At 60.2% G+C, this 55,577-nt stretch carries 59 protein-coding genes (1 of these 59 only partly in view); 22 read left to right on the top strand and 37 right to left on the bottom strand.

The window, feature by feature from the left end; translation table 11 throughout:
* Window positions 1–302: 302 nt before the first annotated feature.
* The gene (locus L9O85_RS01350) at window positions 303–3,758 is read left to right on the top strand and encodes an S-layer homology domain-containing protein (RefSeq protein WP_301579280.1); all 3,456 of its coding nucleotides are present in this window, start codon (window positions 303–305) and stop codon (window positions 3,756–3,758) included.
* A 65-nt stretch (window positions 3,759–3,823) separates the two neighbouring features.
* On the opposite strand, the gene L9O85_RS01345 is transcribed toward L9O85_RS01350, so the two are convergent.
* On the bottom strand, window positions 3,824–4,045 hold the full coding sequence (locus L9O85_RS01345; RefSeq protein WP_050622902.1) for a hypothetical protein: 222 nt from the start codon (window positions 4,043–4,045) through the stop codon (window positions 3,824–3,826).
* Window positions 4,046–4,313: 268 nt separating this feature from the next.
* Here L9O85_RS01345 and L9O85_RS01340 point away from each other — a divergent pair, with 268 nt between their 5' ends.
* The 3 genes from L9O85_RS01340 to L9O85_RS01330 all read left to right on the top strand — a co-directional run bounded on the left by L9O85_RS01340 (window position 4,314) and on the right by L9O85_RS01330 (window position 7,461).
* Window positions 4,314–5,300: a carbohydrate kinase family protein gene (locus L9O85_RS01340; RefSeq protein ID WP_301579279.1), complete on the top strand. Its 987-nt coding sequence runs from the start codon at window positions 4,314–4,316 to the stop codon at window positions 5,298–5,300.
* Between the two features lie 65 nt (window positions 5,301–5,365).
* Complete coding sequence (locus tag L9O85_RS01335; RefSeq protein ID WP_256183248.1) at window positions 5,366–5,995, top strand: GntR family transcriptional regulator; 630 nt, start codon at window positions 5,366–5,368, stop codon at window positions 5,993–5,995.
* 143 nt (window positions 5,996–6,138) lie between these two features.
* Entirely contained in the window at window positions 6,139–7,461 is a 1,323-nt protein-coding gene (locus tag L9O85_RS01330) for an aspartate aminotransferase family protein (protein WP_301579278.1), read from the top strand.
* A 77-nt stretch (window positions 7,462–7,538) separates the two neighbouring features.
* On the opposite strand, the gene L9O85_RS01325 is transcribed toward L9O85_RS01330, so the two are convergent.
* The 7 genes from L9O85_RS01325 to pta all read right to left on the bottom strand — a co-directional run bounded on the left by L9O85_RS01325 (window position 7,539) and on the right by pta (window position 14,874).
* The gene (locus tag L9O85_RS01325) at window positions 7,539–8,912 is read right to left on the bottom strand and encodes an MATE family efflux transporter (RefSeq protein ID WP_276756447.1); all 1,374 of its coding nucleotides are present in this window, start codon (window positions 8,910–8,912) and stop codon (window positions 7,539–7,541) included.
* Between the two features lies 1 nt (window position 8,913).
* Entirely contained in the window at window positions 8,914–9,348 is a 435-nt protein-coding gene (locus L9O85_RS01320) for a MarR family winged helix-turn-helix transcriptional regulator (RefSeq protein ID WP_050622907.1), read from the bottom strand.
* Between the two features lie 153 nt (window positions 9,349–9,501).
* On the bottom strand, window positions 9,502–9,870 hold the full coding sequence (gene crcB, locus L9O85_RS01315; RefSeq protein ID WP_301579276.1) for a fluoride efflux transporter CrcB: 369 nt from the start codon (window positions 9,868–9,870) through the stop codon (window positions 9,502–9,504).
* Window positions 9,871–9,873: 3 nt separating this feature from the next.
* Complete coding sequence (locus L9O85_RS01310) at window positions 9,874–10,068, bottom strand: DUF4177 domain-containing protein (protein ID WP_050622909.1); 195 nt, start codon at window positions 10,066–10,068, stop codon at window positions 9,874–9,876.
* A gap of 171 nt (window positions 10,069–10,239) precedes the next feature.
* Entirely contained in the window at window positions 10,240–12,210 is a 1,971-nt protein-coding gene (gene metG / locus L9O85_RS01305) for a methionine--tRNA ligase (protein WP_050622910.1), read from the bottom strand.
* 2 nt (window positions 12,211–12,212) lie between these two features.
* Complete coding sequence (locus L9O85_RS01300) at window positions 12,213–13,112, bottom strand: hypothetical protein (protein WP_301579275.1); 900 nt, start codon at window positions 13,110–13,112, stop codon at window positions 12,213–12,215.
* A gap of 784 nt (window positions 13,113–13,896) precedes the next feature.
* Window positions 13,897–14,874, bottom strand: a complete 978-nt coding sequence (gene pta, locus L9O85_RS01295; protein WP_336454715.1) for a phosphate acetyltransferase — start codon at window positions 14,872–14,874, stop codon at window positions 13,897–13,899.
* 324 nt (window positions 14,875–15,198) lie between these two features.
* Between pta and L9O85_RS01290 the strand changes: the two genes are divergently transcribed.
* The 7 genes from L9O85_RS01290 (at window position 15,199) to L9O85_RS01260 (ending at window position 20,063) form a co-directional block, all read left to right on the top strand.
* Window positions 15,199–15,906: a helix-turn-helix domain-containing protein gene (locus tag L9O85_RS01290; protein WP_301579274.1), complete on the top strand. Its 708-nt coding sequence runs from the start codon at window positions 15,199–15,201 to the stop codon at window positions 15,904–15,906.
* A gap of 29 nt (window positions 15,907–15,935) precedes the next feature.
* Window positions 15,936–16,748 (top strand): Mrp/NBP35 family ATP-binding protein, encoded by an 813-nt coding sequence (locus L9O85_RS01285; protein WP_301579272.1) that lies wholly within the window; start codon window positions 15,936–15,938, stop codon window positions 16,746–16,748.
* 135 nt (window positions 16,749–16,883) lie between these two features.
* Entirely contained in the window at window positions 16,884–17,474 is a 591-nt protein-coding gene (locus L9O85_RS01280; RefSeq protein ID WP_301579270.1) for an RNA polymerase sigma factor, read from the top strand.
* 9 nt (window positions 17,475–17,483) lie between these two features.
* Complete coding sequence (locus L9O85_RS01275) at window positions 17,484–17,894, top strand: DUF4367 domain-containing protein (RefSeq protein WP_301579268.1); 411 nt, start codon at window positions 17,484–17,486, stop codon at window positions 17,892–17,894.
* A gap of 89 nt (window positions 17,895–17,983) precedes the next feature.
* Complete coding sequence (locus L9O85_RS01270) at window positions 17,984–18,427, top strand: hypothetical protein (RefSeq protein WP_276756443.1); 444 nt, start codon at window positions 17,984–17,986, stop codon at window positions 18,425–18,427.
* Between the two features lie 150 nt (window positions 18,428–18,577).
* The gene (locus L9O85_RS01265; RefSeq protein WP_276756441.1) at window positions 18,578–19,483 is read left to right on the top strand and encodes a hypothetical protein; all 906 of its coding nucleotides are present in this window, start codon (window positions 18,578–18,580) and stop codon (window positions 19,481–19,483) included.
* Window positions 19,476–20,063 (top strand): hypothetical protein, encoded by a 588-nt coding sequence (locus L9O85_RS01260; RefSeq protein ID WP_301579267.1) that lies wholly within the window; start codon window positions 19,476–19,478, stop codon window positions 20,061–20,063. Before L9O85_RS01265 ends, L9O85_RS01260 begins: the two co-directional genes overlap by 8 nt.
* Before the next feature lie 408 nt (window positions 20,064–20,471).
* On the opposite strand, the gene L9O85_RS01255 is transcribed toward L9O85_RS01260, so the two are convergent.
* Window positions 20,472–21,410 carry a LysR family transcriptional regulator gene (locus tag L9O85_RS01255; RefSeq protein WP_256182976.1) on the bottom strand — a complete coding sequence of 313 codons (939 nt, stop codon included), beginning with the start codon at window positions 21,408–21,410 and terminating at the stop codon, window positions 20,472–20,474.
* 265 nt (window positions 21,411–21,675) lie between these two features.
* Between L9O85_RS01255 and L9O85_RS01250 the strand changes: the two genes are divergently transcribed.
* Complete coding sequence (locus L9O85_RS01250; protein ID WP_050622926.1) at window positions 21,676–22,617, top strand: D-2-hydroxyacid dehydrogenase; 942 nt, start codon at window positions 21,676–21,678, stop codon at window positions 22,615–22,617.
* 63 nt (window positions 22,618–22,680) lie between these two features.
* Here L9O85_RS01250 and L9O85_RS01245 read toward each other — a convergent pair whose 3' ends face one another.
* The 3 genes from L9O85_RS01245 to L9O85_RS01235 all read right to left on the bottom strand — a co-directional run bounded on the left by L9O85_RS01245 (window position 22,681) and on the right by L9O85_RS01235 (window position 26,523).
* Window positions 22,681–23,562, bottom strand: coding sequence for a NifB/NifX family molybdenum-iron cluster-binding protein (locus L9O85_RS01245; RefSeq protein WP_276853844.1), 882 nt, complete (start codon window positions 23,560–23,562; stop codon window positions 22,681–22,683).
* 591 nt (window positions 23,563–24,153) lie between these two features.
* Complete coding sequence (locus L9O85_RS01240) at window positions 24,154–25,689, bottom strand: sodium/proline symporter (RefSeq protein ID WP_050622927.1); 1,536 nt, start codon at window positions 25,687–25,689, stop codon at window positions 24,154–24,156.
* Window positions 25,690–25,911: 222 nt separating this feature from the next.
* Window positions 25,912–26,523, bottom strand: coding sequence for a TetR/AcrR family transcriptional regulator (locus L9O85_RS01235; RefSeq protein ID WP_050622928.1), 612 nt, complete (start codon window positions 26,521–26,523; stop codon window positions 25,912–25,914).
* Between the two features lie 186 nt (window positions 26,524–26,709).
* Between L9O85_RS01235 and yfbR the strand changes: the two genes are divergently transcribed.
* The 3 genes from yfbR to L9O85_RS01220 all read left to right on the top strand — a co-directional run bounded on the left by yfbR (window position 26,710) and on the right by L9O85_RS01220 (window position 29,084).
* The gene (gene yfbR / locus L9O85_RS01230) at window positions 26,710–27,285 is read left to right on the top strand and encodes a 5'-deoxynucleotidase (RefSeq protein ID WP_082203480.1); all 576 of its coding nucleotides are present in this window, start codon (window positions 26,710–26,712) and stop codon (window positions 27,283–27,285) included.
* Window positions 27,286–27,380: 95 nt separating this feature from the next.
* On the top strand, window positions 27,381–27,650 hold the full coding sequence (locus tag L9O85_RS01225) for an ACT domain-containing protein (RefSeq protein WP_050622929.1): 270 nt from the start codon (window positions 27,381–27,383) through the stop codon (window positions 27,648–27,650).
* Window positions 27,651–27,725: 75 nt separating this feature from the next.
* Window positions 27,726–29,084 carry a PFL family protein gene (locus L9O85_RS01220; RefSeq protein WP_050622930.1) on the top strand — a complete coding sequence of 453 codons (1,359 nt, stop codon included), beginning with the start codon at window positions 27,726–27,728 and terminating at the stop codon, window positions 29,082–29,084.
* A 723-nt stretch (window positions 29,085–29,807) separates the two neighbouring features.
* Here the strand turns inward: L9O85_RS01220 and L9O85_RS01215 are convergent.
* From L9O85_RS01215 to L9O85_RS01160, 12 genes are all read right to left on the bottom strand, one after another.
* A complete protein-coding gene (locus L9O85_RS01215) occupies window positions 29,808–30,161 on the bottom strand; it encodes a hypothetical protein (RefSeq protein WP_301579264.1) in 354 nt (117 codons plus the stop codon).
* Between the two features lie 100 nt (window positions 30,162–30,261).
* Window positions 30,262–30,414 carry a hypothetical protein gene (locus tag L9O85_RS01210; protein WP_301579263.1) on the bottom strand — a complete coding sequence of 51 codons (153 nt, stop codon included), beginning with the start codon at window positions 30,412–30,414 and terminating at the stop codon, window positions 30,262–30,264.
* Window positions 30,415–30,524: 110 nt separating this feature from the next.
* Window positions 30,525–31,019, bottom strand: coding sequence for a hypothetical protein (locus L9O85_RS01205; RefSeq protein ID WP_050622933.1), 495 nt, complete (start codon window positions 31,017–31,019; stop codon window positions 30,525–30,527).
* A 22-nt stretch (window positions 31,020–31,041) separates the two neighbouring features.
* Entirely contained in the window at window positions 31,042–32,316 is a 1,275-nt protein-coding gene (locus L9O85_RS01200; protein WP_050622934.1) for a hypothetical protein, read from the bottom strand.
* 44 nt (window positions 32,317–32,360) lie between these two features.
* Complete coding sequence (locus L9O85_RS01195) at window positions 32,361–32,804, bottom strand: hypothetical protein (protein ID WP_301579261.1); 444 nt, start codon at window positions 32,802–32,804, stop codon at window positions 32,361–32,363.
* Window positions 32,805–32,911: 107 nt separating this feature from the next.
* Complete coding sequence (locus tag L9O85_RS01190) at window positions 32,912–33,598, bottom strand: DUF4367 domain-containing protein (protein ID WP_301579260.1); 687 nt, start codon at window positions 33,596–33,598, stop codon at window positions 32,912–32,914.
* Window positions 33,595–34,128, bottom strand: a complete 534-nt coding sequence (locus L9O85_RS01185) for an RNA polymerase sigma factor (protein WP_050622937.1) — start codon at window positions 34,126–34,128, stop codon at window positions 33,595–33,597. The genes L9O85_RS01190 and L9O85_RS01185 overlap by 4 nt, the downstream gene beginning before the upstream one ends.
* Before the next feature lie 545 nt (window positions 34,129–34,673).
* A complete protein-coding gene (locus tag L9O85_RS01180; RefSeq protein ID WP_050622938.1) occupies window positions 34,674–34,928 on the bottom strand; it encodes a GIY-YIG nuclease family protein in 255 nt (84 codons plus the stop codon).
* Window positions 34,925–36,349 carry a sensor histidine kinase gene (locus L9O85_RS01175; RefSeq protein ID WP_301579258.1) on the bottom strand — a complete coding sequence of 475 codons (1,425 nt, stop codon included), beginning with the start codon at window positions 36,347–36,349 and terminating at the stop codon, window positions 34,925–34,927. Before L9O85_RS01175 ends, L9O85_RS01180 begins: the two co-directional genes overlap by 4 nt.
* 34 nt (window positions 36,350–36,383) lie before the next feature.
* A complete protein-coding gene (locus L9O85_RS01170; protein WP_301579257.1) occupies window positions 36,384–36,890 on the bottom strand; it encodes a hypothetical protein in 507 nt (168 codons plus the stop codon).
* Between the two features lie 27 nt (window positions 36,891–36,917).
* Window positions 36,918–37,604 (bottom strand): response regulator transcription factor, encoded by a 687-nt coding sequence (locus L9O85_RS01165; protein ID WP_256182983.1) that lies wholly within the window; start codon window positions 37,602–37,604, stop codon window positions 36,918–36,920.
* Between the two features lie 41 nt (window positions 37,605–37,645).
* Window positions 37,646–38,281 carry a hypothetical protein gene (locus L9O85_RS01160; RefSeq protein ID WP_050622941.1) on the bottom strand — a complete coding sequence of 212 codons (636 nt, stop codon included), beginning with the start codon at window positions 38,279–38,281 and terminating at the stop codon, window positions 37,646–37,648.
* A gap of 177 nt (window positions 38,282–38,458) precedes the next feature.
* Here L9O85_RS01160 and L9O85_RS01155 point away from each other — a divergent pair, with 177 nt between their 5' ends.
* The 3 genes from L9O85_RS01155 to thrS all read left to right on the top strand — a co-directional run bounded on the left by L9O85_RS01155 (window position 38,459) and on the right by thrS (window position 42,107).
* A complete protein-coding gene (locus L9O85_RS01155; protein ID WP_301579255.1) occupies window positions 38,459–39,649 on the top strand; it encodes a hypothetical protein in 1,191 nt (396 codons plus the stop codon).
* Window positions 39,646–39,966 (top strand): hypothetical protein, encoded by a 321-nt coding sequence (locus tag L9O85_RS01150; RefSeq protein ID WP_050622943.1) that lies wholly within the window; start codon window positions 39,646–39,648, stop codon window positions 39,964–39,966. Before L9O85_RS01155 ends, L9O85_RS01150 begins: the two co-directional genes overlap by 4 nt.
* A gap of 377 nt (window positions 39,967–40,343) precedes the next feature.
* Window positions 40,344–42,107: a threonine--tRNA ligase gene (gene thrS, locus L9O85_RS01145; protein ID WP_050622944.1), complete on the top strand. Its 1,764-nt coding sequence runs from the start codon at window positions 40,344–40,346 to the stop codon at window positions 42,105–42,107.
* A 135-nt stretch (window positions 42,108–42,242) separates the two neighbouring features.
* Here thrS and L9O85_RS01140 read toward each other — a convergent pair whose 3' ends face one another.
* The 10 genes from L9O85_RS01140 to L9O85_RS01095 all read right to left on the bottom strand — a co-directional run bounded on the left by L9O85_RS01140 (window position 42,243) and on the right by L9O85_RS01095 (window position 52,275).
* On the bottom strand, window positions 42,243–42,449 hold the full coding sequence (locus L9O85_RS01140; protein WP_050622945.1) for a hypothetical protein: 207 nt from the start codon (window positions 42,447–42,449) through the stop codon (window positions 42,243–42,245).
* 15 nt (window positions 42,450–42,464) lie between these two features.
* Window positions 42,465–43,190 (bottom strand): hypothetical protein, encoded by a 726-nt coding sequence (locus L9O85_RS01135; protein WP_050622946.1) that lies wholly within the window; start codon window positions 43,188–43,190, stop codon window positions 42,465–42,467.
* A 4-nt stretch (window positions 43,191–43,194) separates the two neighbouring features.
* A complete protein-coding gene (locus tag L9O85_RS01130) occupies window positions 43,195–43,857 on the bottom strand; it encodes a hypothetical protein (protein ID WP_050622947.1) in 663 nt (220 codons plus the stop codon).
* Between the two features lie 12 nt (window positions 43,858–43,869).
* Window positions 43,870–44,757, bottom strand: a complete 888-nt coding sequence (locus L9O85_RS01125) for an ABC transporter ATP-binding protein (RefSeq protein WP_050622948.1) — start codon at window positions 44,755–44,757, stop codon at window positions 43,870–43,872.
* A complete protein-coding gene (locus L9O85_RS01120; protein WP_050622949.1) occupies window positions 44,754–45,134 on the bottom strand; it encodes a GntR family transcriptional regulator in 381 nt (126 codons plus the stop codon). The genes L9O85_RS01125 and L9O85_RS01120 overlap by 4 nt, the downstream gene beginning before the upstream one ends.
* Before the next feature lie 129 nt (window positions 45,135–45,263).
* Window positions 45,264–47,036, bottom strand: coding sequence for an oleate hydratase (locus tag L9O85_RS01115; RefSeq protein ID WP_108980037.1), 1,773 nt, complete (start codon window positions 47,034–47,036; stop codon window positions 45,264–45,266).
* A 118-nt stretch (window positions 47,037–47,154) separates the two neighbouring features.
* Complete coding sequence (locus L9O85_RS01110; protein WP_050622951.1) at window positions 47,155–47,721, bottom strand: TetR/AcrR family transcriptional regulator; 567 nt, start codon at window positions 47,719–47,721, stop codon at window positions 47,155–47,157.
* A gap of 43 nt (window positions 47,722–47,764) precedes the next feature.
* Complete coding sequence (locus L9O85_RS01105) at window positions 47,765–49,924, bottom strand: ABC transporter ATP-binding protein (protein WP_301579249.1); 2,160 nt, start codon at window positions 49,922–49,924, stop codon at window positions 47,765–47,767.
* Entirely contained in the window at window positions 49,924–51,714 is a 1,791-nt protein-coding gene (locus L9O85_RS01100) for an ABC transporter ATP-binding protein (protein WP_301579248.1), read from the bottom strand. The genes L9O85_RS01105 and L9O85_RS01100 overlap by 1 nt, the downstream gene beginning before the upstream one ends.
* A gap of 84 nt (window positions 51,715–51,798) precedes the next feature.
* Window positions 51,799–52,275 carry a MarR family winged helix-turn-helix transcriptional regulator gene (locus L9O85_RS01095; protein WP_050622954.1) on the bottom strand — a complete coding sequence of 159 codons (477 nt, stop codon included), beginning with the start codon at window positions 52,273–52,275 and terminating at the stop codon, window positions 51,799–51,801.
* Window positions 52,276–52,615: 340 nt separating this feature from the next.
* Between L9O85_RS01095 and lexA the strand changes: the two genes are divergently transcribed.
* The 4 genes from lexA (at window position 52,616) to rpsR (ending at window position 54,488) form a co-directional block, all read left to right on the top strand.
* Window positions 52,616–53,230 (top strand): transcriptional repressor LexA, encoded by a 615-nt coding sequence (lexA, locus tag L9O85_RS01090; protein WP_108980041.1) that lies wholly within the window; start codon window positions 52,616–52,618, stop codon window positions 53,228–53,230.
* Window positions 53,231–53,410: 180 nt separating this feature from the next.
* Window positions 53,411–53,707 carry a 30S ribosomal protein S6 gene (gene rpsF, locus L9O85_RS01085; RefSeq protein WP_050622956.1) on the top strand — a complete coding sequence of 99 codons (297 nt, stop codon included), beginning with the start codon at window positions 53,411–53,413 and terminating at the stop codon, window positions 53,705–53,707.
* Window positions 53,708–53,720: 13 nt separating this feature from the next.
* Complete coding sequence (locus L9O85_RS01080) at window positions 53,721–54,188, top strand: single-stranded DNA-binding protein (RefSeq protein WP_050622957.1); 468 nt, start codon at window positions 53,721–53,723, stop codon at window positions 54,186–54,188.
* Window positions 54,189–54,242: 54 nt separating this feature from the next.
* A complete protein-coding gene (rpsR, locus tag L9O85_RS01075; protein WP_050622958.1) occupies window positions 54,243–54,488 on the top strand; it encodes a 30S ribosomal protein S18 in 246 nt (81 codons plus the stop codon).
* Window positions 54,489–54,538: 50 nt separating this feature from the next.
* Here the strand turns inward: rpsR and L9O85_RS01070 are convergent, their stop codons facing one another.
* The 3 genes in view from L9O85_RS01070 to fabF are tightly spaced (at most 49 nt apart) and all read right to left on the bottom strand, a layout consistent with a single transcriptional unit that may run on beyond the window.
* Window positions 54,539–55,006 carry a MarR family winged helix-turn-helix transcriptional regulator gene (locus tag L9O85_RS01070; protein WP_050622959.1) on the bottom strand — a complete coding sequence of 156 codons (468 nt, stop codon included), beginning with the start codon at window positions 55,004–55,006 and terminating at the stop codon, window positions 54,539–54,541.
* Window positions 55,007–55,055: 49 nt separating this feature from the next.
* Entirely contained in the window at window positions 55,056–55,496 is a 441-nt protein-coding gene (gene fabZ, locus L9O85_RS01065) for a 3-hydroxyacyl-ACP dehydratase FabZ (RefSeq protein WP_050622960.1), read from the bottom strand.
* Between the two features lie 3 nt (window positions 55,497–55,499).
* Window positions 55,500–55,577, bottom strand: the end of a protein-coding gene (fabF, locus tag L9O85_RS01060) for a beta-ketoacyl-ACP synthase II (protein WP_050622961.1). 1,164 nt of this gene lie beyond the right edge of the window; the window shows 78 of its 1,242 coding nt (coding positions 1,165–1,242); its start codon lies beyond the right edge, outside the window; the stop codon is at window positions 55,500–55,502.

The following is a 55,577-nucleotide window of genomic DNA, read 5'->3' as shown; positions in this document are numbered from 1 at the left end:
TCTGGGTATCATAAGAACACCGATTTGCGCGATGTCTACCAAAAGTCTACCAAAAAAGGGCGGCGGGGGCCTGGAGTTTCAGGGCCCTGCCGTTCCTTCTGTTTTTGCGTGTCTACCAAATGTCTACCAGGGAAACTTTTTAGGCGTGATCCCAGAGATTTTTCCCCTGATCTTCCCCTTTTTATAACCAATTCCTCCTGTGCCAGAAGTGTTGTACAGGCATAGTGGGCCGAAATGTTCCGGAAAGGCCCAGTTTGTCAGAAAACAGCGACTTTTGTCAATATAAAAAGGAGGAATATCCAATGAGAAACCTGAAGCGTGCTCTCAGCCTGGCTCTGGCTTCCGTTATGCTCCTGGGCATGATGGTCGTGGGCTCCAGCGCTAAGGGTATCGACGATTTCACCGACAAGGCCGAGATCGTCAATCAGGATGCCGTGGCGGTCACCTCTGCCATCGGCATGTTCGAAGGCTACGAGGACGGGTCCTTCGGCCCCGAGAACGTAGTCACCCGCGCCGAGATGGCGGTCATCATCTGCACCATGCTGTATGGCGCCGGTGTGAACGTCAACCAGTTCGCGGAGACCAGCGTGTTCACCGACGTCCCCGCCTGGGCGCAGGGCTATGTGAACCTGTGCTCCAGCCTGGGCATCGTGGCCGGTGTGGGCGACGGCAAGTTCGACCCCAACGCCACCGTGACCACCGCGCAGGCCGTGCTGATGCTGTGCCGCGCCCTGGGCTACTTCCAGAGCGCCGCTGACTTTGGCGACAACTGGATGCTGGCCGCCACCGCCAAGGGCACCGCTCTGGGCCTGTACGGCGACCTGAAGCTGGCCGCCAACGAGGGTCTGACCCGCGACAACGTGGCTGAGCTGGTGTTCAACGCCCTGACCAAGGCTGTGCCCGTTCAGTACAATGAGCTGCTGGGCGTGTACTACAACGAGAACCAGGGCATCATCTACTCCCTGGAGTTCAACTACCTGCAGACCCTGGGCTATAAGAACTTCGACCTGGTCTATAAGACCAACACCGAGACCATCTATGGCCGTCCCGCCACCACCTGGGGCACCGGCTCTTACAACGTCAAGACTGAGGCTGGCAGCACCAGCAAGACCGATAATCTGACCGAGGACGGCGGTCTGATCACCTCCTTGGTCCGGATGCTGGACAAGGATCAGATCATCACCGTTGCCAACATCCCCGACTATGTCTACACCGAGGATACTGACTCCGAGGATGTGTACAAAGATCTGGGCAAGAGTGTCTGCACCGAGCTCAGCGAGGACAAGAAGGACGGCTACGACTGGACCGTGTTTGTAAACGGCAAGGAGTGGTCTGGCAAGGACGACGAGAAAATCGTTCTGCCCGAGAGCAAGAATAGCGATACCTACCGCTACACTGCCGACGGGACTGTCACCGAGATCTACATCGACGACGCTGACCAGACTGTCACTGTTGTTGAGATCAACAACTACATCGGCCAGGTCACCAAGGTGAAAGAGGATGCTGACGGCGAGTACATCACCGTGAAGCCCCTGTCCAAGGGCGTGCCCGCTCTGGACGACAAGACCTTCTATGTGGAGGGCTTTGCTGAGGATGACTATGTTGTCTTCACCGTGGACCAGAATGACGACGATGAGTATGTTATCGCCGAGGCTTTTGCTCCCGAGACTGCTTCCGGCGAGGTCAGCCGCGTGGAGAAGGACGACGACAGCAAGGATACCTATCTGAAGCTGGATGACGGCACCAAGTACCCCTACTCCTATTCTGTTGATAGAGACAGCGACGAGCGCGACCACATGGTCTATGATCTGGATAGCCTGGGCGACCGTACGCACCCCACCCTGGGCGACGATTACACCCTGTACCTGGATCCCAACGGCTATGTGCTGGGCTTTGCTAAGGACGAGGGCGAGACCAAGTACCTGTACGTTGAGGACTCCGATGAGGAGCTGAAGGACTGGGTCGCTAAGGTCGTTCTGACCGACGGCACCAACCCCAAGGTCGATGTGAAGGAAGATCTGAAGAAGACTCCTGATGAGATTGGCGATAAGATCGCTTGGACTCAGAAGGCCGATGCCGACAAGTACGGCTGGGAGACCAACATCGACGGGAAGGTCTGGAAGTACTCTGTCAGCGATTCCGGCATGTACACCCTGACTTATGTTGCCAGCAAGGATATGGACAATGCCGAGATCAACAACGGCAAGGCCTATGTCTCCGACGGCAATAACGAGTTCATCGTGGATAAGAAGACCGTCTTCGTGGACGTGGACGGCGAGAAGGCCTACATTGGCTACGATGAGGTTCCCGATGTGTCCGAGGCCAAGCTGGCCTATGTCCTGGACAACAAGGTCGCTGAGGTCGTCTTCATCATCGAGGGCGAGTTCTACGACAACGCCAATACCTACTTCATGCTCTCCAAGACCGACCGCGAGAGCTTCAAGCACGATGACGACAAGTATTGGGACTTCTCCAAGGCTTATGTCAACGGCGAGAAGCAGTCTCAGCTGTATGTTGCCTATGATGCTCTGAACAACGGCGACGACCTGAAGGCCGGCGTGCTGTACAAGGTCCTGAAGACCGTGGACGAGGAGTATATCACCGAGATCGAGGAAGTTGCTCTGGGCAACAACCTTGTCAACGCCGTGGGCGATGACGCTTTCTGGATCACTAAGACCCAGGACAAGTCCGTGAAGTACGATGTGGACGAGGAGACCGTCTTCGTCTATGTTGACAACACCAAGTCCACCAAGTTCGATATCTCCGAGGGCAACCTGAACGACATGGAGGAGTATGACGCTTCTGAGAAGACCAACACCTATGTTACCGTCGTGAAGGACGCCAACGATCACGAGACTGCCCGTCTAGTCTACATCGTGGAGAAGAGCACTGTCGAGAATTTCGACGTGGCCATCGAGGTTGAGAACGCTGTTCTGACCGTCAACGGCAAGGAGTACACCGAGAATGCCACCCTGAATGTTGAGAAGGGCACCAAGCTGACTTGGACTGCCAAGGCCAAGCCCGGCTACACTCTGACCACCGCTGCCTCCGGCGAGCTGGTTGTGAACGCCGCTGGTAAGATCGAGGCTAAGGCCACTGTTCAGGCTGATGGCCGCAAGGTTATCGTGAATGGCGAGGCCCAGGCCGACAAGACTGGTATCGCTGTTGACGCTGAGGCCGTTGTGACTCTGACCGCCAAGGCAGGCTACACCATCACTTCCGTGAGCTGCGCTCAGGCTTCCAAGATCGACACCAAGACCTGGACCGTCACCATTCCCGCTGGAACTGGCGATGTGACCATCAATGTGGATGCCGATCCCGATGAGTACACTGTGACTTATCCCCAGTATTGGTACGACAACAACAGTGGCGATCAGCGCGAACTGACCGTTACCAAGGGTGCTACTAAAATCGTTACCGATGGTAAGATTGATGTGGAACTGACCACTCCCTGGGTGGGTGCCACCAGCTACGAGGTAAAGGTAACCGGTGCTACTGGCGAGTTCACCAAGGTGAACGGCTGGGCTCAGGAGACTGACCATGCCACCATCAAAGATGATGCCATGCTGAAGTTACTCCAGAATGAGTTTGGCACCATTTATTCCGATGCTGATTGTAAGACTCCTGTGGCTGGAGCTATCTCCTCCTCTGGCACAACTGTGTATTGGGTGACCAAGGAGGCTAAGGCTCCCGTCTGGTCTGGTACCATCAGCAATCCCACCGGTGATGTGACCGTGGAGTTTGTCTGGAAGGGCTAAGAGTCTAGACGAGTTTTTGGTATCCTAATATAAGCCCCCCGGAGCATTTGCTCCGGGGGGCTCTCTCACCTCTCCTCCAGCTTATCCACCCGGGCAGACAGGGCGTTGATATCACTGCGCAGCTTATCCAGTACCGCATTGAGAACGCTGGGGCTGACGATCAGATCCCGCATGGCTTTCAGCGCCCCGTCGATCTTTTGATTATCCGCGTTAAACTCCGTCCGGAGCACCTGGTCCGCAGCCTCCCATTGATTCAGTCCATAATACTGAGTCTGTCCCCTTGCCATAAAAAATCCCTCCTGTCCTGACTGGGCCCGGCAGATCCGGACCCGCTCAAAACCGGAGGGAAAGAGCTTTTTGTGAGACGTTTCAATACAAATTATGGAAATCAAGCGGGACTATGCCCATTTCTGTCCCGCCTCCACAGGACCCATGGGCATTTTTGAGGGGCGCATCGTGCGCGCCCCCGCTTTTTCTGGATTTTCTTCTTACTCTCGGATATAATGGAAATATGATCCCGGCCGTGGGCCCCACGGCCGCTGTGGAGGTGTTTTTATGTGTGAGGAAGCTGTCTATGACGTTGTGGCCCTGGGCGAGCTGCTCATTGATTTTACCCCCGTGTCCACCGATGGGGCGGGCTGTCCCACGCTCAAGGCCAATCCCGGGGGCGCGCCGGGCAATCTTCTGGCCGCCCTGAGCAGATATGGCCGTCGCACCGCCTTTCTGGGCAAGGTGGGAGAGGATGCCTTCGGCCGCCTCCTTCTGGAGTCCCTGCGCCGGGCTGGAGTCCAGACCCGGGGCATCCGCCTCACCTCCTCCGCCTTCACCACCCTGACCTTTGTCACCCTGGATGCCGCGGGGGACCGCTCCTTCAGCTTTGCACGCAAGCCGGGGGCGGACACCCAGCTCCGGTGGGAGGAGGTGGACCGCTCCCTCATCCAGCGCTGCCGTCTCTTCCACTTCGGCTCCCTCAGCCTCACTGACGAGCCCGCCCGATCCGCCACCCGGGCCGCGGTGGCCTACGCCCGGGAGCTGGGCCGGACCGTCACCTTTGATCCCAACCTGCGTCTCCCCCTCTGGCCCTCCCCCGCGGAGGCCCGGGCCCAGATCCTGTGGAGCCTGTGCCAGGCGGATGTGGTTAAGCTCAGCGATGAGGAGGTGGACTTCCTCTGGGGCTGCTCCCCCCAGGAGGGGGCCCGCCGCCTGCTGGAGGAGTGCGGCGTCTCCCTGGCCATGGTCACCCTGGGTCCCCGGGGCTGCTACCTCCAGAACCGGAGGGGGAGCTGTGCCCTGACCGCCCCCCAGGTCTCCCCTGTGGATACCACCGGCGCGGGCGACATCTTCGGCGGGAGCGCCCTCCACCGCCTGCTGGACTTCCGCGTCCCCCCGGAGGAGCTGGACCGGGGCGGCCTGGAGGAGATCGCCCGCTTTTCCGTCACCGCCGCCAGCCTCTCCACTCAGCACCCCGGCGGCATCCCCAGCATCCCGGAGCTGGCCCAGGTGGTGGCCCGGATGGGAGAGCCCGCCCCCCTCTCCCTATGAATCCTCTTGTTCCCTCTCCCTTTCCGTGTTATAATCAGTCATTCCGTCTTGAAGGAGGTGGCCCTTTGCCCGTCAAAGAGAAAAAGACCAGCCGCGCAGAGTTCGCCTATGACACCCTGAAGCGCCGTATTCTGGACAATCAGCTCCCCCCCGGCGCCATGCTCAGCGAGGTGGCCCTGGCCCAGAAGCTGAACATGAGCCGCACCCCCATCCGGGAGGCCCTGAAGATGCTGATGCGGGACGACCTGGTGGAGATCCGGGACGGCGTGGGCACCTTCGTCAAATCTGCCACCCAGAAGGACATCGAGGATGCCTACGCGGTGCGCCAGGCCCTGGAGGTGCTGGCCGCCCGGACCGCCATTGGCGCTTTCTCCTCAGAGGAGCTGGACGCCCTGGAGGCCCGCTTCCGCTCCCTCCAGGTACGGCTGGAACAGGGGGAGACTGTCCGCGTGGAGGAGTTTGCCGACGCGGACTGGGCCCTCCACGACCAGATCCTGCAAAAGAGCGGCAACCGCTATGCCCAGAAGGCCACCAACGACCTGCGGGCCGTGCTGCGCCGGTATCAGTACCTGTCGGTCCGCCTGCTCTCCCGGGTGGAGGAGAGCCTTACGGAGCACCTGGCCATCCTGGACTGCATCCGCCGCCGGGATCTGGCGCGGCTGACAGAGCTGCTGGAGAACCACATTCAATATTGATTTGGAGATCCCCCGACACTGCCGGGGGATCTCTTATTGTATGCATCTTTTAATTTTCTTTTTTAATTTAGACTTTTTCTATTGACCAAGATGTATACATCTGTTATACTCAGAGCACAACGATCCACAAGGAGGCCACCCACATGACTGTCCATACGGAAAATGAAGCTCTGTTCCAGCGCGCCAGCCGCTGCCTGGCCGGCGGTGTCCTGTCCAATTTCAAGAAGGCCAAAGGCGTCGCTCCGGTCTATGTCAAAAGCGCCGAGGGCTGCCGCATGACCGACTATGACGGCAATGTGTACTACGACTTCTCCCTCTCCGCCGGGCCCGCTATTCTGGGCCACAGCAACGAGGGGCTGCGCCGGGCCCTCAGGGAGCAGCTGGACCAGGCCTACACGAACCGGGACTGCCTGGCGGCCATCGAAGCCGCGGAAAAGATCCAGCAGGTGGTCCCCTGCGCCGAGCTGGTCCGCTTCGCCGTCTCCGGCGTGGACGCAGTCTTCAACGCCATCCGGGTGGCCCGGGCTTATACAGGACGCCCCCTGTATGTAAAGTTCAAGGGGCAGTACAACGGGGGCATGGATTTCGTTCTGGGCGGCCGCACCGACCGCGGCGATCTTCAGGCCCGGGACGGCGTGGACCCGGACGACTTCTACTCCGCCATGTGCTACACCGAGGGCCGCGCCCCCCACGCCCTGGATGACTGCCTCCTGGCAGAATACAACGATTTGGAGGGGCTGGCCGCCCTGTTCCAGCAGCAGGGGGATCAAATCGCCTGCGTCATCATGGAGCCCGTGACCCTGAATATGACCGGCTGCATGCCTGAGCCCGGCTTTCTGGAGGGACTGCGGGAGCTGTGTACCCGGTATGGCGTGCTGATGGTCTTTGACGAGACCCTCACCGGCTTCCGCCTGGCGCTGGGAGGCGCCCAGGAGTACTTCGGCGTCACCCCCGACCTGTGCACCTTTGCCAAGGCCATCGGCGGCGGCTTCCCTGTGGCCGCCTTCGCCGGCCGGCGGGAGGTCATGCAGGTCATCGAGGACAACCGCGTCCTGGCCGTGGGCACCTACAATGGCCATCCCCTGGCCGCCGCGGCTGTGCTGGAGACTATCCGGCAGCTGGAGGCCAACGACGGAGAGGCGTTCCGCCTGATCCGCCAGTACACCCAGATGGCCAAGGATGGCATGGAGGCTCTGGCCAGAAAGCACGGCGTGGACATGATCGTCCAGGGGATGCCGGGGGCGCTCTTTCCCGTGTTCACCAAGAAGGAGAAGATCATCAACCACCGGGACGCCCTGGCCAACGCCAGCTTCCCCAAGCACAGCCGCTTTATGGCCCTGCTGAAGGACCGCGGCATCCTGCACAACAGCCGCCTCTGCTTCTCCCCCGCCCACACAGAGGAGGACATCCAGTACCTCCTCTCCGCCGTGGATGAGGCCCTGGCCGTCATTTCCCAGGAGGCGTGAACCGCCGTGATTCATTAAAACAGGTCCTGCGCTCCTCTGAGCGCAGGACCTGTTTTTTCTGATGATGGGACCGGGTCTCACGCCTGGGGTGTACCCTCCCCCTCCTGCCGGTCCTGGGCTCTCTCCTGCCGCAGCACTGCGGTCAAAAACCAGACTGCCAGAGCGGCGGTCAGCACTCCGGCCGCCGGCGCCGTCAGCCACACGCCGTCCAGCCCCAGCGCGGCTGGCAGCACCGCCAGACAGGCCAGCGGAAAGACCAGCGTCTTGCTGAAGGCCAGGATCAGGGAGCGTCCCGGCCGGTTCAATGCGGTGAAGAAGGAGCTCAGACAGGTCCCTGCCCAGCCCAGCAGATAAGACAGGGAGAACAGCCTCATGGCCCGCAAGCTCATCTCCAGCAGGGCGGGGTCATCCCCCTGGATAAAGAGAGGGATGACATACTGTCCCCCCAGCTGCATCCACAGCAAAGCCGCCAGCGACACCGCCGCGCCTGTCAAAAGCACCCTCTTTTCCAGGGCCAGCATCCTGTCCCGGCGCCGGGCGCCGTAGTTGTAGCTGATGGCGGGCTGAATGGAATCTGCCATGCCAAACAGCAGAGAGCCCACGATGCTGTCCACATACATCACGATAGAGAAAGCCGCCACCGCCATAGACCCGGACAGCCTCAGCAGTACGCTGTTGAGAATGACCATCATCACAGATCCCGCAATACTGGAAAAGAACTCCGAGCTGCCATTGGCCAAAATATTCCCCAGCTGACGGGCAGAGATGGTCCCCCGAACAAAACGCAGAGGGAGACGGCCCATCACAAAGGGCAGGAAGCCCAGCACTGTACCCAGGGCAATGCTCAGACAGGAGGCCGCCGCTGCCGCGGCCACCCCCCAGCGGAAAACTACCAAAAATAGAAAATCCAGCACGATGTTCAACAGTGCTGTAACCACATTGAGTATCATGCTGTACCGCACCCGGCCGCAGATGCGCAGATAGTTGTCCACTGCAAAGAATACCATAATGACTGGCGCGAATACGGCATATACCTGCATATACTCCGCCCCCATGGCGGTGACCTCCGCCTCCGCCCCCATCAGGGACACCATCGGCCCGGCCAGGAAAAAGCCGCCCAGCCCGATGACGCAGGACAGCGCCACAATCAGCCCGGTGCAGAAGCTGAAGATCCGGTTGGCCGCCCTCTCATTTTTTTCCCCAAGGCGGATAGAGATCTGAACGGAGGACCCCACCGCCACCAGGTCCACCAGTGCGAAACTCATCATGATCAGCGGCATCACCAGATTGACCGCCGCCAGAGCGTTGGGGCCCACATAGCGCCCCACAAAGATGCCGTCCGCCACTGTGTACAGGGAGAGCATCGCCATGCTTATCATGCTGGGCAAGGCGCACCGGAAAAACAGCCGAGTGGGCGGAAGGCTCTCAAATAATTTTTCATGCTGTGTCATTTTAAAAATCCTTTATATATTCCGAAGTAAACGTATTCAAAATGGAACAGAACACCGCGATCTGTTCCGGTGTGAAGCTCCTTTCCACCAGCCGGATCGCCCGCTCAAACGGGCCCTCATAGGCTCGGAGCGACTGTGTCATCTGCGGGGATACGTCCAACTGGATCACCCTCCGGTCGGTCTCGCTGCGGGTCTTGGTCACCATCCCCAGCCGCTCCAGCTCGTTGACCTTGATGGTCACCGCTGACTTTGTGATGTGCAGGGTATTGGCCAGGGTGCTCACCGTACACTCCCCCTGGGCCCGCTGGTAGGAGATCACATCCAGATACATGATGCTATTATAAGACAGCTCTCCGCCGCCGGTGCGGCTGATCTGCCTCAGATCACTGACCGTTACATCGTAGTAATACCGGTTCAGACTATCCCGCAGGTCCATCCGTTCCCCTCATTTCATTAAGCGAATTTATATAAATTTGCTTAACTAATATAGCAGAAGATCCTTTCTCTGTCAACCCCGTCCGCACGATTTTCTCCCCGCGGCAGCCCTCATTTGGATAGAGGCGCCGCCCTCAGATGCGGGTCTCCATCCTCAAAAGATCTTCCACACCAGGGCCCGCCCCAGCAGCACCCCCGCCAGGCACAGACCCACGCTGGCCAGGATGTACCCGCCCCCGGCGGCCCATCTCCCCTGCTCCAGCAGCTCCACCGTCTCCAGTGAAAAAGTGGAAAAGGTGGTAAAACCACCGCAAAGTCCGGTCTTCAAAAACAGAACTGCACTTTTGGACATGGGCAGCTGTCCCGCCGCCTGGGCCACGGCGCCGATGACCACCGCCCCCAGAAAATTGGTGAGCAGGGTCATCACCGGAAAGGACCATGGGGCGGCAATCAGGCTGAGCAGATACCTCCCCACGGCGCCCAGGCCGCCCCCCAGGGCCACGAACAAACAGTTGGACCACATGGCTCAGGGCTCCTCCCGTTCAAAGATCAGGTCCACTTCCTTGGTGCCGCCCTCCCCGGAAAACATGGTGGGCAGATATCCCACGTAACGCCAACCCTTGGCCGCGTACTCGTCTATGATCTCCCGGTGCTCACAGGCGCTGTTGTCCATCCAGAAGCCGCCCCCGGTGCGATAGGTCACATATTCATATCGGTACATGTCCATCCTTCCTTTCTCAAAGATGCTTTCCCGTTCCGGTACCCGGAGGCGGGGCCGGAGCCAGTTTCTCCCCCCGGCGTCTGCTTTCAGTATAGCACAAAAATGGGGCGGGCCAAAGGCCCGCCCCATTAAAATGACGCAGATCTTTTTCGATCTGTCCCACAGCCCCGTTCAGCACATCTTGGCCCCAGCGGGGATCTTGTCGTCGATCATCAGCAGGTTGAGCTGCTCCTCGCCCTTCTCGGTGTGGACGGCGGAGATCAGCATACCGTTGGACTCCAGTCCCATCATCTTCCGGGGGGGCAGGTTGACGATGGCGACCAGGGTCTTGCCCACCAGTTCCTCGGGCTTGTACCACATCGCGATGCCGGAGAGGATCTGCCGGTCGGTGCCGGTGCCGTCGTCCAGGGTGAAGCGCAGCAGCTTGTTGGACTTCTTCACTGTTTCGCAGGCCTTGACTTTAACGGCCCGGAAATCGCTCTTGCAAAAGGTGTCAAAGTCCACCTTCTCTGTGAGCTGAGGCTCCACCTCCAAATCGGGCAGAGCTGCCTTCTTGGCGGCCGCCGCAGCCTCCTCCAGCTCGGACAGGGCCTTTTCTGCGTCGATGCGGGGGAACAGGTTCTCGCCCCGGGAGACAGTGACAGTGTGAGACAGGGCCCCATAGCCGGCGGCGCTCTCCCAGGTAGAGCAGGTCTCGCAGGCGCCGATCTGCCGGAGCACCTCGGCAGCAGACTGGGGGATAAAGGGGGTGAGCAGGATAGCGGAGACCCGCAGCACCTCCAGCAGGTTGTACATCACCCGGGCCAGCCGGGCTCCGTTGGCCTCCATGTCCTTGGCCAGGGTCCAGGGGGTGTTCTCGTCGATATACTTGTTGGCCCGGCCGATCACCTTGAAGATCTCCGCCAGGGCGTTCTGGAAGGCGTAGTGCTCCATCTGCTCTTCATACCTGGTGCGCAGGGAGGAGATCAGCTCCACCAGTTCCCCATCCTTCTCCTCGTCCGCCGCCTGCTCCTCAGGCAGGGTGCCGCCGAAATACTTGCCCACCATGGACACGGTGCGTGAGAGGAGATTGCCCAGGTCGTTGGCCAGGTCCGTGTTGATGGTCTGGATCAGCAGCTCGTTGGAGAAGTTGCCGTCAGAGCCGAAGGGGAAGGTGCGCATCAGGAAGAAGCGCAGGGCATCCACTCCGAACTTCTCCGCCAGGATATAGGGATCTACCACGTTGCCCTTGGACTTGGACATCTTTCCTCCGTCCAGCAGCAGCCAGCCGTGGCCGAACACCTTCTTGGGCAGGGGCATCTCCATGCTCATCAGCATGGCGGGCCAGATGATGGAGTGGAACCGGACGATCTCCTTGCCCACAAAGTGGACGTCCGCGGGCCAGAACTTCTCATAGTCGTCATACCGGTCGTTGAGGAAGCCCAGGGCGGTGGTATAGTTGAACAGGGCGTCCACCCATACATAGACCACGTGGCCCGGGTCAAAGTCCACCGGCACGCCCCAGGTGAAGGAGGTGCGGCTGACGCACAGGTCCTCCAGGCCGGGCTTGATGAAGTTGTTCACCATCTCATTCACCCGGCTGCGGGGCTCCAAAAAGTCGGTGTCCTCCAGCAGGTGCTGTACCCGGTCGGCGTACTTGGACAGGCGGAAGAAGTAGGCCTCCTCCTCCGCGTCCACCACATCCCGGCCGCAGTCAGGGCACTTGCCGTCCACCAGCTGGCTCTCGGTCCAGAAGGACTCGCAGGGCTTGCAGTATTTCCCTACATACTTGCCCTTGTAGATGTCCCCCTTCTCATACATCTTCTTAAATATCTTCTGGATGGCGGACACATGGTAGTCATCGGTGGTGCGGATGAACCGGTCGTTGCTGATGTTCATCAGCTTCCACAGATCCAGCACGCCCCGCTCCCCCTCCACGATGCGGTCCACATACTCCTTGGGGGTGACGCCGGCCTCCTTGGCCTTGTCCTCGATCTTCTGGCCGTGCTCGTCGGTGCCCGTCAGGAACATGACCTCACAGCCGGTGAGACGCTTATACCGGGCCATAGCGTCGGTGGCCACGGTGCAGTAGGTGTGGCCGATGTGCAGCTTGTCGCTGGGATAGTAGATAGGGGTGGTGATATAAAATCTCTTGCGTTCCATATTCAGTCGTCCTCCCGATGATGATTCTCGACCCCGGCTCCTCCCGGGGCATTGTCCCCTTCTGCCCGTTCCAATGCCCCGCTGGGCATTCGCTCCTCCAGCAGGCACTCCGGCCAAGCCGGGCCGAAGCAGGTGCGCAGCAGCGCCCAGCTCTGGGCCAGCAGGACCAGCACCGCAGCAGCGGTCAGCGCGGTAAAGAAGAGGGACTGTCCGTTGGCCAGCGCCTCCAGGTTCAGAACGATCCCCATCAGGGAAAAAAACAGGCACAGCCTGGGCCTGGGGTGGCGGAAAGCGAAGGAGGCGGCGAAGTACAGCGCCAGCACCGCACACACCACCGCCAGGATCATATCTGCGAACCGCAGCACCACCGGGTCCCGGGAGTACTCCTGATAGATCCCTACCAGCCAGGGCAGGGCGGCGTAGCCGGGCAGGGTGGTCAGGCCGGGATAACAGGCGGGCAGGCCTCCCCGGTAATGGCCCCGCCCCAGGATCATCAGCGCTGCAGCGGAGGGGATGCACAATACGGCAGCCAGCAGCTCCATCACGGGCAGTCCCTGGCCCAGTCCGTCCCGCCACAGCTGAAACGCCCGGAAAAAGCCCAGGGTGCCCAGCGCCGCGGCGGCCAGCAGGAGCAGGCTCCCCGCCGTCACCAGGGTCATATACAGGGAGCTGGGACAGCGGAAGGCTGCGGGATAGTCCTCCGGCTTCCCTCCCCCCTGGATCAGGACCAGGAACAGCAGCGCCAGCAGGGCCAGCACACCGATCAGCACCGGCGTGGCCGGGACGGAGCGGAACAGTTCGGTCTCTGGGTCCAGCGCGGCGGCCAGCTGCCAGCGGCGCAGGGCGAGGCAGGCGCCGCCCCCCGCCAGGGCCAGCACGGGCAAAGCGATATCTTTTCTCATGACAACACTCCTAAAACTGGGAGAATGCGCTTTTATTATCATACCTTACCCGCAGAGAAAATGCAACACAGAGGGAAAAAATCCGCCGTTTTTTTCCCAGTCCTTTCAAGGTGGGCATCTTAAAAAGCGGTACAGGCCCCCGAAACGATTTTATAAAACCGCATCTCCCATGTGCCTGCCGTTTCTTCCCTGTCCCCTCACAAGACGCAAAACGGCGGGCCCTATTGGGGCCCGCCGGCGCAGTCTGTGGTCGTCTGGCCGTTTACTCCGCCAGAGCGGCGGTGATGATGGCCATGGAGCAGCCCCACAAAATGTTTCCATTTTGCGGGTTCCCTTCGGGATCTCATTGCTCGGGGCGGCCCAGCCGCCCCTCCGCCAAGGTTTTGCCTCCGGCAAAACGCTTGTACGGCGCAAGCGCCGTCCCCATCTTCGATGGGGCCCCAGGTCTACTCCATGGCCCCCGCTCTGTAAAACGACGGGCCCCACTGGGGCCCGCCGGCGCAGTCTGTGGTCGTCTGGCCGTTTACTCCGCCAGAGCGGCGGTGATGATGGCCATGGAGCAGCCCCACAAAATGTTTCCATTTTGCGGGTTCCCTTCGGGATCTCATTGCTCGGGGCGGCCCAGCCGCCCCTCCGCCAAGGTTTTGCCTCCGGCAAAACGCTTGTACGGCGCAAGCGCCGTCCCCATCTTTGATGGGGCCCCAGGTCTACTCCATGGCCCCCGCTCTGTAAAACGACGGGCCCCACTGGGGCCCGCCGGCGCAGTCTGTGGTCGTCTGGCCGTTTACTCCGCCAGAGCGGCGGTGATGATGGCCATGGAGTAGACCTCCTGGGCGTTGCAGCCGCGGCTGAGGTCGTTGATGGGGGCATTCAGGCCCAGCAGGATGGGGCCGTAGGCCTCAAAGCCGCCCAGACGCTGGGCGATCTTGTAGCCGATGTTGCCCGCGTTGATGTCAGGGAAGATGAAGGTGTTGGCGTAGCCGGCCACGGGGGAGCCGGGGAACTTCAGCTGGCCCACAGTGGGGGACACGGCGGCGTCAAACTGCATCTCGCCGTCCACGGGGATATCGGGCATGAGTGCCTTGGCCTTCTCGCAGGCGTTGCGCATCTTGTCCACATCTTCCCCCTTGCCGGAGCCCTTGGTGGAGTAGCTCAGGAAAGCCACCTTGGGGGCGATGCCGAAGATCTTGGCACACTTGGCGGTCTCCACGGCGATCTCCACCAGCTCGTCCTCCTCGGGCTTGATGTTGATGGCGCAGTCACCCATAGCCAGCACATCGTTGTCGCCGGTGGCGGAGGCGCGGACCAGGATAAAGCAGGAGGAGACGATCTTGTTGCCCGGCTTGGTCTTGACCAGCTGCAGGGCGGGGCGGACGGTGTCGGCGGTGGAGTAGGTGGCGCCGCCCAGCAGGGCGTCGGCCACGCCCATCTTCACCAGCATGGTGCCAAAGTAGTTGCCCTTCTTCAGGGCGGCCCGGCACTCATCGGCGGTCATCTTGCCCTTGCGCAGCTCCACCATCTTCTCCACCATGGCGTCCATGCCGTCATAGTTCTCCGGGTCAATGATGATGGCGCCGCGGATATTGAAGCCGGCCTTCTCGGCGGCGGCCTGGACCTCCTCCTCGTTGCCCACCAGCACGGGGGTCAGGAAGGTCCCGGACAGCAGCCGGGCGGATGCCTCCAGGATGCGGGGGTCGGTGCCCTCGGTAAAGACGATCTTGCGGGGATGAGCCTTCAGTTTGTCGATCAGATTCTGAAACATGTGCATGGGTGATCCCTCCAACTTTTCGATTCGTGGCCGTAAGGCCGCTTTTCTGTCCCTTATGGTAGCATTTTCAGCCAGAAATTTCAAGGCTTATCCGCTGCAGAAGCGCATAAAATTCCTGTGGGACCTCTTTTTTCAGTTTTCCCCGCTCCTTCCGGGAATAACAGCCCTGTTTTGGCGGCCGTTGTCCACCCGTGTCAAATTTCCGCGAAAATTTTCATTTTTCTCTTTACGTGGCGTAATGCTTCCATTATACTATACTGTATGTATTGCAGATCGAGATGAGATCCAGAAACGGCGGCCTGCGGGCCGCCCCTCGAGGTGAGAAATTTGAATGCAGAATTTTCCCGCACCCTCTCCCTGCTGCGGCAGGAGCGGGGGGTCAGCCAGCGCACCGCAGCGGGTGCCCTGGGCATCTCCCAGGCCCTGCTGTCCCACTATGAGAACGGCATCCGGGAGCCCGGCCTGGCCTTCGTGGTCCGGGCCTGCGACTATTATGGGGTCTCCGCCGACTTTCTCCTGGGCCGCACCCTCACCCGGGACGGCACCACCATTGCCCCGGAGGAGCTCTATGACCTGAGCGATGAGAAGGACAACTCCATGAGGGGCAGCGTACTGGCCCTGCTGTCCAAAAAGCTGCTGGTGAACTCGGTGGGCATGCTCTTCGACCTGCTGGGCAAGACCGGCAGCCGGGAGGCCATCCGCGCCTCCTCCAATTACCTGTCCACCGCTGTCTATAAGGTGTTCCGCCGCCTGTATCAGGCCAACCCGTCCAACAACCCGGACTTTTTCTCCGTCCCGGCCCGGCAGTTCGCCGCCGGCCTGCCCGAGGCTGACATGGCGTGCAGCGAAGTGGAGCTGTGCGAGGCCCTGGCCGGCCAGGGCAAGGACAAGAGCCGCATGCCCGAGCTGAGCCACGACATCCTGGCCCGGGACTACCCGGTGCTCTACCAGTCCATGTTCCAGCTGGTCCACACCACCGGCGAGCGCATCAACAAGACCTTTGCCGGCCGTCAGGACGGCAAGTGATCCCAACCATATGAAGGAGAGAATCGATCATGCCTGAAAACTGCACCCATGACTGCTCTACCTGCGGCGAGAGCTGCAGCGAGCGGGACCTGCGCGTCCCCGCCAACGCCCTGTCCAGCATCAAGAAGGTGATCGCCGTGGTCAGCGGCAAGGGGGGCGTGGGCAAGAGCACCGTCACCTCCTCCCTGGCCGTAGCCATGGTCCGCCGGGGCCGGAAGGTGGCCGTGCTGGACGCCGACATCACCGGCCCCTCCATCCCCATGGCTTTCGGAGTCCACCAGCGGGCCACCGGCACCGACGCGGGCATCGACCCCGCCGTCACCCCCTCCGGCATCAAGCTCATGTCCCTGAACCTGCTCACCGCCAACGAGACCGACCCCGTGGTCTGGCGTGGCCCGGTCATCGCCAACGTGGTCAAGCAGTTCTGGTCCGACGTGGTGTGGGGTGAGGTGGACTATATGTTCGTGGACATGCCCCCTGGAACGGGGGACGTGCCCCTCACCGTGTTCCAGTCCCTGCCGGTGGACGGCATCATCGTGGTCACCTCCCCCCAGGATCTGGTGTCCATGATCGTCTCCAAGGCGGTGCACATGGCGGAGATGATGTCCATCCCGGTGCTGGGCCTCATTGAAAATTACAGCTGGTATCAGTGCCCCGACTGCGGTGCCCGTCACGCCATCTTCGGGGAGAGCCGCCTGGAGGAGGTGGCCCGGGAGCTGGGCCTGCCCATCCTGGCCCGCCTGCCCATTGACCCCGCCCTGGCCGCCGCCTGCGACGCCGGAAAGGTGGAGGGGGCGGAGCGCAATTACCTGGAGGAAGTGGCCGCCCAGCTGGACCGCTGACCCCTGTCCTGCACGCCCACAGGGGGCGGCAGCCTGACCGCTGCCGCCCCCTGTTTCTGTTCCCTCCGGGGCCGCCCGGGGGTGACATTTCCCCCCGCCTGTGTTACACTGGACAGAGGGAGAGGGGGCGAGTCCATGCTGGTCTACCTGGCGATGATCCCCACAGAGGAGGGCCGCAACAAGTTCGCCCTCCTCTACTGGGAATATCGGGACCTGATGTTCTATCTGGCCCTGCGCATCCTGGGCAGTCAGCAGGACGCGGAGGACGCGGTGCAGGAGGCCCTGCTCCGCATCACGGAAATCATCGAAAAAATTCATGACCCGGTCTGTCCGGAAACGAAGGCCCTGGTCGGTATGATAGTAGAGGGCAAGGCACTGGATCTGTACCGCCGCCGGCGGCGGCAGGGGGCGGAGCCCCTGGAGGACTGGGCCCCGGCGCAGGCCGGCCGCCCCCCGGAGGAGGCGTCCTCCCTCCGGGAGCTGACGGCCCAGGCCATGGCCCGGGACCTGTGGCTCTCCTCCCTGCCCGGGGACGGGGAGCTGCCCCAGGCCCGGCCCTCCCCCGCCTTTCAGCGCCGGATGGACCGCCTGATCCGCCGGATGGGGCGCTCCCCCCGGCGGGTCCGTGCCCTGGCCCAGGTGCGGCGGGCGGCGGCGGTGGCGCTGGTCTTTCTGGCGGTGGGCTTCTCCGGCCTGATGGTCACCTCCCAGGCCTTCCGGGCCTAGGTGCTGGAGGTGCTGGTCCAGGTCTATGAGGAGATCACCAACTTCCGTTTCTCCGCCGAGGGCGAAACAGATCGGACAGCCGGAGATTTTGTTCTTACCTACCTCCCGCAGGGGATGGAGGAGACTGTACGGCAGTCCAGCAGAATCAGGCACTATATTTGTTTCGAGGACAACGCTGGAAATATGTTGGAAGTAACCCACATCGTAGTGGGCGCCAATGCATCCAGTATTCTGGGAGTAGACACTGAGGACGCAGAGGTTGAGTACTTCAAAATCCATAACTCAGAAGCCATGGCAATTTCAAAAAATCTGGATCATACTATTTTTTGGACCGAAGACAACTGCTACTATTTGTTGTCCGGGACCATTCCTATGGAAGAGCTGAAACAGGTCGCATTGGGTCTGGAACCCATTTCTTAAAAATTTTTCAAAAAAATTTTGATTTCCTTGTCCGGAATCGCCTCCTTTCGTCGGTATATTAGTAGGACCGATGAAGGGAGGTGATTTTTATGCGCAAGAAACCCATGCGCTGGCTGGCGGCGGGGATGGCCCTGTGCCTGACCCTGGTGACCACCCCCGCCGCCTCTGCCGCCCAGCCGCCCCAGGACACGCCCGTTTTTGAAGAAATCGTTCCTTATTCCCTCTATATCAAAAACCAAGGATGTGACCTGATGATCTCCGACAGGACCGCATTTATCGAAGGCTGGGTGAGTGGACAGACCGGGCGTTCCACCGAATGTGAGGTGCGGGTGGAGCTCCAGCAAAAATCCGGCTCCTTCGCCTGGATACTGGTGGACTCCTGGACCGACCGCCAGGACGGGACCCGGGCATCTGTCTCTGAGACGGTGTCTGTGACCCCCGGCGAGACCTACCGGGTCAAGGCGGTGGTCACTGTCTGGGCCGGCAGCCAGTCCGAAACCGCAACTATCTACTCCGAAACTGCAACAGCATAGCTCTATATCCCTATTTTTGTAGATGGAGGTGAAAACAGATACTAACAACTATGTGTTTGGCTGAAATAAATTTTTGCTGTATTTTGATTAGGCAGAGAAGTAAACTGAAAAATCGCAAACAATAAGTATGGAAAAGGAGTATGTGGCACAATGCGCAAAAAGTTAATGAAAACTATATGCACTTTTTTGGCCTGTATCTTACTGTTAAATTCAACAGTACTGGCTGTACCTGTCGAAAACACAAGTGCACAATCAACATTTTCCTCCACATTGACACGTGAACCCATTTCTAAAATTACAGATGGAGAAATTCAAAGTTCTGATATAGAAATAGTAAAAAGAGATGTTGAAGGAACTCAATTATTGGTCAACTGTAAAGGTGTGCAATGGTATTTGACTTATGATATTGAGAGCCGAATCGCCGAAATCAAAAATCTGTCAACAAATGAATCATATGATTTCTTTGTCGATAATTACTACTATGACGATGCTACCAATAAAATTGTTGACGAAGTTTATTATATCGGAAATACATCAGATATATCTAAAAATTTCTATGCAGATAGTTTCAACTTAGATACCAGTGATTATGTCAGAATTGACCTGTTTGAATCAGATTCTGCTATCCAACCAATGACGGTCATTACTGGCTGGCGAATCGCTCAGGAACTCTTAGAAGCTTTAATGGCAATTGGATTGGCAACAATTATTGCTGGCACAACTTATGTTATTGCCACCGAAGCATTGGAATATTTGGACCAAGAAAACTATGATTATTGGAGAGCTAGGAGAAGCAGTGGAAGTGTCTGGATCGGTCCCGGAATTTCTTTTGCTACAGCTGTAATTTTGCTTACAGATGCAGGAGATGTTTGGGCCAAAACACCTGGTCTAGCACAAACTGCTTGCATCAATGCATCTCCAAATGGGGTGGCACTTGGCCCCTATATTCACCACAAAGGTTGCGTAGGCTATTACTACCATTATCATCCAACTGTATTTGTAATTGGCACAGGAGAATATAAACAAAGTTCGAGGCACTGCTGGTATTATGACTAACACAAAAGCAAAATATTTCTGGGCAGAGCCTGACGGCGGGGCCGACCTGCGGCTGTCCCTGCCGCTGGACTGCTTCTGGGAGGCCCCTGGATACGACAGCGGGATCACGGTCCGTCTCTCCCAAGAGGGGGCGTCGGTCCGGCGTCTGACCACGGTCCGCTTCCCGGAGTTCGAGGCCAGATTCCGCCGCGCGTTTTTGCCCGCGGTCTCCGACGAGCAGTTCTGCGGCCACTGCGTCACGGAGGAACTGTGGCACGCCTTCAGCTGCCGCCTGTGCCCATTCCTGGAGGGGGAGGCGGCGGAGCAGGCCTTTGACCGGCGCAGCCACCCCAGCGTCCTGGGTCTGTACCATCTCCGTTTCAGCGAATTTTATCGCTTCGATTTTAGGCCCTCCGCCCCGCCCCATCAGGGGATTGCCGACATCTATAAATTCTATCAGATCGACGGCTTCCAGCCCTTCCAGGCCGCCTTTTTCCGGGGCTCAGGGGACTTCTACTTTGTGGACCCCGATTTTGAATGGGCCTACATCGTCACCCATGAGCCTGAGCTGGGCCCCTATTTTGTCACAAAGGCCACTTAGCAAAACAGGCGTCCGCCCTGAGAAGGGCCTGTTTCTTCTGTACGCAGGATCTGTCTGGGGGATATTGGGTCCAAAGGAGCTGCAACGCATTTTATCATGAGCTATCTGATATCATGGAATATCAAATTTATAAAGTAACTGAAGGCGTGACATCCTCTATGATCCCGGCAGATACGGGCCGGGTTTTGGACATCTTATCAAAATTAGAGGCCTCCTTCCAGGGTCCTTATACTGGGGTCTATCTGGATCAATAGCTTTGTCGACCGCTCCTGGATATCTGCGCCCACAGTCTCCCATTGGAATGAACGGATCTGAAACCAGAGGCCCCAGCCCGTGTGCAGTACGGACTGGAGCCTCTGGTCATCTCTATTACAGGAAAGGATCAGCTGTCTGCCAGGAATACGCCGCTTATTTTCTCAGCACGTCCTGGGCGATGAGGATGAAGCGCTCAGCGAAGTGGGACAGATACCGGTCCCGGCGGTAGCCCACCACCAGCCGGCTCAGGGTGGAGGGGTCGGCCAGGGGGAACAGGTCCACATCCTCCGGGGCGGGCTTGACCCCCGGCAGTTGGATGGTCCGCAGGAACAGCTGGGGACAGATGACGATGCCCATCCCCTCCCGGGCCATAGCCAGGGTGGTGACCGTGTTCTCCGTCTCCAGGATGATCTTGGGCTTGAAGTAGCACCGGCTCAGGTACTGGTCCACAATGCCCCGCACCCGGTTGCCCCGCTTGAGCAGGATGAAGGGCATCTGCCGGAAGGCGGTGATATCCGCCCCCTGGGCGTACTGGGCCCGCATCTCCTCCGCCCGGGGACCGAACACCTGGTCGGTGAAGACCTTGGGCACCACCATGATGAGCCGGTCCTCTGTCAGGGGGACGGTCTCCACCCCCTCCAGCATGATGGGGTGGAAGGCGATGACCAGATCCACCCGGCCGTGGGCCAGCTCGTCCTCCAGCTCGGAGGAGTTGCCTTCGAACATGGAGAACTCCACCATGGGGAATTCTCTGCGGAACTGGGGCAGGATCTCAGGCAGCACCGCCAAGCCGCAGGTGTAGGAGATCCCCACCCGCAGCACCCCCATATAGTGCCGGTTGATATCCCCCACCTTGTTGAGGTACTGGCTGTGCAGATCCAGGATCTGGGTGGCCGTGTCCACCAGCAGGTCTCCGGCATAGGTCAGCGCCAGCTTGGGGGAGCGGGTGAACAGCTTCACATTCAGCTCCCGCTCCATGTTGCTGATGTGGTTGCTCAACGACTGCTGGGAGATATACAGCCGCTCGGCAGCCCGGGTGATGTTCAGCTCCTCCGCCACCATGAGGAAATACTTCAGATGTAAAAAATTCACGTGTCTCCCTCCAAAAGCCGCTCCTTCCGCCCTCCGGTTCCGGGCGCCCCTCTGTTCCATTCTCTTCCTGCAAGTATTCTATCACAGTTGAACGACTGTGGCAACCCTCAGGAAAAATGTGATGTCCCTGTTTAGTCTGTCATGCTATAATCATGATAACTGGAAGATTTTCTGCCTATTTTACCAATGCCGGGCGGAAACGGGCATCTTCCGACCTGAGTCGCCAAAGAGCCCCAATATGAAGAAGAAGAAAGGAAGATTTCCCATGAAATGTCTGATCATTGATGCCGTCCACAGTGCCATCGCCGAGGAGCTGGGCAAGTATATGCAGGTGGACACCCACATGCTCCCCACCCAGGAGGAGCTGGTCAAGCTCATCCCGGACTACGATGTGCTCATCATGCGCGTGGACCCCAAGATCACCAAGGAGATCATTGACGCCGCCGCCAACCTGAAGGTCATCGGCGTGTGCTCCGTGGGCCTGAACCACGTGGACATGGACGCCTGCAAGGCAAAGGGCGTGCAGGTCTTCAACGCTCCCGGCCTGAACGCCAACGCCGTGGCCGAGCTGACCTTCTCCAAGATGCTGGATCTGTCCCGCCACACCATCCCCGCCAACTACGACGTGAAGGTGAACAAGACCTGGGACAAGTATAAATTCGTGGGCCGCGAGCTGCGGGGCAAGACCCTGGGCATCCTGGGCTTCGGCCGCATCGGCCAGCGCGTGGGCGAACTGGGCCGTGCCTTCAAGATGAACATCGTGGCCTATGACCCCTACCTGCCCGCCCACGTGTTCGAGGAGCAGCAGGCCACCAGCATGGGCATCGACGAGCTGCTGAAGGTCTCCGACTTCGTCACCATCCACATGCCCCTCACCCCCGAGACCAAGGATCTGTTCAACGCCAAGTCTCTGGCCGAGATGAAGGATGACGCCGTGGTCCTCAACATGGCCCGGGGCGGCATCGTCAATGAGCAGGACATGTACGAGGCCCTGAAGGCCGGCAAGATCGGCGGCTATGCCTCCGACGTTATGGAGAACGAGCTGGCCGGCGGCGGCCTGACCGAGGGTGCCGGCTTTGACTCCCCCCTGTTCGAGTGCGAGAACTTCCTGGTCTCCCCCCACCTGGGCGCCCAGAGCACCGACGCCTCCCGCGACATCGGTGCCCACATCATCGCCAAGGTGAAGGAAGCCCTGAATCTGGGCTGAGCTCCAGCTGGCAAACTGTAAGTAAAAAACGTCCCGGCATCCTGATTGGATGCCGGGACGTTTTTATCCCTGATGTCCGGCGCAGCCCTGGCCGCCAGCCCCGTGGGAATGGCCGCAGGAGTGGCCCTCCCCCTCTCCGTGGCCGCCGCACTGATGGGCTCCGTCCCCCTCGTGGTGGTGGCTGCACACTGTATCCGGGTCATAGGCCAATCGGCCTGCCAGCAGGTCGGCCACCGCCTGGTCCGCCGCCCCCGATACGCCGGGATAGAGCTGGATCTCCGCCTGGGCCAGGGCTGTTCTGGCCCCGCCGCCGATGCCGCCGCAGATCAGCGTCTGGACGCCCCGCTCACGCAGGAATCCAGCCAGCGCCCCGTGGCCGCTGCCGGCGGTGTCCACCACCTGGCTGGCAGTCACCGCTCCGTCTTCCACCTCATAGATCTTGAATCGCTCCGTGTGCCCAAAATGCTGAAAGACCTGTCCATTCTCATATGTCACTGCTATTTTCATGTTCTGTCCCTCCTGTTTCATCCTGTTCTGTTCCACTCCAGACCGTCCCGGGCAGCGGCCCTCCTCCCGGCAGGTCAGGCGGCCGTTTTCGCACCGGCCCCCTCCCCCGCCCCGGTGGCGGCAGCGCCGTCCGCAGCAGTGCTCCGCCTGACCGCACAGGTCGTAAGTGCCCCCCTGGACCGTCAGGGGCCTGCCCTCCGCCAGCATGCAGGCCAGCTTCTCCCGGGCAGAGTCGTAGATGGCCTGCACCGTGGTCCGGGCCACATTCATCTGGGCAGCACACTCCTCCTGAGTCAGCCCCAGCAGGTCGATGAGCCGCACCGCCTCATATTCGTCCACTGTCACCTCGATCACTGGGCCGCCTGGCCCTCCTTCAGGCCGGAACGCCCCCACAGGAGGCAGCCCGCATACCCTTCTCCGCTTTACCGGCCGCGCCATGGGACCGCCCCCTCTCTTTCCCCTTTAGTATAGCTCCATTTTTGTCATATGTCAATAATATTTTGACTGAAGCTTTTGTACCGCGGCATGTTTGGGGCAGAGGGGCACGTGTCATGACTGGGCAAGTAAGACGGTCTATGCATTCCAGGCCAGGCGCTGCAACTCGGCGAGCCGGTCCTACAGTCCGCCCCCCGCAGGGCCCAGCGGGTCCGACGCTCTCTCTTACAAGGGCAGTCTCCAGGGCTCTCTTCCCAGACACATTCCTTCCTGGGTTCAGCTGCCGGATGTCCTTCCCCACTCCAGGGCGATCCGCTCTTACTTTTTCCAAAAAACTCCTCTAAGACCCGCGCTGGGACAAAAAGAAAAAGGGCCAAAGGCCCTTTTTTCCTGAGACTGTCGAAAAAGCGGCTTTGCCACTTTTTTGAGAAAGCAGCAGCCTGCCGCGCGCGGGATTGGTCCGCCGCAAGCGGACAAACCCCACACTTGCAGCCTGAGAAGTGTTTTCCCCGACGCACATGCCGCCGGCGAAAACAGATCACAACTGGATTCGCGCCTGCGGGCGCGAACTCTGCGAGGCTTTTTCCTCTATCGTTATTTCTGCTTTTGCTTGGACTTAAAGCACTCAAAAGCCTCTAGGATGCTCTGCTCCGGGGCGGGGGTCAGCAGGCTGACCATCACGATGGCCACGCAGGCGCACAGAAAAGCGGGCAGCAGCTCATAGATGGCCAGCGCGCCGCCCATAGGAGCCACCAGATACTTCCACACGAAGACCATCACGCCGCCGGTGACCATCCCTGCCAGTGCCCCCCACTTGTTGGACCGCTTCCAAAACAGGGCAAAGAGCACCACCGGCCCGAAGGCGGCGCCGAAGCCCGCCCAGGCGAATGAGACCACCCGGAAGACAGAGCTGTCCGGGTCTCGGGCCAGGAATGCTGCGATCAGGGAGATGACCACCATGGTGCTCCGGGCCACCAGCACGCTCTTCTTTCCGCTGATCTTCAGGTGGAAGAACTCTACCGCCAGGTTCTGGGAGACAGAGGAGGAGGCGGCCAGCAGCTGGGAGTCGGCAGTGGACATGGTGGCGGCCAGGATACCCGCCAAGATCACGCCGGCCAGCAGAGCGGCTGGAACACCGTAGCAGCTGATCAGGTTGGCGATCTGTACGATGATTGTCTCCGCGTCGGACAGCTGCTCCATGGCCCCCGCTTTTGTCATGCCGTTGCCTACCACACCGATAAACACCGCCACGCCCATGGAGATGACTACCCAGGTAGTGGCCACCCGCCGGGAGAGGGCCAGCTTTTTCTCCTCTTCAATCGCCATGAAGCGCAGCAGGATGTGGGGCATGCCGAAGTAGCCCAGGCCCCAGGCCAGCAGGGAGCAGATGGTGAGCAGGCTGTACGGGGCAGAGCCCCCGGTGGCCGGGTCGTGGATGTTGACCAGGGACAGGTAGCCCGCCAGAGAGCGGGCGTTGTCCATCACCGCCTCCATGCCGCCAGCCTGCGCCACGCCGAAGCCCAGCACCACCACCAGGGCCACCGTCATGATAATGGACTGGACCAGGTCGGTAAAGCTGGCCGCCAGGAACCCGCCCATGACCGTGTAGATGACGATGACAGCGGCGCTGATGAGCATGGCGGAAACATAGTTGATGCCGAACAGGGAGGCGAACAGCTTTCCGCAGGCGGAGAAGCCGGAGGCCAGATAGGGCACGAAAAAGATCATGATGACCACGGCGGCGATGGCGGAGAGCAGGTTTCGCTCATCCCCCCAGCGCTTGGAGAAGAATTGGGGCACCGTGATGGCGTCGATCTGGTGGGAGTAGCGGCGGATGCGCCGCGCCACGATGAGCCAGTTCAGATAGGTGCCCACAGCCAGTCCGATGGCGGTCCAGCTGGCCTCCGCCAGGCCGGAGAGGTAGGCCACGCCGGGCAGCCCCATCAGCAGCCAGGAGGACATGTCGCTGGCCTCCGCACTCATGGCGGTGACGAAGGGGCCCAGCTTCCGTCCCCCCAGATAGAAGTCGTCTACGGAGTTGTTGCGTTTGGAGAACCAGACGCCTACGCCCAGCATGGCGATCAGATAGACCGCGATGGCCAGGCAGATGCAGATCTGCGAAATGGTCATAGTATCTCTCCTCATATTCTGTTACCCTCCGGCTCCCCCACACACAAAGCAGGAGCAGGACGGCCGCCGGCAGCGCACGGCGTTTTTTTATTATAGCATGGAGATCTTAAGAACAAAATACAGAACACAGTATAGAATAAATTCTATACTGTGTTCTCTCTATTTCCCATTTTTCTCTTTTATACTGCGGGATTTCAGCCGTACACTTTCTAAAATCATCCTTTAGATATTTTGTACAAAATTCTTTTGACTTGTCCGAAATCCTCCCAAAAACATGGGCATCATGATCCTGCCGTACTGGAGCAGGGAGTAGTCCCCCCCGGACAGGCACCAGTCGTAGATGAGGGCCCGCTCGCACAGGGCGTAGACCCGCACCATCTCATTTACCGTCACATCTCCCCTCAGCTCTCCCCGCTGCTGCCCCTGAAGGACGATCTGCCGCAGCAGCTTGTAATATGTGCGGTTGTGGTCCAGCAGATGCTTGTCCCCCCGGGTGACCAGCTGGGAGGAGTACAGCCGGGCCAGCAGGTCCAGGGAGATGGAGTTTTCGATCATGGCAAACAGCTCCCGGTTCAGCTCCATCAGCACCTCGAACCGGTCCTTTTCCGGGTCCATGCAGGCCATCAGCTCCTCATACTTCTCATCGAACAGGAATGAGACAGAGGAGAGCAGGGCGTCCTTGCCCTCGAAATAGTGGTAAAAGGAGCCCCGGGAGGTGCCGGATGCCTCGATGATCTCCTCCACCGTTGTATCGTCATAGCCCTGCTGGTAAAACAGCTGCCATGCCGCCTGGATGATGCGCCCCTTGGTATTGCGGGAATTTTTCTTTGCCATCGCGGCTCTCCCCTTTCCGGCCCCTGGCCCCCTCCGCCCCGGAAGCGGCAGACCCTGAGCCTTTGATCTATTATCTCCGATTCCCGCCCATCCGTCAACTGCCGCCCCGCCTCCCCTTTTAACAGTTTACATCCGGGGCGGGCTATGATAAAATAACTTTTATCTCAACAGAGGGAGGGGCGCCCCGTGCCCTATCATTTCTTCCCCATGATCGCCCGGATGCGCTACATCAGCCGCTGGGGCCTGATGCGCAACACCGACCCTGAGAACGTCCAGGAGCACTCCCACATGGTGGCAGTGCTGGCCCATGCCCTGGCCGTCATTGAGAACGAGCGCTTCAGCGGGCAGACCGACCCGGGCGTGGTGGCGGTGGCGGCCCTGTATCACGACGCCAGTGAGATCCTTACCGGCGATATGCCCACCCCCATCAAGTACGACAACCCGGACATCCAGACCGCCTACAAGGCGGTAGAGGCCGTAGCGGAGCAGAAGCTGCTGTCCATGCTGCCCCCCGACCTGCGCCCCGCCTATGACGAGGCCATCACCATCCCGGACCCCCATGTGCGGGACCTGGTAAAGGCGGCGGACAAGCTCTCCGCCTACCTCAAGTGCCTGGAGGAGCTGAAGGCGGGGAACACCGAGTTCCGCAAGGCCAAGGAGCAGACCTACGCCGCGCTCCTTCAGAACCCGCTGCCCGCCCTGCGCTGCTTTATGGAGGAGTTCCTCCCCGGCTTTGAGCTCACTCTGGACGAGCTGAGCTGAGGAGCAGCGCCTGCCTCCGGCCCCGCCGCGCAGCGGCTTTCTCCTCCCCCGTCTCTCCGCATTCCTCAAAATTTACTGTGGAAAGGAAGTCTTCTATGAAGGCCATCGTCACTGTCATCGGCCGGGACAAGGTGGGCATCACTGCCGCCGTCTGCGCCCTGCTGGCCCAGCACAGCATCAACATCCTGGACATCAGCCAGACCGTGCTCCAGGAATACTTCACCATGGTCATGCTGGTGGATCTCTCCGCCTGCACCGCCTCCATCGGCGAGATGTCCGACCTGCTGGAGCAGGCGGGCAGGGAACAGGGGCTGTCCATCCGCATCCAGCGGGAGGACATCTTCAACGCCATGCACCGAATCTGAGGGCGGAGGACCGCCGCGGACCGGCCGCCCAGCGCGATCCCCGCGGGGCCACACCGCCTTTTACAGGAGGAAACTATGCTCAATCAACACGAGATCATGCAGACCATCCAGATGATCGACCAGCAGCATCTGGACGTGCGCACCATCACCATGGGCATCTCCCTGCTGTCCTGCGCCCGCAGCGACCCCAGGCAGGCCTGTGACGCCATCTACGACAAGATCACCCGCTGCGCCGAAAATCTGGTGGCCACCGGCGAGGCCATCGAGAAGGAATTCGGCATCCCCATCGTCAACAAGCGCATCTCCGTCACCCCCATCGCCCTGGTGGCCGCTGCGGCGGAGACAGACAACTACGCCCCCTTTGCCGCCGCCCTGGACCGGGCGGCCAAAGCTACCGGTGTCAACTTCATCGGCGGTTTCTCCGCCCTGGTCCAGAAGGGCATGACCGACGCAGACCGGAAGCTCATTGCCTCCATCCCAGAAGCTCTTTCCACCACCGACCTGGTGTGCTCTTCCGTCAACGTGGGCTCCACCAAGGCGGGCATCGACATGGATGCGGTGGCCCTCATGGGCCGCACCATCAAGGAGCTGGCGGAGCGCACCGCGGACCGGGGCGGCTTCGGCTGCGCCAAGCTGGTGGTGTTCTGCAACGCTGTGGAGGACAACCCCTTCATGGCCGGCGCCTTCCACGGCGTGGGCGAGCCGGAGCGGGTCATCAACGTGGGCGTCTCCGGCCCCGGCGTGGTGTACCACGCCCTTCAGAGCGTGAAGGGCCAGCCCTTCGATGTGGTGGCCGAGACCATCAAAAAGACCGCCTTCCGCATCACCCGCATGGGCCAGCTGGTGGCCCAGGAAGCCAGCCGCCGCCTGGACACCCCCTTCGGCATCGTGGACCTTTCCCTGGCCCCCACCCCCGCTGTGGGGGACAGCGTGGCCCGCATCCTGGAGGAGATGGGGCTGGAGGTGTGCGGCACCCACGGCACCACCGCCGCCCTGGCTCTGCTCAACGACGCGGTGAAGAAGGGGGGCGTGATGGCCTCCTCCTCGGTGGGCGGCCTGTCCGGCGCCTTCATCCCCGTCAGCGAGGACGAGGGCATGATCGCCGCTGCCAGCTCCGGGGCCCTCACCCTGGACAAGCTGGAGGCCATGACCTGCGTGTGCTCGGTGGGTCTGGACATGATCGCCGTCCCCGGGGACACCACCGCCGAGACCATCTCCGCCATCATCGCTGACGAGGCAGCCATCGGCATGGTCAACTCCAAGACCACCGCCGTCCGCCTCATCCCCGCCCCCGGCAAACAGGTGGGGGACACGGTGGAGTTCGGCGGCCTGCTGGGCTCCGCCCCGGTACAGCCGGTCCATCCCTTCTCCGCCAAGGCCTTCGTGGACCGGGGCGGCAGAATTCCGGCGCCGATGCAGAGCCTGAAAAACTAAATAAAAAGAATCAGTGGTTAAAAAATTATGGTGAGTTGTCCAGATGACAATTCACCATAATTTTATGTAAATCGCAAGTTGCTTACTAAACTCCTTTGACAATCAATCTATCACACATGACAGCATTAAGATAACTCCCCCAAAAAAGAGCAGGAAAAGGAGAAAAGAGACCAGCATACAGCCAAGATACCGTCTCCTTTTTCTACTTTCCTCGGGAGTCTGCTCAACAAAATAAGTACGTATCATCAAAATGGCACTTATTACAAATGCAGGTATTGTGAAGAAAGGGATACAGTAAAATGAGAAGTAAACTCCCCCCCAAAAATAGGGCAGGAAAAAAAGAAAGGAGACCAGCATGTAACCAAGATACCGTTTCCTTTTCTTACTTTGCTCGGGAGCCTGCTCAGCAAAAAAAGTACGTATCATCAAGATGGCACTTACCGCGAATACAGGTATTGTGAAGAAAGGGATACAATAACTTAGGAGGGTAAATAATTCCATAATAAATTTCATAGGACTCACCCTGCACCCGGCGGAACAGATGTGCAGTTATAGTTTCTGTATTTTTAAAATATTCAGCGGCCTGCCCTTGCTGGGATAGACCGCTGAATATTCCATTGAAGCGAATCCGTTAAGATAAACCTTCTGAAAATTTGTATGACTATGTGTTTGCCATACTGGTTTTGTGCGACCGTTCCGTTCTCTTACATCCCGGCAGCAGTTCTATCTCTTTGACAAGCCAAATTTCAGGATCAGAATAAATCCCCAAATTGCCCAGAAGTCCAAAATATCAAAAAAGATATCCATGATAAAACTGACCCGATAGGCGCGCCAGAGTGTGGATATGATGACTGCGGTGTGGATCAGCACGGCGATCAGGAGTTTTTGCTGGGAGGACTTCGTGCGTGCTTCACCTGGACGCAGATAGACGTACAGAACGATCAGGATATTCAGGGCCAGATAAACGCCCCAGTCCCAGATATGGCTGTCGGAAACTATTGCGCCAAACTGGCAGATGATAAAAAAGAGCAGAAAAAGATTTTTGAAATTGTTTTTTGAGAACATCTGTCCTGCCATACTAAAACCCCCCCTTCGTATCGATCTATCTATTATACCGGCGGAGGGAGTTGAAAGGGAAGAAAAAATGCGAAAATTTTTGTGAAACGTTTTTTTCGGCTCATTGGATCGCTTCAACTGCCTGCTTCAATTCATCCATTGCAATGGTCCCGGTGAGCAGATAGACGGAGTTTCCGGTGGTCCAGAGGATGGTGCGGTCCAGTCCCTTGAAGACAGCGGCGGTCTGCTCGCCGCGGGTGAAGAACTGCTTCACCTGTCCACCCCAGAACATGAGCAGTTTTATCGCCGATGCAGAGCCTGAAAAGCCAAATAAAAATGCCCCTTCCCGGGCCCTTCCAAATGAAAGGGCCCGGGGGGTCTTAATCAATCTTGGAGAACAGTGTGTTTGGTATCAAAGTAGAGTCGTTCACTAAAATAATTGTATTTTACTTCTAAGATATCCAGGAAATCGGGAGAAGGAAGCCTGTAAGAGACATCTCCAATCAGCATTTTGCTATCGCCGACTAAAACAGTCAGGGTCTCAGCATCGGGGGGGATCGAAACGTATTCGCCACTGACAGCACCAAAACCGCCCAGCGCAGAAGAAAACGTGATACGGAAAACCCATGGTTCATCAAAATCGGAATCAGCTTTTTCCAATCTCAGGGAGTTAAAATACCTAGCCAGGCTGTTTCCGTCATTGATTTTAAAGGAATCGGGGAGATCGTTCTGATATTCGAAAATCACTCCAATTTCACATTGTTTGGGAATTAAATCTGCGCTGTCTAAATCAGAAAACTGAGAAAGCTGTTTTCCGGTGAACAAACAGAAGATCAAGAGAAGAAACAGGGTCAAAGGGAAGACGCATTTTTTGATCATATTTTGCACATTCATACCTTAATCAAGGCAGAATCTCAACATCAGTATAGAGGGATTTGCTTGCTGTCGTAAAATGATAAACAAAAGCATCCGTGTTTCCAGAAGAACTCTTTTCTTCTACCACATAGGTGTAACGGAGCTTGCCAGTCGTAGTAAGGGAGGTGTACATAGAATTTTGTACGGTACCTTCGAACTGATAGCTCGCTTTTACACCGATACCTGTTTTATCTTCATAAGAGCCATCTGCATTGAAACCACCTTGGCGATAGATTTCCCAAGATACCTTGTTATCATCATGGGGAGAGTTTGAACCATAAGGAGAAGTAGTAACGGAGGTCTTACTAGTTACAAGAGATAGGGATACCGATTGTATGCCAAGGAATTCTCCAGCGTAAAAATAGATGGGAAGACTAACACGGGTCTCGTTATTGTCGGGAGTGATGCTACCAGACGCTGCATGGAAATTTGAATGATTTCCCTGAATAGAGATATACGCTGTATCAGGGTAGGCAACTACGGTGTACTTGCTAGCAGGATAACCTAAGCTGGTGTTAATGTACGAAACCGCATTATCTTTATCAGAGTTTACTTTTGCAGCCACAGTCATAGTATTTTGGTTTCGCAATTGATTTGCATGAAAAATACTGACTTCACCCAGAGAGTATGTACCGCTTTTAATTGCGGCGTAATCTTGCACACGCATTTCTGCATCAACGGTGGCACGGGAAGTACTCTTGGCGGCAATGGCGATATTATCGTTTTCAAGGCTGACTATGTATGCCTTGGAGATATTACGAATGGAGTCAGAATAAATGCCAAAATGATAAATTATGGGGTTTTTATTTTCGGAGGCATCTCCAAAAGTCAAAGCACAGAAGGATTCATTTCCCGTGAATACAATATCGGCAATAATGGGTAAATCAGATTTAGATAAGGGTGCAAAAGTGGGGTCATTTGAATCGGGATCAAATGTGCCTTCAAATACACCAACATATCCGGTGTTTGTTCCAGAGGAGATTGCGTCAAGCATACCGGTCATATTGACGGTATAGACGTGCTCATCGATAGAAAACGTAATAGAGGCAACCTGTCCAGCCGAGTCAATACTTATATTGGCGTAGTTCTCTGAATCATCCTGGGCTACGGTGCTATGGGATGATTTAAAAAATGTGGTGTTCTCAGTTAACGTAAATTCTTTCAAAGCCGAGGTACTATCCTCAAATGCGTAAACTTCTGTAAAACACAAGTTACATAAGATGGTTATTGCGGCGAGGATACTTACGAATTGCTTTTTCATACAGAACCTCCTGACATTTATTCATTTGAGTTTGGTTGTGTGCCTTACACCTCCACCTCGTCGGAATAGAAGGTCTGGCTCTCCGACTGGCTCCCGGCCCAGACGGTGACGGTGGCCTTGACCCGGTAGGTCTTACCGGAGGTCACAGCCGCTGTCTCGTCCACCTCGGCCCAGGTTCCATTCTGCTGGTCAGTCCAGAAATCCACGGTGGTCCAGGCGTAAGTGCCCGACTTTTCCTGCAGCTCCGCCCGGACCTTGCACTTGGTGGCCACGCTGGTTTGCCCACTGACCCAGGCGTTGATGTATGCCGTCCGGCCTGAGATATCCAGGATACAGTCCTGCCCCTTAATGTACAGGAAATATGGGGTAATGTCCTGGCTGCCGGGAGCCGACTGGGGCAGAGCGGCGGCGCTGGCGGCGGGGGCGGTCCCCAGAGTCAGGCACAGGGCCAGCACCGCCGCCAGCAGCTTGCTTGCTTTGATACGCATAAAAATCACCTCCCTCCGTGCGTTCATATATCATAACGACGGGGGGAGGCTGTTTTTGACAGTTAACGCAAAAAAATCCAAAATTTTTTTCAAAAGTTTTTACTGGGTCATTGGACCCCCGCAGCCACCAGCTTCAATTCGTCCGTTGCGATGGTCCCGGTGAGCAGATAGACGCTGTTTCCGCTGGTCCAGAGAATGGTGTGGTCCAGTCCCTTGGAGATAGCGGTAGCCTGTTCACCCTGGATATAGAACTGCTCCACCTCCGCGTCCTCGGTGTCCAGCATCGAAACATGAGAGGTTTTATCGCCGATGACGGTGTGGGTCAGCCGCATGGTGTTTCCTGTCGCGTCCTCAAAGAAGATGTGGAGGCTGATATGATTGCCGCTCCGGCGGATTTCCTCCATGCCCTCGGGCAGATAGGTCAGGGCGACGTCCCCGGCCCTGCGCGCCGTTTCCTCCCGGGCGGAGAAGCGGAACTCGGTGAACTCCTGGAACACCTGGGTGATGACCGCGATGACCTGGGTCCGGAAGGCCTGGGAGGTGACCATCAGGCCGGAGAAGGTGAGGGTCCCGCACACCAGAAGGATGACCGCCGCCTGGCGGGCACAGCGCAGGGCGGCCTTGGCCCAGCCCGGGCGGTCGGCCCGGCGGATGAGGGCCTTCATGCGCCGCTGGAACCGGGGGGAGGTGGGGATGTCGGGCAGCTCGCCCTCCGGGGGCAGCTGGGCCAGCACAAGGTCCCGGGCCGCCCCAGCGTGGGCGTACAAAAGGCGGTCCAGCTCCTGATCGGTCATACCTCCACCCCCATTTCCTCCAAATTTTTGCGCAGGTGCTCTTTGGCCCGGTGGGCGATCTGGGATATGTGATCCGGCCGCAGGCCCAGAAGTTTCCCGATCTCGGAATTGCCATATCCCTGGTCGTATTTCAGCAGCAGCACATCCCGTTCACGCCGGGGCAGGGCCGCAATGGCCCGGGCCACCCCGTCCCCCCGCTCCACACCCTCGGCCTGGGGTGGTGCGGCGGCGGTCCAGTCCTCCAGTGGGACCGTCCCCGCCCGCCGCTTTTTCTTCCGGTACAGGTCGATGGCTTTGCTCTTTGTAATCATAACGATCAGAGACCTGGTTTCAGGACAGTCAATTTCATGAATTTTCTCGATCATTTCCGCAAGGCGCAAAAAAGCCTCGTGCACCGCGTCCTCCGCGTCGTGGGGGTCGTGCAGGATGTCGTGGGCGATATACAGCATCAGCTTTTTGTATCGGCGGTAGAGGGACAGAAACCGGTGTCGGTCCTCCTCCGCCTCGATCATGGTCAAATAGATCAGCATGGCGCCCTCCTAAGATCGGCTCCCCTATTTTACCATATCCAGCTGTATCTGTCATCCTGCTCCGGAAAATCGCACCTTTTGGGGTGAAACAGACGCTTTTTGATGAAAGCTCAACACACTCTGGGAGAAAATGCGTTTGTGATCCAGGGCAGAATATGATATATTTGATATATCACAAATAACCAATTATGAGGGCTATTCCCAAATATAAAGAAGAAGGCAAAATTGGTCGTCCCAAACGGACGGTACCAGCATCGGCATGATCGCCGCCGCCGGCCGCATCCCTGCTCTCACGCAGAGGCTGAAGAGCTAAATAGAAATGAGAACCCCGGCCCCTTCCATTCGGAAGGGGCCGGGGTCTTTTGATAAATCAAGCCTGGAGAACAGTATGTTTCGTGTCAAAGCAGCGCCGTTCACTAAAATGATTGTGTTTTTCCATAAGCTCACCTTCACTTTAGAATTTTGGCAAATCAAGAGGTTCATCGGAAGCTGAACGGACATCCTTGGTTTCAGCGCCATAAGCAGTGAAGGTCTTAAAACACCATCTACACAAGCGGCCCGCCTTCGATCAGAGCCAGCTTCTTGGCCCTGGTCAGCTGTTTGACGGCGTATTCCCGCCGCAGGGCTGCGGACTTGTCCGGCTGCTCCTCCCGCCACACCAGCGTCACCGGGCGGCGGCTCCGGGTATATTTCGCTCCCCGGCCCGCGTTGTGGGCGGCCAGACGGCGGTCCAGATCGTCGGTGATTCCGGTGTAGAGGGTGCCGTCCCCGCACCGGAGAAGATAGACCCACCAGCTCATGCCGTCCCCTCCAGGGGGAGCACAAAGGTGATGCGGGTGCCCACGTCCTCCCGGGAGACCACCTCGAACCAGCCGCCGTGGCGGTCCACGATCCACCGGGCGATGGACAGCCCCAGCCCGGTCCCCCCGGTCTGGCGGGCCCGGGAGCTGTCGGTGCGGTAAAAGCGGTCAAAGATATGAGGGATGGCCTGGGGCACGATGCCCATCCCCTCGTCCTGGACCGTGACCCTGGCATAGTCCTTCTGGGCCGACACCCGGAGATAGACCCGCCCCTCCGGGCCGCTGTACTTGACGCTGTTGTCCATCAGGATGCGCATCACCTGCTTCACCAGCCCCGGGTCGGCCCGGACCACCACCGGCCCCTGCCACCGGGCCAGGAAGGCCCGCTCCGGGTGGATCATCTGCTCCTCCCGCAGCACGTCCTCCGCCACCGCGGTCAGGTCCATCAGCTGCGGCCGGATGGGCTGGGTGTCGTTGTCTCCCCGGGCCAGGAACAGCAGCTGCTCCACCAGACGCTCCATGGCGTCCGACTCGGAGCGGATGGCGTCGATGGCCTCCTGCCGGGCCTCCGGGTCGTCCTTGCCCCACCGGTCCAGCAGAGCGGCGTAACCCTGAATGACCGCGATGGGGGTGCGCAGCTCGTGGCTGGCGTCAGAGACGAACTGCATCTGCGCGGAGTAGGCCGCGTTCACCCGGTCCAGCATGTCGTTGATGGCCTTGGCCAGGGTCTTCAGCTCCTTCTGGGTGCCGGGCAGGTCGATGCGGCTGTCCAGGTGGGTGGCGTTGATCTTGCTCAGCTCGCCGGCCAGGGCCTCCAGCTCCCGCCTGGACATGTGGGTCATGGAGTTGAGCCGGGCGGCAGTGGCCGCCAGCTCCTGGATGGGCCTCAGGGTGCGGCGGATAGTCCCGGCATTGCGGAACAGGTTGGCGATCAGGGAGATGATCTGCACCGTGAGGAGGATAAAGCCCGCCCACTTCAACATCCGCCCGATCCCGGACAGATCCACCGTAATGGCGTAGGGCTCCCCGCCGTTGGGCAGTTCCACGGTGTAGTAGGAGAACAGCACATAGGTGCGCAGGCCGTCCGCTGTTGCCTCCCCGCCAGAGAACCACCCCAGCTCCCCTACGTCCACTCCCTTGGGCTCCCGGTCCAGTGGGATGATGGTGTAGTCGCTGGCAGCCATCCAGGGGACGGCCTCCGCGGTGGGCACCCCCCGCCCCTGGACCAGCTGGGCCACGTCCGCGCAGCGCTTTTCCGCCCACATCAGCTGCCCCATCAGGGCCAGCACCACCAGCAGCAGGTCCATACACAGAAAGATCCCCAGCTGCCGGAAAAACAGCCGGGTATTCAGCCGCAGGACCAGCGACTGGGACTTGGCCCCGCTGGGGGGCGTCTTGTTCTTCATGTCCCGTTTTCCCACCGGGCCCCCTCCTCTCCTTCCATGCCGCAGTCGGTCAGCCCTCCTGCTTTTTCAGCCACTCCAGCAGGGGCGTCAGATTCCGGAAGGCCACGCAGCTGCCCCCGCGGAGCAGCAGATCCATCTGCCACTGTTCCTGAGGGGTCCGCTCCCGCTTCTGCTGGAGGGACTGCCGCAGCCCCCTGGTGGCCATCCCTACCATCCGGCGCTGGAGCCACCCCACCTTTTTCGGGGCCCAACCGCCCTGAAGGTAGAAGATGGGGGCGTTTGGCACATAGTTGGACCGGGCCAGGTCCTGCAGCACCTTGTCCCCCGGCGGCGTCATGCCCACGCCGCAGGCGGCCCGGACATGAAAGCGCTTAACTGCGTGGTCGATGCCGCTGATATGCCCGGCCATCAGCCATCCCAGGTACAGGATGTCGCTCCCGGGCCCCACCTTTCCCGTAGCCTCGTCCAGGGCACAGACCGGCAGCCCGGCGGCCCGGCCCAGCATCTGGGCGTACTCCCGGGTAAAACCGGTCTTGGAGGTATAAACGATCGTCATATGAATCAGCTCCCCTTCTTCCCGGCCTTACTCCTCCCGGATGACGTAGCCCACGCCCCGTACAGTGTGGATCAGCTTGATGTCAAAGGCCTCATCGATCTTGCTGCGGAGGAAACGGATATATACGTCCACCGAGTTGGTCTCCCCCACGAAGTCGAATCCCCACACGCTGTCCAGCAGGGCCTCCCGGCTGAGCACCCTGCCCTTGTTCTCCAGCAGGTGGTGGAGCAGGTCGAACTCCCGGCGGGTCAGCTCCACCGGCGTCCCGGACACTGCCACGGTGTGGCGCTCCACGTCCATGGTCAGGGGACCGGCGGACAGCAGCGGCTCCTCCGGCCGCTCTCCGCTCCCCCGCTTCCGCAGGGCCGCCCGGATGCGGGCCAGCAGCTCCTCGATGGCGAAGGGCTTGGTGATATAGTCGTCCGCCCCGGAGTCCAGGCCGGATACCTTGTCCACCACGCTGTCCCGGGCGGTGAGCATGATGACGGGGAGCTGTACCCCCTCCTTCCGCAGGCGGCGCAGCACCTCCATGCCGGACAGCTGGGGCAGCATGATGTCCAGCAGCACCAGGTCGTACTCCCCCGACAGGGCCCGCTCCAGGCCGGAGCGGCCGTCGAAGCTCTTGTCCACCTGATAGCCCTCATACCGCAGCTCCAGCTCCACCATCCGAGCCAGCTTTTCCTCGTCCTCCACCAGAAGGATCTTTTCTTCCATATCCTCTCTCACCTCAACATCCGGGCACTCCCCCCGGAGATCTATTCCTTGCCGTCCCGGTCCCGGGTCCGCTTCTCATACTGGAGGTGCAGCTCATCCATTACCTGGCGCCCCATGTCGGCGGCGGTGCTGGCCACGTTCTCCATCACGTCGTTGATGCTGTCCCGCTCCAGCTCGGGGCCGGAAAAGCGGTAGCGGAATCCGAAGAACAGCCCGATCAGCAGCAGGGGAATGGTCACATAGAAGGCGAACACAAACAGGATCAACAGGATCAGCAGGGGCAGGGAGGTCACCGGCTCGTCCCGGCGCCACACCTCCAGCTCGTTATCTACCAGCACCCGGTAGAGCCGGGACAGCAGCTCCCGCAGGGAGCGGCCCCGCCGCTTCTCCCCCTTGGGCCACACCACCACCACGCCCAGCGGGCTCCTGTGCTTCTTTTTCTTTCCCGGCTCCGGTGTCTCCTGGACCACCAGTTCGGCCGCCGTGGGCTGGGACTCCTTCTCCTCCCGGCCCGACCACCGGGTCCCCTCCGCCTGGGGGATGGCCCCCTTCTCCTCCAGATAGATCAGGGCGTCCAGCAGATTCCCCTCGCTGTACTCCAGGGCCTCCTTGGCCTGGGCGTAGGACACGGGGGCCTTCTCCCGCAGGCGCTCTACCATCTCCACTGTGATCTCCATCCTGAATCGCTCCTTTCCGGGCAGTCTGCCTGTTCTGACGTCAGTATAACCGCCCGGGCTTGAAGTGTCCTTTAGCCTTTCTTAAAAATGGATGAAAACGCCTTTCCCGCGGCTGCTTGTGATTCTCATTATACTATGCTATAATCCCCTTATCAACCGGAAACGGAGGTGTGCCCCTTGAAAAAGCGTCTCGGCGCCCTGCTGTGCGCCCTGGTCATGTGTCTGGCCCTGCTGTCCCCCGCCTCGGCTTTGGAGGAGGTGTGCTTTACCTCCCTGAACAACAAGCTGCTGCCCCTGGCCTCCGACACCATGCCCCTCTGGTCCGGAGGCGTCCTCTACGTGCCCGCCTCCCTGTTCGACGGCAGCGCCACAAACTCCAGCTACGGCGTGACCCTGGGGGTCAGCCTCACTCAGAGCCAGAGCAGCGGCACCATCACCCTTTACAGCCTCAGCGGCATCCTGGTCTTTGACCTGAACTCCGGCATCTGCGTGGACCAGCAGACCGGCGAGCTGCTCAGCGGCCGGGCCATCACCCGCAACGGCCGCATCTACCTCCCCCTGAACATCGTGGTGGACTTTTTCGGGCTGCGGAGCTCCTATCTCCACACCGATTACGGCTATCTGGTCCGCATCAAGAACCGGGACGACACCGCCTCCAACGGGCGGCGCTCCATCCTCACCGACGAGGTCTTCATCGACTCGGCCGGCAACCAGATGAACCTCCAGCTGAAGGAGTACCAAAAGAGCCTGCTCCCTGTGGAGGAACCTGAGACCCCTGACGTCACCCCAGCGGTCCCCGCCGATCCCCCGGGCCAGGAGCTGGACCCCACCTCCATCCCCACCTATCTGGCCTTCCGCTGCCAGACGGGGGAGGCGTTGGACAGCATCCTCACCACTTTGGAGAAATCCGGAAAATCCGGCGTCTTCTTCTTCGCCCCGGAGGAGCTCTCTGTCCATGGGGACATGGTCCGCCGCCTGCTGGGCACCGGGCACAGCGTTGGCATCCTTGTCCAGGCCGGCACCCCGGAGGGGGCCCGAGCGGAGCTGGAGGCAGGGAACCGCGCCCTGGTGGAGCAGACCCGCAGCTGCACCCGCTATGTCTACTGCGGAGAGGCCCTGTGGGAGGGGCTGGAGGCGGAGGGCTGGGTCTGCTGGCAGGAGAGCCTGGACGCCGTTCCTCTGGACGGGGAGCAGAGCGCCGCCTCCTACTCCTACGGCGTTCTGCGCCAGCTGGGCCGGGCTGCCCTGAACAGCGCCTATGTTACCCTGGATGACAGCCGGCAGACCGCGGATGTTCTCCCCGCCCTGCTTCGTCAGCTGAACTATCGGGAGTACGTGGTCAGTACCCCGATGGAGACCAAGCTGTGAGGCGGGTGGATCTGGCCCGGCCCGGAGCCCCCTCTGGTGACCGGGCCCGGGTGGCCCGCCTGACCCGGCACTTGAAGGCCCGGCTGGAGGACTTCGGCCCCGGCGGGCCCCGAGTGACGGGGGTGGATGAGGCGTCCGGCACCGTTACCGCCCGCTTCCCCGGCCAGGACACCGGCGGGGTGCTGGACCGGCTGGAGCGGGACTGGGGTGTCACCGTCCTTCAGGATGGGGAGGACGCCGTGTTCCGCCTTGCCCCCTCTGTCCGGTTTGAGGACCTGGACTACGTGTGGGGCGCGCTCTTCGAGGTGCTGGGCTGAGATCGGCTCCTTTCCTTCTTCCATTCCCCACTTGACAGGTCGGGCGTTTGGTGATATAGTGCGTTTGTCAAATGAGCACTGATGGAGAAGAGGCCGCGGGACTCGCCCAGAGAGGGACGCAAAGGCTGGAAGCGTCCTGCGACATTGCCGCGGCTGGTACCACTCCTGAGCCGCCCGGGATGACCGGGACGGGCCCGCCCGTTACAGCGGTCACAAGCGGCGGTTTTCTGTAAAACCGCAAGCAGGGTGGAACCGTGGAGCGCCTTACTGCGCCTCACCCCTGATGGAGATTCAGGGGCGAGGCGCTTTTGTTTTGCCCCTCAGAGCCTTTGGGGGGCGCGCCCTGCGCACCCCCGCGGACGCAAGGAGGTATTTTGATGTCCGAAGAAGTCAAAAATGAATTTACCTTTGAAAACCCTGAGTACCGCCAGACCTACTGGCACACCTGCTCCCATGTGATGGCCCAGGCGGTCAAGCGCCTGTGGCCCGAGGTGAAGCTGGCCATCGGCCCCTCTATCGACGAGGGCTGGTACTACGACATGGACGCCCCCTTCGCCTTCACGCCCGAGCACCTGGAGCAGATCGAGGCCGAGATGCGGAAGATCTGCAAGGAGAAGCTGAAGCTGGAGCGGTTCGAGCTGCCCCGGGAGGAGGCTGTCAAATTTATGGAGGAGAAGGGAGAGCCCTTCAAGGTGGAGCTGATCCAGGATCTGCCCGAAGACGCCCACATCTCCTTCTATAAGCAGGGCGAGTTCACCGACCTGTGCGCCGGTCCCCACCTGGACTCCACCGGCCGCATCAAGGGCAACGCCCTGAAGCTCACTGCCTGCAATGCCGCCTACTGGCGCGGTGACTCCAACCGGGAGACCCTCCAGCGCATCTACGGCATCGCCTTCCCAAAGAAGGACGAGCTGGACGCCTATCTGGCCAAGATCGAAGAGGCCAAGAAGCGGGACCACCGGAAGCTGGGCAAGGAGCTGGGCCTGTTCATGCTCCGGGACGAGGGCCCCGGCTTCCCCTTCTTCCTGCCCAAGGGCATGACCCTGAAGAACACCCTGCTGGACTACTGGCGTCAGGTCCACAAGAAGTACGGCTATGTGGAGATCTCCACCCCCATCATGCTCAACCGTCAGCTGTGGGAGCGCTCCGGCCACTGGGACCACTATAAGAACAATATGTACACCACCGTCATTGACGATGTGGACTTCGCCGTCAAGCCCATGAACTGCCCCGGCGGGATGCTGGTCTATGCCAGCCAGCCCCACTCCTATAAGGAGCTGCCCCTGCGGGTGGGCGAGATCGGCCTGGTCCACCGCCACGAGCTGTCCGGCGCCCTCCACGGCCTGTTCCGGGTGCGCTGCTTCAACCAGGACGACGCCCATGTCTTTATGACCCGGGACCAGATGCAGGACGTGATCCAGGAGACCGTCCGCCTGTTCGACGAGGTCTACTCCGTCTTCGGCCTGAGCTACACCATTGAGCTGTCCACCATGCCAGAGGACCACATCGGCACCGTGGAGGAGTGGGAGCGCAACCAGGACATCCTGAAAAACGCCATCACCGCCATGGGCAAGGATTTCGTCATCAACGAGGGGGACGGCGCCTTCTACGGCCCCAAGCTGGACTTCCATCTGGCCGACTCCCTGGGCCGCACCTGGCAGTGCGGCACCATCCAGCTGGACAGCCAGCTGCCTGAGCGCTTCGAGCTGGAGTACACCGGCGAGGACGGCCAGAAGCACCGCCCCGTGATGATCCACCGGGTGGTGCTGGGCTCCATCGAGCGGTTCATCGGCGTCATCACCGAACACTTTGCCGGCGCTTTCCCCGCATGGCTCGCCCCCGTCCAGGTGAAGGTCCTGCCTGTCACCGACCGGGCCGCCCAGTACGCCGACCAGATCTCCAAGGACCTGGATGAGGCCGGTTTCCGGGTAGAGGTGGACCACCGCAACGAGAAGATCGGCAAGAAGATCCGGGAGGCCACCATGGAGAAGGTCCCCTATATGCTGGTGGTGGGCGACCGGGACATGGAGGGTCAGACCGTCTCTGTCCGCATGCGCTCCGGTGAGGACCTGGGCGCCATGTCCTGCGTCCAGTTCCAGGCCCTTCTGGCCGAGGACGTGCGGACCAAGGCCATCAAATAAGCGGCTTTCAGAGCATTCGATTCATCCCTTGGATACCATCGAAGTCTGGTCCCGGCGCGGGAAATGACTGCGGCGCCGGGGAATACCGGCATAATGAAAAAAGGGAGGCGCTTCCGGCGGAAGCGCCTCCCTTTTTCAACCGCTTTTGCACTGGTCCACGTAATACCGTCCTCCAGCACAGGGGACCAGAACGCCCCGCTCCACCAGCTGGTCAAATTTGATGCCCAGCCCCTGGAAGACCCCCGCCTCCTCCGGCGTTCTGGCCGTCTCCTCCGAGACCGCCCCCGCCTCCAGGAACTGCCTGATGATGGCTCTCTTTCGGATGGCACCTGCCGGTATCATGGCCTCCCCCTCCTTTCAGTTTTTCACCACTGCGTGGAGCAGGGACCACACGGACCAGACCAGGGACCCCGCCAGCAGGACCACCATCAGGGGGACCAGATCCTTCAGGAACACAAAGCCGCCGAAGAGGGAATCACCGAAGATGACCGCCATCCAGATGGCCCACAGGAACCAGCCTCCTTTTCCTCCAAAGCGCTGGATCACGCCTCCGATGATCAGCCCCAGCGCAATGGCGGCCAGGACGATGGCTGGATACCACCACCATTCCAAATACATATCCACCACCAGCAGGGAGGGCACCGCCTCCGCTGCCGCCGTGCTCCCCAGCTCCGGGATCACCTGTCCGCTCCGCTCCAGCGTCACCGACGCCGCGCCGGAAATGGCCTTCCACAGCATGGGCGCCGTGGCCCGCTCCACCCAGGTCAACAGGGCGGCCAGCCCCATGGAGCACAGCGCTTGTGCCCCGGCCATCCCCATCAGCAGCCCCAGTGCCCGGCGGCGTGTCAGGCTGAAGCGCACCATTTGGTCAAAGGTGATGGCCAGATAGGTGGCGGTAACGACCAGGATCATCAGCCCCGCCGCCGCGGGCAGAGCGATCCCGGAGATGGTGACGCTGCTGTCTGGATGGCCCCAGAAGAGCACCCCCGCCGTGATCAGGTGGATGGCCAGGAAAATCCCCGCCACCACTCCGCAGCCCTGGGCCAGATCCACCCAGTTGGCCCGGATCATTTTCATCATCATATGCTCACCTCACAGAAAAACGGGTGATCCTACGCCACAGGAAGAACTCGCTGACCGCCAGGACCACTGCCAGAACGCCCCCCAGGATATAGGGAAGATCGCCCCACAGAGGGATCTTGGGCCCCGCCGCCATCACCATCAGGAAAATCAGGGCTGCCGTCATCACCATTGCGGCCAGAGCAACCACGATCCCCCTCCATACCCTGGACTCTACCATCAGCAGACCGCAGAGGGTCCCAAAGGCCAGGACTGTCCAGCACACCAGGGGGTACACCCACAGGGGCCAGCCTCCCAGCAGTGAGAGATCCCACCCCCAGGGATCGGTCCACCGGAGCGCCTTGGGCACCGCCGACATCAGCAGCTGGATGGCCCAGCTGGTCCCTACATAGAGCGCCAGGACCGGCTGAAGGGCCCAGAAGTAGTCCCGCCGCCGCCCGCCCAGAGTGAGGGAGATGTTTAGGTTGTTTGCGCCCATGGAAAAGCTCATGATAAACAGGATGAACGAGACGGTGATGGGCGCGGAAATGAAATAATTGTAGAACAGATTTCGCTCGCCCTCCGGGGCCGGGAACAGGATGGCTCCCAAGGTGAGCACCGCCGCATATCCCGCCACCAGGGCCAGATTGATCCTGGCCGACTGAAGCAGGAAGCGGAATTCCTTTCTCATACCTTCCCCTCCTTACTGGGCATCTCCGTGGCCGCACAGGGCCACAAACACGTTCTGAAGGTTCATGGGGGACACATCCACATCGGCCTGCCGGGCCTGACGGAACTGGGCGTCGCTCCCCCGGACGGCAGCGGTCTTGTGCCGCCCCATCTGCTGGACGGAGAGGACCTCCAGGCCGGCACAGGCCTGGTCCACCACGTCCTCCCGGCCGGAGATATAGCGGAACTGCTCCACCAGTTCCTCTGTGGGGCTGTTTTCCAGGATGCGCCCCTGGTCCAGGATGATGACCTGCTCAAAGACGGAGGCGGCCTCCTCTATGATGTGAGTAGAGACCAGGAAGGTCCGCCCCGTCTGGGCAAAGTCCTCCAGCAGCAGCTGATAGAAGCGCTCCCTCATCACCACATCCAGCCCCGCCGCCGGCTCATCCAGAATGGTGATGGGTGCCCGGCTGGCCAGGGCGATCAGGATGGTCACCATAGACATCTGCCCCTTGGACAGCTGACTGATCTTCTTTTTTGGTTCCAGCTGAAACTCGTTCAGCAGGCGGTCGGCATACTCCTGGTCCCAGTTGGGGTAGAATATGGCGGCCGACTTCAGGTAGTACCGGACCTTCTGGTTGTTGGGACCTGAGAACAGGGTGGGCTGGAGCTCCCGGGAAAAGCAGATCTGCTCCAGCGCCCTGCAGTTCTCCCACACCGGCTCTCCATCGCAGGTCACCTGCCCGCTGTCCTTGGTGTTCTGGCCTGTGAGGATGCCCAGCAGGGTGGTCTTACCCGCCCCGTTTCGTCCGATCAGCCCATAGATCCTGCCCGGCTGGATGGTCAGGTCCAGCCCCTCCAGCACCCGCTTGCTCCCATAGGACTTGCACAGCCCCTCTGCTTTCAAAATGCCTGTATTCATTTGGCTTCTCCTTCCTCGATGGCCCGGCGCACCATGGCCAGCAGTTCTTCCCCGGTCACAGCCAGGGAGGCCCCCTCTTTTACCAGGGGCCGCACATAGCTGTCGTAAAACGCCGCTTTCCGCTTGGCCCGCACGGCCTGCTCCGCCCCCGGGGCCACGAACATGCCGATGCCCCGGCGCTTATACAGGATCCCCTCCGCCGAGAGGAGGTTGAGCCCTTTGGCCGCCGTGGCCGGGTTGATGTGATAGACCCGGGAGAGCTCATTGGTGGAGGGCACCTGCTCCTCCTCCCGGTAGACGCCCCGCAGGATGTCGTCCTCCAGCATCTGAGCGATCTGGAGATAGATCAGTGACTGATCGCTGAGGGTCCCATGCATCTCACCGCCTCCTGTCCTTCGGTTTATTGGTTCATTACTTGTGTAATTAACCATATCACCTATATCCCTTTTTGTCAATAAAAAAGGCAAAAAAAGTCCCGCCCCAGCACCAGGCTGGGGCGGGAGCCATCAAATCAGGTGGTAGCGGAGGAGGAGTTCCTCTATCACGGTCCCGGACACATGCTTCAGGGCCTTCTTCTCCACGAATCCATACAGGAAGGGCAGGTCCATCTCCGTCAGCTTTTTGCCGTCCATCATTTTGGATGCGGCATCCAGCAGACAGCGCACATCGTAGCAAGACCCCCACACCTCAGGCACCCCCCGGTCGATGTCCAGCAGGGTGTAGACGGCCTCCATACCGGTTCGGACAGAGTACTCGGTGGTGAAGATGGTGTCCCGTGCCGTCTCGGCGAACTGGCCGATAAAGGCGAAGTTCACACAGCCCTCCGGCACCACGTCGGGCCGGTCCCCCCGGGTCCGGGGCATGAAGAAGGCGGTGATGTAGGGCATCATGCAGGGGATGGTGCTGGCAGACTGCTCCGCCAGCAGGGGGATCTCCTCCTCCGGCACCCCCAGGTGGTACAGCCACTCCATGCAGATCTCCCGGCCGGTACACGCCCGCATGGGCTTTTTCACATAGTCCCCGGGGACATCGGTGAACAGGCCGTAGATCCACCCCACCAGCTGCCCCTCCGGCTGGGCCTTGAAGTGGGGCTGGCGGTTGAAGGTATAGCTCATCATCCAGGCGGAGTCCTTCACCGTGACGATACCGCCGGTGACCACCTTCCCGGAGAAGGGGTCCCGCTTGCAGACCTTTTCCAGATAGGGCGGGATCTTGTCGTCCAGGGTGGTGACGGTGGCCGACTCCCAGTTGGTAAGGCCCGGCTTGGTGCAGTACTTGTCCGGGCGGCCGAAGGCCGGGTCCTGGGCAGCGATGTTCCGCCACAGCTGCCAGCAGCCCCCCACCGGCTCAGTGAGGAACTCCGGGGCGCGGTCGTTGCTGCCCAGAGAGGAGTTCTCCGTGCAGGAGCCGTTTGTGACGAACACCAGGTCGTCCTCAGTGAGCGCCCTGACCTCCTCCCGGCCCTCCCGGACCCACACCAGCTGCTTTGCCACCTTTCGGCCCGGGGCGATGTCGAAGATCACGTTGGTGACCTGCGTGTCATACTGAAACTGCACATTGTGCTCCTTCAGGTAGTGCACCATGGGCAGGATCAGGGACTCATACTGGTTGTACTGGGTAAATTTCAGGGCCGAGAAGTCGGGCAGGCCGCCGATATGGTGGATGAACCGCTGGAGATACAGCTTCATCTCCAGGGCAGAGTGCCAGGTCTCGAAGGCGAACATGGTCCGCCAGTAGAGCCAGAAGTTGGAGCGGAAGAACTCCTCGGTGAACACGTCGGTGATGGTCCTGTCGTACAGGTCCTCGTCCCGGGTGAGGAAAAGCTTCATGATCTCCAGGGCGGCCTTGTCGCTCAGAGTGAACTTCCCGTCTGTATGGGCGTCCTTTCCCCGATCCACCGTGGCCCGGCACAGAGAATAGTTGGGGTCCTCCTTGTTCAGCCAGTAGTATTCGTCCAAAACAGAATTCTCCGGGTGCTCCAGGGATGGGATGGAGCGAAACAGGTCCCACAGGCACTCGAAGTGATTCTCCATCTCCCGGCCGCCCCGGATCACGAAGCCCCGGGTGGGGTCCTGGATGCCGTCGCAGGCCCCGCCGGGGAGCTTTAGCTCCTCCAGGATGTGGATGTTCTCCCCCTTCATCTGCCCGTCCCGCACCAGGAAGCAGGCGGCCGCCAAGCTGGCCAGGCCGGAACCCACCAGCCAGGCGGATTTCCGTTCCACGCCCTCCGGCTTACGGGGGCGGGCAAATGCCTCGTAATTTCCGCTGCTGTAATACATATCCATGACCTCCAGATCGAGTTTGTGAGGTCAGTATAGCGCCCCCGGCCCTGCCTGCCAATGGATAGAGGGGGCCCGCTGTCGCAAATTGCGACAGCGGGCCCCCTTTGTCTGGATCTCAGGGCTCTTTCCGCCGGGCCATGCGCTCCAGGGCCGCGGCGATATTTCCCTCCATCACGGTATTGACCCGGCTCACCAGCCTGGCGGGCTCCTCCTTCATGCCCCCCTGCATCCACTCCACCGTCAGCCCCACAAAGGCGTACTTGTAGAAGTGGGCCAGGAAGGCCCGGTCCTCCTCCGGGACCTGGGTCCCCGCCGCCCTCTCCTCCACTACGTCCCGCATCAGCTGGTAGGTCACCCGGTACAGGTAGCCCTCCAGCAGCTCCCGGCTGACGGAGTGGTAGGTATTGCGGACCAGGGCCCGGTTGTCCCGGATGTACTCCAGGACCTGGAGGAACCCCTGCTGCCAGGTGTCCCCGTCCCGCTTTCCCTCCAGCAGGCGCTGGGCGTCTGTGGTGTAGATCCACTCCAGCAGGGCGTAGATATCCTGAAAGTGGTAGTAAAAGGTCTGGCGGTTCACCCCGCACTGCTCGGTGATGTCGGCGATGGTGATCTTATTCAGCGGCTTGTGCTCCAGCAGCTCCTTCAGCGCAGAGGCCAGGGCCCGCTTTGTGATCTGCGACATGGCGCTCCTCCTGTCTCCGGTGCCTTCCGCCCACGTCCGGGGGTCAGGACAGCTGGAACTGACCGGTGTAGAGTTGATAGTAGCGTCCCTTCTGGTCCAGCAGCTCCTGGTGATCGCCCTTCTCCTGGATCTCGCCATGCTCGATGACCACGATGCAGTTGGAGTTGCGGACCGTGGACAGGCGGTGGGCGATGACAAAGACGGTGCGGCCCTCCATCAGGGCATCCATCCCCTGCTCGATGTGCCGTTCAGTGCGGGTGTCGATGGAGGAGGTGGCCTCGTCCAGGATCATCACCGGGGGATCGGCCACGGCCGCCCGGGCAATGGCCAGCAGCTGGCGCTGGCCCTGGGACAGGTTCGCCCCGTCCCCGGTGACCATGGTCTGGTAGCCGTCCGGCAGGCGGCGGATGAAGGAGTGGGCGTTGGCGCTCTTAGCGGCGGCGACGCACTCCTCGTCAGTGGCATCCAGCCGTCCGTAGCGGATGTTGTCCATGATGGTGCCGGTGAACAGGTGGGTGTCCTGGAGCACCGCCCCCAGGGAGCGGCGCAGGTCGTCCTTGCGGATGGCCTTCACATCGATGCCGTCATAGGTGATGAGTCCTCCCTCGATCTCATAGAAGCGGTTGATCAGGTTGGTGATGGTGGTCTTGCCCGCGCCGGTGGAGCCTACGAAGGCGATCTTCTGGCCCGGGTTGGCGTAGACGGTCACATCTTTCAGGATGCGTTTGCCGGGCACATAGGAGAAGTCCACATGGCTGAGCCGGACGGCCCCCTTCAGCTCGGTGAGGTAGTAGTCCTCCCCGGGCACGTTGCGCACGGTGCCCCGGATCAGGTGGAGGGAGGGCTTGCCCGTGTGGTCCTGGTACTTCCAGGCCCAGCCGTGGCCGGCCAGGGCGGCCAGGTCGGTCACTTCGGTGAGCCTGCCGTCAGAAGCCACCTCCACCCAGATGCCCTGGGAGGAGTCCACGCTGGGAGGCAGCAGCTTCAGGCCGCCGCTCTCGGTCCGCTCCGCCTGGCCCAGCTCGGTGAGGGCATCCTTTGCTCCCACCAGCACGGGGACCAGCGCCATGGCCGCGGTCCTTGGAGTCTTCCAGGCCCAGACACGGGGCCGGCCTGCGCCGTCAAAGACGGACAGGGTGCCGTTGGCGTCCTTCTCCGCCCCCACCAGGGTGACGGTCCCCTCGTCCACCTCGGGCTGGGTGTCCATCACCTCAAAGATCCGCTCGGCGCCCGCCAGGGCGGAGAGGAGGGTGGTCATCTGCTGGGAGATCTGGTTCAGGGGCTGGCCCACCTGCTTGGAGTAGTTGAGATAGACCACCAGGCCGCCCAGGTCAAAGCCCTGGATGACAGACAGCAGTCCGCCGAATGCGGCGGTGAGGGCGTAGCTGATGTTCATCAGGTTGCCCGACACGGGCATAATCATGGTGGAGTAGAAGTTGGCCTTCTGTGCCGCGTCCCGGTAGGTCTCATTGAGCTTGCGGAACTGATCCTTGGCCTGCTCCTCGTGGGTGAAGGCCTTGACCACCTTCAGCCCCTCGATGATCTCCTGGATGTCGCCGTTCACGTCGCCCAGGGCTGCCTGCTGCTTCTGATAGAAGCGGCGGCTGCGCCCGCCCAGCTTGTTGAACAGCACCATGGTGAGCGCCAGCACCAGGGCGGTGACCAGGAACAGCTTCCAGTTGATGAAAAGCATCATGGCCACCAGGCCCACGAACATCAGGCAGCTGGAGCACATGGAGACCACGCTCTGCTCCAGGGCCAGCTGCACGTTGTCCGCGTCGTTGGTGAAGCGGCTCATCAACTCGCCGTGGGGGTGCTTGTCAAAGTAGGAAAGCGGCAGGTCCTGCAATTTGTCGAACAGGTCCTTGCGCAGCCGGTTGATCCCCCGCTGGGCCAGCCGCACCATGACGGCGGACTGTCCGTAGGTGGCCGCGCAGCCGATGAGGTAGATGCCTACCAGGACCAGGATGGCCCGGCCCAGGCCGGCGAAGTCGGTGCAGCCCGACCAGATGAAGTCGTTGATGATGCCCCGCATCATGTAGGAGCCGCCGATGTTGGTGAACACCGAGATCAGCAGGCATCCGAACACGGCCATCAGGGGCAGCTTGCTGCGGGTGAGATAACCCAGCAGCCTGGATATGGTCTTGCCCAGATCCTTGGGCTTCTGATAGCCCCCCCGGGGGGCGCGATTGGGTCCCGGCATTATTCACCAACTCCTTCCTGCTGAGACTGATAGATCTCCTGATAGATGGGACTGGTAGCCAGCAGCTCCTCATGGGTGCCCCGGGCCGCAATGTGGTCATCCTCCAGAATGAGGATCTCATCGGCGTACTGCACCGAGGAGATGCGCTGGGCAATGATGATGACAGTGGTTTCCTTCAGGTTGGCGGCGAAGGACTCCCGAATGGCCGCCTCTGTGGCTGAGTCCACGGCAGAGGTGGAGTCGTCCAGGATGAGCACCGCCGGCTTGCGGAGCATGGCCCGGGCGATGCACAGTCGCTGCTTCTGGCCGCCAGACACGTTGACGCCGCCCTGGGACAGGCTGGTGTCGAAGCCGTCGGGGAACGACATGATGAAGTCATAGGCCTGGGCGTCCTTGGCCGCCTGGATCATCTCCTCCTCTGTGGCCTCCGGGTTGCCCCACAGCAGGTTCTCCCGAATGGTGCCGGAAAAGAGGATGTTGGTCTGGAGCACCATGCCGATGCGGCCCCGGAGCTCCTCCAGGGGGTAGTCCCGCACATCCACCCCGTCCAGCAACACCTGGCCGCCGGTGACATCGTAGAACCGGGGGATCAGGTTGACCAGAGTGGATTTGCCCGTGCCGGTCCCGCCCACGATGGCCACGAACTGCCCCGGCCTTACATGGAAGCTGATGTGGGAGAGCACGTCGTCCCCGCTGCCCGAGGCCACATATTTGAAGGAGACGTCCCGGAACTCCACCTCGCCCCTGGGGGCGGGCAGGACGTGGTCCGTTCCGTCCGCCGCCTCCCCGGGGAGGGCCGCCCGGCAGATCTCCCCCTCCGGCTTGTTCTCCACAGAGGGCTCTGTCTCCAGCACCTCCTTGATGCGGTGGGCGCAGGCCTGAGCCCGGGAGAGCTGGAGCAGGGACATGGCCACCATCATCACGCTCATGAGGATCTGCACGATGTAGTTGATGAAGGCCTGGAGGTCGCCCAGTTCAAAGGTGCCCCCCATGACCATGCCTCCGCCGAAGTAGAGCACCGCCACTGTGGCCCCGTTGAGGGCCAGCATCATCACCGGCATGATCGCAATGATCCGCAGGCCCACCGCCAGAGCGGCGTCCATCAGCTCATCGTTGGACTTCTTGAACTTGATGCGCTCGTAGCCCTCCCGGACAAAGGCCTTCACCACTCGGATGGCCACCAGATTCTCCTGGAGCGTATTGTTCAGGTTGTCGATCTTGGTCTGCATAGTCTCAAAGAGCTTGGTGCACACCTTCATCAGAATGCCGATCACCAGCACCATCAGAGGAATGACCACCACCAGCACCAATGCCAGCCTGGCGTTCAGATAGAAGCTGATACACAGGGCGGCCACCAGCATCACTGGAGCCCGTACCAGCATCCGCAGACCCATGGCCAGCATCATGGTCATGGCATTGACATCGTTGGTCATACGGGTGATGAGGGAGGCGGAGGAGAAACGGTCAATGTCCGCAAAGGAGAACTCCTGCACCTTGTCGAAGAGGCACTGGCGCAGATTGGCGCCAAAGCCCTGACTGGCAAAGGCAGAATACTTGGCCGCCAGCACACCGCACAGCATGGCCACGCCCGCCAGCACCAGCATCACCGCACCCAGCTGAAAAATGTAAGTCTCGTCGCCGGCTGGGATGGCTGTATCCACGATCTCTGCCATGACCAGGGGCAGCAGCAGCTCACAGATGACCTCCACCACGATGAGGATGGGAGACCAGACCGCCTGCCGCTTGTAGCCCTGCAGGTGGGTCAGAAACAACTGAAGCAAATCGATCATCTTCCTTTCTTGGTTTTTTAAGAAGCTTATGGTCAAAATGACGAGAAATCCAGCCGCGCGCCCGCCGCTTCATCGTTCCCGCCCTCAGGCAAGGGGAGAAGCCCGCACGCCGGCCAGGGGAGCCTGGAGGTTCTCCAGCATCCGCAGATAGAAGCCCCGCATCACTGCCTGCTCCTCGGTGGTAAAGCCGGTGAACATTCTGCGGGTCACCCGCTGCAGGCAGGCGAAGCAGTCGTCCACCGCCTTCTCCCCCTTGGCGGTCAGCCGCACCCGGTTCCTCCGGGCGTCCCCAGGCTCCGGCTCCCGGTGAATATACCCCTTTTTCTCCAGGGATTTCAGGGATGCTGCCACTGCGGGCGGCGAAATGTTCAGCAACTCCGCCAGCTCCCTCTGGGCCTGCCCGTCCGGGCAGCGCTCCCCCGCGCTGCGCAGGATGCACAGCAGAAGGGGATGGCCCACTTCCTGCAGTCCCGCCGCGCTCAATTCCGCCTGCACCGCATTCCGATGCGCCTGATGCATCTGGTGTTCCAACACACCCAGATCCATGTTCAGACTGGACATATCTCCGCCCCCTTACGGAATATTTTTCAATCATTAACGGCTTAATAATTAACATGCTGATTATTTTAGCATTCTGCCATAAAAAGTCAAGGGGAGCCCTGTATGTTTCAAAAATTGTTCATAAATGGACCGGCCCTCCCCTCTGCGGAGGCTGCGTCCCCGTGTAGGGCGTAGTGCCCCCATCGGCCCTGCACGGGATACAGGCCCCACCGCTCCCCATCCTCCATTTATTTCATTTTCAGAAAGCTTATTTGGAACATTAGTTTGACTTTTTTGCTTTCCTGTGCTATGCTTTTATTAAATAAACCGACGACGCCCATCTGTGGAAAGGAGTCAGACCATGGAGAAACTCACTGCGAAGCAGCAGAAGATCTACGACTACATCCAGACCTTTTCCGCGGAACATGGCTATCCCCCTTCTGTCCGTGAGATCGGCGCGGCTGTGGGTCTCAAGTCCCCCTCCACCGTCCATTTCCATCTGAAGGGGCTGGAGGAGGCTGGCGTCATCATCAAGGCAGAGGGCAAGACCCGGGCCATCACCCTGTCCGGCACCGGCCGGCCGGTAGCGGAGGAGCAGGACCCCCACGCCGATCAGATCCCGGTGGTGGGCAGTGTGGCTGCCGGCTCCCCCATCCTGGCGGAGGAGTGCATTGAGGACTACCTCACCTTTGATACCCAGGGCCTGTCCGGGGAGCACTTCGCCCTGCGGGTGCGGGGGGAATCTATGCTGGACGCCGGCATCCTGCCCGGGGACTTAGTGGTGGTCCACCGCCAGCAGGAAGTCCACAGCGGTGAGATCGTGGTGGCCCTGTTTGAGGATGAGGCCACCGTCAAGACCTATCGCCGGAAGGACGGCCATGTGTGGCTCATGCCGGCCAACGACGACTATACCCCTATCGACGGCGACCGGGCCGAGATCCTGGGCAAGGTGGTGGCGGTAGTCCGCCGCTACTGAGTCCCGCCCAGGTGTTTTTCCTGCCTCTGAAATAAAATTTTTGCCAGATCCCCGGGATTTTCTCTTGACATCCCGGGGATTTCCTATATAATAATTAAGCCTGTCTTTCTGATGAGACAGGAGATATCCTTGCTCCCGGGTCTTCCGGGGGCCATATGTCCATAAGGAGGTGCAAGAACTATGGCAAAAATCAACGCGAACTACGAGGCGCTCTACATCCTGGACCCCGCCCTGGGCGAGGAGGAGATCACCGCTCTGGTGGAGAAGTTCAAGGGTGTGGTGGAGGCCAACGGGACCGTCTCTGAGATCGATCAGTGGGGCAAGCGCCGTCTGGCTTATCCCATCAACGACCTGAACGAGGGCTACTACGTCCTGATGACTTTCAATGCCGCCGCCGCCATTCCCCACGAGCTGGACCGTCTGTTCCGGATCAACGACAGCGTGATGCGTTCCCTGATCGTCTGCAAGGACCAGTGAGGGAGGCGGGCATATGCTCAACAAGATCATCCTCATGGGTCGTCTGACCCGTGACCCCGAGCTCCGGCACACCCAGACCGGGACGGCTGTGGCCTCCTTCTCTCTGGCAGTGGACCGGGACTTTAAGGACAAGGCCACCGGCGACCGCACCACCGATTTCATTGATGTGGTTGCCTGGCGGCAGACCGGCGAGTTTGTCAGCCGCTACTTCACCAAGGGCCGCATGGCCGTGGTGGAGGGCCGCCTCCAGATCCGCGACTGGACGGACAAGGACGGCAACAAGCGCCGCAGTGCCGAGGTGGTTGCCGATAACGTCTATTTCGGTGACTCCAAGCGGGACGCGGAATCCGCCGGCCCGTACAGCGGGGGCTATTCCGCCCCTTCCGGCGGGCGTTCTCCCGCCCCCTCCGGCTTCGGCGCCCCCGACATGGGCGACCAGTTTGCCGAGCTTTCTGATGACGACGGGGAGCTGCCCTTCTGAGAGGGGACACCCGTGATACTTTGACCGATATGGTCTGAAAAGGAGGTTTCTCTCATGCCTATGGATCGTGATAACCGGGGCCCTCGCGGCCGCAAGCGCCGCAAGGTCTGCGCCTTCTGCGTGGACAAGGTGGAGTGCATCGACTATAAGGACGCCGCCAAGCTGCGCCGTTATATCTCCGAGCGGGCCAAGATCCTGCCCCGCCGCACCACCGGCACCTGCGCCATGCATCAGCGCCAGCTGACTGAGGCCATCAAGCGCGCCCGTCAGGTCGCCCTGCTGCCCTACGTCACTGACTGATCGAGTTTTATATGGATAAAAACCCGGCGATCCTGTGATCGCCGGGTTTTTTATGCCTGTTCTGCTTGATGGATCTGGTCCCCCAGGGGGATCTCGGGCATCAGCTCCCGGGAGATGATCTCCAGCATCCCCTCCAGCTTGGCCACGTCCTCCGGGGAAAAGCGGGCCCGGATACGGCTCATGACAGTGTTGAGATAATGATAGCTGATGTTGTAATAATCCAGATACTTCTGGGTCGCCACCAGGTGGTACTCCCGCTTATCCTCCTGGGACTGCCGCTTTTCTACATACCCCTTCTGGACCAGGCTGTTGATCTTGTAGGCCGCGTTGGGGGGAGAGATGCCCACGAAATTAGAAAACTCGTTCACCGTGGGCTCCCCCAGGGCCAGGATGATCTCCATGCAGAAGGTCTCCACCGTGGTCAGCGTGGCCTCCCGCCGCTTGAAACGCCCGAACACTGCCCGGTAAAAATGCAGCTTGAATTTGGTGTACACCTCATTAAAATCCTTCTCCAGCAAGATGGACCCCTCCTCTTTTCCCCTGTTTTCTCTGCTGGAGTCCATTTTATCAGGGATCGCCCGGCTGTGCAACAGCGAAGGTCAATTCTCCCTGGGCCGCCAGCTTGCCGTTCACCCGGGCCTCCGCCTTGCCGAAGCCCACGCTGCCCACCTGGCGGGTCAGCTCACAGCGCAGCTCCAGCACGTCTCCGGGCACCACCTGGCGCTTGAACCGGGCGTTCTTGATCCCCCCGAAGAAGGCCAGCTTCCCCTTGTTCTCCGGCAGGGACAGGATAGCCACAGCCCCCACCTGGGCCAGCGCTTCCATAATGAGCACTCCGGGCATCACGTGATACCCCGGAAAGTGGCCCGCGAAGAAGGGCTCGTTCACAGTGACGCATTTGATGCCCTGGGCCCAGACGCCGGGCTCTCCGCCGGTGATGCGGTCCACCAGCAGAAAGGGCGGGCGGTGGGGCAGGATCTCCTGGATCTGATTGGCGTCAAGCTCCATGTCTCAGCCCTCCCACTTCTGGAACACCAGGCAGGCGTTGTGCCCGCCGAAGCCCAGAGAATTGGATATGGCGCAGCGGAT

This window comes from Lawsonibacter asaccharolyticus, assembly GCF_022453915.1.
Lineage (GTDB): Bacteria > Bacillota > Clostridia > Oscillospirales > Oscillospiraceae > Lawsonibacter > Lawsonibacter asaccharolyticus.
This window is presented reverse-complemented; position numbering and strand designations above follow the sequence as displayed.

Excerpts from the sequence above, each read along its gene's own strand:
- L9O85_RS01350 (WP_301579280.1), top strand. The coding sequence starts at position 303 with ATGAGAAACCTGAAGCGTGCTCTCAGCCTGGCTCTGGCTTCCGTTATG.
- L9O85_RS01345 (WP_050622902.1), bottom strand. The coding sequence starts at position 4,045 with ATGGCAAGGGGACAGACTCAGTATTATGGACTGAATCAATGGGAGGCT.
- L9O85_RS01340 (WP_301579279.1), top strand. The coding sequence starts at position 4,314 with ATGTGTGAGGAAGCTGTCTATGACGTTGTGGCCCTGGGCGAGCTGCTC.
- L9O85_RS01330 (WP_301579278.1), top strand. The coding sequence starts at position 6,139 with ATGACTGTCCATACGGAAAATGAAGCTCTGTTCCAGCGCGCCAGCCGC.
- L9O85_RS01325 (WP_276756447.1), bottom strand. The coding sequence starts at position 8,912 with ATGACACAGCATGAAAAATTATTTGAGAGCCTTCCGCCCACTCGGCTG.
- L9O85_RS01320 (WP_050622907.1), bottom strand. The coding sequence starts at position 9,348 with ATGGACCTGCGGGATAGTCTGAACCGGTATTACTACGATGTAACGGTC.
- crcB (WP_301579276.1), bottom strand. The coding sequence starts at position 9,870 with ATGTGGTCCAACTGTTTGTTCGTGGCCCTGGGGGGCGGCCTGGGCGCC.
- L9O85_RS01310 (WP_050622909.1), bottom strand. The coding sequence starts at position 10,068 with ATGTACCGATATGAATATGTGACCTATCGCACCGGGGGCGGCTTCTGG.
- metG (WP_050622910.1), bottom strand. The coding sequence starts at position 12,210 with ATGGAACGCAAGAGATTTTATATCACCACCCCTATCTACTATCCCAGC.
- L9O85_RS01300 (WP_301579275.1), bottom strand. The coding sequence starts at position 13,112 with ATGAGAAAAGATATCGCTTTGCCCGTGCTGGCCCTGGCGGGGGGCGGC.
- pta (WP_336454715.1), bottom strand. The coding sequence starts at position 14,874 with ATGTTTCAGAATCTGATCGACAAACTGAAGGCTCATCCCCGCAAGATC.
- L9O85_RS01285 (WP_301579272.1), top strand. The coding sequence starts at position 15,936 with ATGCCTGAAAACTGCACCCATGACTGCTCTACCTGCGGCGAGAGCTGC.
- L9O85_RS01280 (WP_301579270.1), top strand. The coding sequence starts at position 16,884 with ATGCTGGTCTACCTGGCGATGATCCCCACAGAGGAGGGCCGCAACAAG.
- L9O85_RS01270 (WP_276756443.1), top strand. The coding sequence starts at position 17,984 with ATGCGCAAGAAACCCATGCGCTGGCTGGCGGCGGGGATGGCCCTGTGC.
- L9O85_RS01265 (WP_276756441.1), top strand. The coding sequence starts at position 18,578 with ATGCGCAAAAAGTTAATGAAAACTATATGCACTTTTTTGGCCTGTATC.
- L9O85_RS01260 (WP_301579267.1), top strand. The coding sequence starts at position 19,476 with ATGACTAACACAAAAGCAAAATATTTCTGGGCAGAGCCTGACGGCGGG.
- L9O85_RS01250 (WP_050622926.1), top strand. The coding sequence starts at position 21,676 with ATGAAATGTCTGATCATTGATGCCGTCCACAGTGCCATCGCCGAGGAG.
- L9O85_RS01245 (WP_276853844.1), bottom strand. The coding sequence starts at position 23,562 with ATGGCGCGGCCGGTAAAGCGGAGAAGGGTATGCGGGCTGCCTCCTGTG.
- L9O85_RS01240 (WP_050622927.1), bottom strand. The coding sequence starts at position 25,689 with ATGACCATTTCGCAGATCTGCATCTGCCTGGCCATCGCGGTCTATCTG.
- L9O85_RS01235 (WP_050622928.1), bottom strand. The coding sequence starts at position 26,523 with ATGGCAAAGAAAAATTCCCGCAATACCAAGGGGCGCATCATCCAGGCG.
- L9O85_RS01225 (WP_050622929.1), top strand. The coding sequence starts at position 27,381 with ATGAAGGCCATCGTCACTGTCATCGGCCGGGACAAGGTGGGCATCACT.
- L9O85_RS01220 (WP_050622930.1), top strand. The coding sequence starts at position 27,726 with ATGCTCAATCAACACGAGATCATGCAGACCATCCAGATGATCGACCAG.
- L9O85_RS01215 (WP_301579264.1), bottom strand. The coding sequence starts at position 30,161 with ATGGCAGGACAGATGTTCTCAAAAAACAATTTCAAAAATCTTTTTCTG.
- L9O85_RS01205 (WP_050622933.1), bottom strand. The coding sequence starts at position 31,019 with ATGATCAAAAAATGCGTCTTCCCTTTGACCCTGTTTCTTCTCTTGATC.
- L9O85_RS01200 (WP_050622934.1), bottom strand. The coding sequence starts at position 32,316 with ATGAAAAAGCAATTCGTAAGTATCCTCGCCGCAATAACCATCTTATGT.
- L9O85_RS01195 (WP_301579261.1), bottom strand. The coding sequence starts at position 32,804 with ATGCGTATCAAAGCAAGCAAGCTGCTGGCGGCGGTGCTGGCCCTGTGC.
- L9O85_RS01190 (WP_301579260.1), bottom strand. The coding sequence starts at position 33,598 with ATGACCGATCAGGAGCTGGACCGCCTTTTGTACGCCCACGCTGGGGCG.
- L9O85_RS01185 (WP_050622937.1), bottom strand. The coding sequence starts at position 34,128 with ATGCTGATCTATTTGACCATGATCGAGGCGGAGGAGGACCGACACCGG.
- L9O85_RS01180 (WP_050622938.1), bottom strand. The coding sequence starts at position 34,928 with ATGAGCTGGTGGGTCTATCTTCTCCGGTGCGGGGACGGCACCCTCTAC.
- L9O85_RS01170 (WP_301579257.1), bottom strand. The coding sequence starts at position 36,890 with ATGACGATCGTTTATACCTCCAAGACCGGTTTTACCCGGGAGTACGCC.
- L9O85_RS01165 (WP_256182983.1), bottom strand. The coding sequence starts at position 37,604 with ATGGAAGAAAAGATCCTTCTGGTGGAGGACGAGGAAAAGCTGGCTCGG.
- L9O85_RS01160 (WP_050622941.1), bottom strand. The coding sequence starts at position 38,281 with ATGGAGATCACAGTGGAGATGGTAGAGCGCCTGCGGGAGAAGGCCCCC.
- thrS (WP_050622944.1), top strand. The coding sequence starts at position 40,344 with ATGTCCGAAGAAGTCAAAAATGAATTTACCTTTGAAAACCCTGAGTAC.
- L9O85_RS01140 (WP_050622945.1), bottom strand. The coding sequence starts at position 42,449 with ATGATACCGGCAGGTGCCATCCGAAAGAGAGCCATCATCAGGCAGTTC.
- L9O85_RS01135 (WP_050622946.1), bottom strand. The coding sequence starts at position 43,190 with ATGATGATGAAAATGATCCGGGCCAACTGGGTGGATCTGGCCCAGGGC.
- L9O85_RS01130 (WP_050622947.1), bottom strand. The coding sequence starts at position 43,857 with ATGAGAAAGGAATTCCGCTTCCTGCTTCAGTCGGCCAGGATCAATCTG.
- L9O85_RS01125 (WP_050622948.1), bottom strand. The coding sequence starts at position 44,757 with ATGAATACAGGCATTTTGAAAGCAGAGGGGCTGTGCAAGTCCTATGGG.
- L9O85_RS01120 (WP_050622949.1), bottom strand. The coding sequence starts at position 45,134 with ATGCATGGGACCCTCAGCGATCAGTCACTGATCTATCTCCAGATCGCT.
- L9O85_RS01115 (WP_108980037.1), bottom strand. The coding sequence starts at position 47,036 with ATGTATTACAGCAGCGGAAATTACGAGGCATTTGCCCGCCCCCGTAAG.
- L9O85_RS01110 (WP_050622951.1), bottom strand. The coding sequence starts at position 47,721 with ATGTCGCAGATCACAAAGCGGGCCCTGGCCTCTGCGCTGAAGGAGCTG.
- L9O85_RS01105 (WP_301579249.1), bottom strand. The coding sequence starts at position 49,924 with ATGCCGGGACCCAATCGCGCCCCCCGGGGGGGCTATCAGAAGCCCAAG.
- L9O85_RS01100 (WP_301579248.1), bottom strand. The coding sequence starts at position 51,714 with ATGATCGATTTGCTTCAGTTGTTTCTGACCCACCTGCAGGGCTACAAG.
- L9O85_RS01095 (WP_050622954.1), bottom strand. The coding sequence starts at position 52,275 with ATGTCCAGTCTGAACATGGATCTGGGTGTGTTGGAACACCAGATGCAT.
- lexA (WP_108980041.1), top strand. The coding sequence starts at position 52,616 with ATGGAGAAACTCACTGCGAAGCAGCAGAAGATCTACGACTACATCCAG.
- rpsF (WP_050622956.1), top strand. The coding sequence starts at position 53,411 with ATGGCAAAAATCAACGCGAACTACGAGGCGCTCTACATCCTGGACCCC.
- L9O85_RS01080 (WP_050622957.1), top strand. The coding sequence starts at position 53,721 with ATGCTCAACAAGATCATCCTCATGGGTCGTCTGACCCGTGACCCCGAG.
- rpsR (WP_050622958.1), top strand. The coding sequence starts at position 54,243 with ATGCCTATGGATCGTGATAACCGGGGCCCTCGCGGCCGCAAGCGCCGC.
- fabZ (WP_050622960.1), bottom strand. The coding sequence starts at position 55,496 with ATGGAGCTTGACGCCAATCAGATCCAGGAGATCCTGCCCCACCGCCCG.